Annotated in this window: 55 protein-coding genes and 3 tRNA genes (2 of these 58 cut by a window edge); 33 read left to right on the top strand and 25 right to left on the bottom strand. The window is 72.2% G+C overall.

Annotation, left to right across the window (positions count from 1 at the left end; genetic code table 11):
- The 4 genes from ACFYXU_RS31315 to ACFYXU_RS31300 form a co-directional block, all read left to right on the top strand.
- On the top strand, positions 1–1,972 hold the 3' portion of the coding sequence (locus tag ACFYXU_RS31315) for a tetratricopeptide repeat protein (RefSeq protein WP_389461071.1). 818 nt of this gene lie to the left of the window's left edge; 1,972 of the gene's 2,790 nt are visible here — the last part of the coding sequence; the start codon falls outside the window, past its left edge; the stop codon is at positions 1,970–1,972.
- Between the two features lie 686 nt (positions 1,973–2,658).
- Entirely contained in the window at positions 2,659–3,105 is a 447-nt protein-coding gene (locus ACFYXU_RS31310; RefSeq protein WP_389461069.1) for a hypothetical protein, read from the top strand.
- 62 nt (positions 3,106–3,167) lie between these two features.
- On the top strand, positions 3,168–3,842 hold the full coding sequence (locus tag ACFYXU_RS31305; protein WP_389461065.1) for an ABC transporter ATP-binding protein: 675 nt from the start codon (positions 3,168–3,170) through the stop codon (positions 3,840–3,842).
- A 68-nt stretch (positions 3,843–3,910) separates the two neighbouring features.
- Positions 3,911–6,094: an FtsX-like permease family protein gene (locus ACFYXU_RS31300; RefSeq protein WP_389461062.1), complete on the top strand. Its 2,184-nt coding sequence runs from the start codon at positions 3,911–3,913 to the stop codon at positions 6,092–6,094.
- A 3-nt stretch (positions 6,095–6,097) separates the two neighbouring features.
- Here ACFYXU_RS31300 and ACFYXU_RS31295 read toward each other — a convergent pair whose 3' ends face one another.
- The gene (locus tag ACFYXU_RS31295; RefSeq protein WP_389461060.1) at positions 6,098–7,309 is read right to left on the bottom strand and encodes an MFS transporter; all 1,212 of its coding nucleotides are present in this window, start codon (positions 7,307–7,309) and stop codon (positions 6,098–6,100) included.
- A gap of 94 nt (positions 7,310–7,403) precedes the next feature.
- On the opposite strand from ACFYXU_RS31295, the gene ACFYXU_RS31290 reads away from it, so the two are divergent.
- The 3 genes from ACFYXU_RS31290 to ACFYXU_RS31280 are packed head-to-tail and all read left to right on the top strand — an operon-like array spanning position 7,404 to position 10,328.
- Positions 7,404–8,381: a DUF5937 family protein gene (locus ACFYXU_RS31290; protein WP_389461058.1), complete on the top strand. Its 978-nt coding sequence runs from the start codon at positions 7,404–7,406 to the stop codon at positions 8,379–8,381.
- A gap of 14 nt (positions 8,382–8,395) precedes the next feature.
- On the top strand, positions 8,396–9,226 hold the full coding sequence (locus ACFYXU_RS31285) for an alpha/beta fold hydrolase (protein ID WP_389461056.1): 831 nt from the start codon (positions 8,396–8,398) through the stop codon (positions 9,224–9,226).
- 43 nt (positions 9,227–9,269) lie between these two features.
- On the top strand, positions 9,270–10,328 hold the full coding sequence (locus ACFYXU_RS31280; protein ID WP_389461054.1) for an aldo/keto reductase: 1,059 nt from the start codon (positions 9,270–9,272) through the stop codon (positions 10,326–10,328).
- A 162-nt stretch (positions 10,329–10,490) separates the two neighbouring features.
- On the opposite strand, the gene ACFYXU_RS31275 is transcribed toward ACFYXU_RS31280, so the two are convergent.
- The gene (locus tag ACFYXU_RS31275) at positions 10,491–11,351 is read right to left on the bottom strand and encodes a helix-turn-helix transcriptional regulator (RefSeq protein WP_389461052.1); all 861 of its coding nucleotides are present in this window, start codon (positions 11,349–11,351) and stop codon (positions 10,491–10,493) included.
- Positions 11,352–11,579: 228 nt separating this feature from the next.
- Here ACFYXU_RS31275 and ACFYXU_RS31270 point away from each other — a divergent pair, with 228 nt between their 5' ends.
- Positions 11,580–12,413 (top strand): alpha/beta fold hydrolase, encoded by an 834-nt coding sequence (locus ACFYXU_RS31270; RefSeq protein WP_389461050.1) that lies wholly within the window; start codon positions 11,580–11,582, stop codon positions 12,411–12,413.
- 16 nt (positions 12,414–12,429) lie between these two features.
- On the top strand, positions 12,430–13,638 hold the full coding sequence (locus ACFYXU_RS31265) for a winged helix DNA-binding domain-containing protein (protein ID WP_389461047.1): 1,209 nt from the start codon (positions 12,430–12,432) through the stop codon (positions 13,636–13,638).
- Positions 13,639–13,726: 88 nt separating this feature from the next.
- On the opposite strand, the gene ACFYXU_RS31260 is transcribed toward ACFYXU_RS31265, so the two are convergent.
- Entirely contained in the window at positions 13,727–14,356 is a 630-nt protein-coding gene (locus ACFYXU_RS31260; RefSeq protein WP_376507634.1) for a MarC family protein, read from the bottom strand.
- Positions 14,357–14,489: 133 nt separating this feature from the next.
- Here ACFYXU_RS31260 and ACFYXU_RS31255 point away from each other — a divergent pair, with 133 nt between their 5' ends.
- From ACFYXU_RS31255 to ACFYXU_RS31245, 3 genes are all read left to right on the top strand, one after another.
- The gene (locus ACFYXU_RS31255; protein ID WP_361397070.1) at positions 14,490–14,906 is read left to right on the top strand and encodes a YciI family protein; all 417 of its coding nucleotides are present in this window, start codon (positions 14,490–14,492) and stop codon (positions 14,904–14,906) included.
- Positions 14,907–15,065: 159 nt separating this feature from the next.
- Positions 15,066–17,219 carry a TerD family protein gene (locus tag ACFYXU_RS31250; RefSeq protein ID WP_389461044.1) on the top strand — a complete coding sequence of 718 codons (2,154 nt, stop codon included), beginning with the start codon at positions 15,066–15,068 and terminating at the stop codon, positions 17,217–17,219.
- Between the two features lie 178 nt (positions 17,220–17,397).
- Complete coding sequence (locus tag ACFYXU_RS31245; protein ID WP_329856224.1) at positions 17,398–17,685, top strand: metal-sensitive transcriptional regulator; 288 nt, start codon at positions 17,398–17,400, stop codon at positions 17,683–17,685.
- 48 nt (positions 17,686–17,733) lie between these two features.
- Here the strand turns inward: ACFYXU_RS31245 and wrbA are convergent, their stop codons facing one another.
- Positions 17,734–18,342 carry an NAD(P)H:quinone oxidoreductase gene (gene wrbA / locus ACFYXU_RS31240; protein WP_329856223.1) on the bottom strand — a complete coding sequence of 203 codons (609 nt, stop codon included), beginning with the start codon at positions 18,340–18,342 and terminating at the stop codon, positions 17,734–17,736.
- 163 nt (positions 18,343–18,505) lie between these two features.
- Between wrbA and ACFYXU_RS31235 the strand changes: the two genes are divergently transcribed.
- From ACFYXU_RS31235 to ACFYXU_RS31215, 5 genes are all read left to right on the top strand, one after another.
- Entirely contained in the window at positions 18,506–19,144 is a 639-nt protein-coding gene (locus tag ACFYXU_RS31235; RefSeq protein ID WP_389407916.1) for a TetR/AcrR family transcriptional regulator, read from the top strand.
- 80 nt (positions 19,145–19,224) lie between these two features.
- On the top strand, positions 19,225–19,794 hold the full coding sequence (locus ACFYXU_RS31230; RefSeq protein ID WP_376507631.1) for an RBBP9/YdeN family alpha/beta hydrolase: 570 nt from the start codon (positions 19,225–19,227) through the stop codon (positions 19,792–19,794).
- Between the two features lie 28 nt (positions 19,795–19,822).
- Entirely contained in the window at positions 19,823–20,791 is a 969-nt protein-coding gene (gene pip / locus ACFYXU_RS31225; protein WP_389461041.1) for a prolyl aminopeptidase, read from the top strand.
- Between the two features lie 116 nt (positions 20,792–20,907).
- Positions 20,908–21,519 carry an HhH-GPD-type base excision DNA repair protein gene (locus ACFYXU_RS31220; RefSeq protein WP_329856217.1) on the top strand — a complete coding sequence of 204 codons (612 nt, stop codon included), beginning with the start codon at positions 20,908–20,910 and terminating at the stop codon, positions 21,517–21,519.
- 115 nt (positions 21,520–21,634) lie between these two features.
- The gene (locus ACFYXU_RS31215; protein ID WP_376507629.1) at positions 21,635–23,188 is read left to right on the top strand and encodes a M28 family metallopeptidase; all 1,554 of its coding nucleotides are present in this window, start codon (positions 21,635–21,637) and stop codon (positions 23,186–23,188) included.
- Positions 23,189–23,237: 49 nt separating this feature from the next.
- Here the strand turns inward: ACFYXU_RS31215 and ACFYXU_RS31210 are convergent, their stop codons facing one another.
- The gene (locus ACFYXU_RS31210; protein ID WP_389461039.1) at positions 23,238–24,860 is read right to left on the bottom strand and encodes a helicase HerA-like domain-containing protein; all 1,623 of its coding nucleotides are present in this window, start codon (positions 24,858–24,860) and stop codon (positions 23,238–23,240) included.
- A 97-nt stretch (positions 24,861–24,957) separates the two neighbouring features.
- On the opposite strand from ACFYXU_RS31210, the gene ACFYXU_RS31205 reads away from it, so the two are divergent.
- Both ACFYXU_RS31205 and ACFYXU_RS31200 read left to right on the top strand, forming a co-directional pair.
- Entirely contained in the window at positions 24,958–25,254 is a 297-nt protein-coding gene (locus tag ACFYXU_RS31205) for a type II toxin-antitoxin system VapB family antitoxin (protein WP_030209440.1), read from the top strand.
- 121 nt (positions 25,255–25,375) lie between these two features.
- Positions 25,376–26,005, top strand: a complete 630-nt coding sequence (locus ACFYXU_RS31200; protein ID WP_361397094.1) for a LytR C-terminal domain-containing protein — start codon at positions 25,376–25,378, stop codon at positions 26,003–26,005.
- A 155-nt stretch (positions 26,006–26,160) separates the two neighbouring features.
- Here ACFYXU_RS31200 and upp read toward each other — a convergent pair whose 3' ends face one another.
- On the bottom strand, positions 26,161–26,796 hold the full coding sequence (upp, locus tag ACFYXU_RS31195) for a uracil phosphoribosyltransferase (protein ID WP_015034991.1): 636 nt from the start codon (positions 26,794–26,796) through the stop codon (positions 26,161–26,163).
- Positions 26,797–26,887: 91 nt separating this feature from the next.
- Here upp and ACFYXU_RS31190 point away from each other — a divergent pair, with 91 nt between their 5' ends.
- The 9 genes from ACFYXU_RS31190 (at position 26,888) to ACFYXU_RS31150 (ending at position 32,586) form a co-directional block, all read left to right on the top strand.
- Entirely contained in the window at positions 26,888–27,097 is a 210-nt protein-coding gene (locus ACFYXU_RS31190; protein WP_329856209.1) for a hypothetical protein, read from the top strand.
- 214 nt (positions 27,098–27,311) lie between these two features.
- Positions 27,312–27,845: a hypothetical protein gene (locus tag ACFYXU_RS31185; RefSeq protein ID WP_361397434.1), complete on the top strand. Its 534-nt coding sequence runs from the start codon at positions 27,312–27,314 to the stop codon at positions 27,843–27,845.
- Positions 27,846–27,952: 107 nt separating this feature from the next.
- Positions 27,953–28,381 carry a tRNA adenosine(34) deaminase TadA gene (gene tadA, locus ACFYXU_RS31180; RefSeq protein ID WP_329856318.1) on the top strand — a complete coding sequence of 143 codons (429 nt, stop codon included), beginning with the start codon at positions 27,953–27,955 and terminating at the stop codon, positions 28,379–28,381.
- A gap of 55 nt (positions 28,382–28,436) precedes the next feature.
- Positions 28,437–28,521 (top strand) — tRNA-Ser (locus tag ACFYXU_RS31175).
- A gap of 509 nt (positions 28,522–29,030) precedes the next feature.
- Positions 29,031–29,195, top strand: coding sequence for a hypothetical protein (locus ACFYXU_RS31170; RefSeq protein ID WP_329856207.1), 165 nt, complete (start codon positions 29,031–29,033; stop codon positions 29,193–29,195).
- A gap of 9 nt (positions 29,196–29,204) precedes the next feature.
- A complete protein-coding gene (locus tag ACFYXU_RS31165; RefSeq protein ID WP_329856205.1) occupies positions 29,205–29,498 on the top strand; it encodes a Dabb family protein in 294 nt (97 codons plus the stop codon).
- A gap of 212 nt (positions 29,499–29,710) precedes the next feature.
- On the top strand, positions 29,711–30,559 hold the full coding sequence (locus ACFYXU_RS31160) for an RNA polymerase sigma factor SigF (RefSeq protein WP_329856204.1): 849 nt from the start codon (positions 29,711–29,713) through the stop codon (positions 30,557–30,559).
- A gap of 235 nt (positions 30,560–30,794) precedes the next feature.
- Positions 30,795–31,700: an RNA polymerase sigma factor SigF gene (locus tag ACFYXU_RS31155; RefSeq protein WP_361397102.1), complete on the top strand. Its 906-nt coding sequence runs from the start codon at positions 30,795–30,797 to the stop codon at positions 31,698–31,700.
- A gap of 49 nt (positions 31,701–31,749) precedes the next feature.
- Positions 31,750–32,586, top strand: coding sequence for a hypothetical protein (locus ACFYXU_RS31150; protein WP_389461037.1), 837 nt, complete (start codon positions 31,750–31,752; stop codon positions 32,584–32,586).
- Here ACFYXU_RS31150 and ACFYXU_RS31145 read toward each other — a convergent pair.
- The 3 genes from ACFYXU_RS31145 to ACFYXU_RS31135 all read right to left on the bottom strand — a co-directional run bounded on the left by ACFYXU_RS31145 (position 32,567) and on the right by ACFYXU_RS31135 (position 35,015).
- The gene (locus ACFYXU_RS31145; protein ID WP_389461035.1) at positions 32,567–33,403 is read right to left on the bottom strand and encodes an alpha/beta fold hydrolase; all 837 of its coding nucleotides are present in this window, start codon (positions 33,401–33,403) and stop codon (positions 32,567–32,569) included. The two genes, ACFYXU_RS31150 and ACFYXU_RS31145, sit on opposite strands and share 20 nt — an antisense overlap.
- Positions 33,400–33,972, bottom strand: a complete 573-nt coding sequence (locus tag ACFYXU_RS31140; RefSeq protein WP_389461033.1) for a TetR/AcrR family transcriptional regulator — start codon at positions 33,970–33,972, stop codon at positions 33,400–33,402. The genes ACFYXU_RS31145 and ACFYXU_RS31140 overlap by 4 nt, the downstream gene beginning before the upstream one ends.
- Before the next feature lie 119 nt (positions 33,973–34,091).
- Entirely contained in the window at positions 34,092–35,015 is a 924-nt protein-coding gene (locus ACFYXU_RS31135) for an oxidoreductase (RefSeq protein ID WP_376507622.1), read from the bottom strand.
- An 82-nt stretch (positions 35,016–35,097) separates the two neighbouring features.
- Between ACFYXU_RS31135 and ACFYXU_RS31130 the strand changes: the two genes are divergently transcribed.
- The gene (locus tag ACFYXU_RS31130) at positions 35,098–35,697 is read left to right on the top strand and encodes a TetR family transcriptional regulator (RefSeq protein WP_376507621.1); all 600 of its coding nucleotides are present in this window, start codon (positions 35,098–35,100) and stop codon (positions 35,695–35,697) included.
- A gap of 74 nt (positions 35,698–35,771) precedes the next feature.
- Here ACFYXU_RS31130 and ACFYXU_RS31125 read toward each other — a convergent pair whose 3' ends face one another.
- On the bottom strand, positions 35,772–36,005 hold the full coding sequence (locus ACFYXU_RS31125; RefSeq protein WP_361397119.1) for a hypothetical protein: 234 nt from the start codon (positions 36,003–36,005) through the stop codon (positions 35,772–35,774).
- 160 nt (positions 36,006–36,165) lie between these two features.
- On the opposite strand from ACFYXU_RS31125, the gene ACFYXU_RS31120 reads away from it, so the two are divergent.
- On the top strand, positions 36,166–36,615 hold the full coding sequence (locus ACFYXU_RS31120; RefSeq protein WP_329856193.1) for a MarR family transcriptional regulator: 450 nt from the start codon (positions 36,166–36,168) through the stop codon (positions 36,613–36,615).
- A 14-nt stretch (positions 36,616–36,629) separates the two neighbouring features.
- Positions 36,630–38,225: an MDR family MFS transporter gene (locus ACFYXU_RS31115; protein ID WP_389407909.1), complete on the top strand. Its 1,596-nt coding sequence runs from the start codon at positions 36,630–36,632 to the stop codon at positions 38,223–38,225.
- 199 nt (positions 38,226–38,424) lie between these two features.
- On the opposite strand, the gene ACFYXU_RS31110 is transcribed toward ACFYXU_RS31115, so the two are convergent.
- From ACFYXU_RS31110 to ACFYXU_RS31060, 11 genes are all read right to left on the bottom strand, one after another.
- Positions 38,425–39,198: a TetR/AcrR family transcriptional regulator gene (locus ACFYXU_RS31110; RefSeq protein ID WP_376507619.1), complete on the bottom strand. Its 774-nt coding sequence runs from the start codon at positions 39,196–39,198 to the stop codon at positions 38,425–38,427.
- A 35-nt stretch (positions 39,199–39,233) separates the two neighbouring features.
- The gene (locus tag ACFYXU_RS31105; protein WP_389461030.1) at positions 39,234–40,733 is read right to left on the bottom strand and encodes an MFS transporter; all 1,500 of its coding nucleotides are present in this window, start codon (positions 40,731–40,733) and stop codon (positions 39,234–39,236) included.
- A gap of 76 nt (positions 40,734–40,809) precedes the next feature.
- Positions 40,810–43,011, bottom strand: coding sequence for a glycosyltransferase family 39 protein (locus ACFYXU_RS31100; protein WP_389461028.1), 2,202 nt, complete (start codon positions 43,009–43,011; stop codon positions 40,810–40,812).
- Positions 43,008–44,267: a glycosyltransferase gene (locus ACFYXU_RS31095; RefSeq protein WP_389461026.1), complete on the bottom strand. Its 1,260-nt coding sequence runs from the start codon at positions 44,265–44,267 to the stop codon at positions 43,008–43,010. The genes ACFYXU_RS31100 and ACFYXU_RS31095 overlap by 4 nt, the downstream gene beginning before the upstream one ends.
- 26 nt (positions 44,268–44,293) lie before the next feature.
- On the bottom strand, positions 44,294–45,823 hold the full coding sequence (locus ACFYXU_RS31090) for a sensor histidine kinase (protein ID WP_389461024.1): 1,530 nt from the start codon (positions 45,821–45,823) through the stop codon (positions 44,294–44,296).
- Positions 45,824–45,960: 137 nt separating this feature from the next.
- Positions 45,961–46,704, bottom strand: coding sequence for a response regulator transcription factor (locus ACFYXU_RS31085; RefSeq protein ID WP_389461022.1), 744 nt, complete (start codon positions 46,702–46,704; stop codon positions 45,961–45,963).
- Between the two features lie 94 nt (positions 46,705–46,798).
- Complete coding sequence (locus ACFYXU_RS31080; RefSeq protein ID WP_389461020.1) at positions 46,799–47,755, bottom strand: amidohydrolase family protein; 957 nt, start codon at positions 47,753–47,755, stop codon at positions 46,799–46,801.
- Positions 47,742–48,077, bottom strand: a complete 336-nt coding sequence (locus ACFYXU_RS31075; RefSeq protein WP_329856180.1) for an antibiotic biosynthesis monooxygenase — start codon at positions 48,075–48,077, stop codon at positions 47,742–47,744. The genes ACFYXU_RS31080 and ACFYXU_RS31075 overlap by 14 nt, the downstream gene beginning before the upstream one ends.
- A 120-nt stretch (positions 48,078–48,197) precedes the next feature.
- Positions 48,198–49,064 carry a DUF2797 domain-containing protein gene (locus ACFYXU_RS31070; protein WP_389461135.1) on the bottom strand — a complete coding sequence of 289 codons (867 nt, stop codon included), beginning with the start codon at positions 49,062–49,064 and terminating at the stop codon, positions 48,198–48,200.
- Between the two features lie 88 nt (positions 49,065–49,152).
- Entirely contained in the window at positions 49,153–49,980 is an 828-nt protein-coding gene (locus ACFYXU_RS31065) for a BRO family protein (protein WP_389407903.1), read from the bottom strand.
- Positions 49,981–50,193: 213 nt separating this feature from the next.
- A complete protein-coding gene (locus tag ACFYXU_RS31060; RefSeq protein WP_329856176.1) occupies positions 50,194–50,559 on the bottom strand; it encodes a PH domain-containing protein in 366 nt (121 codons plus the stop codon).
- A 103-nt stretch (positions 50,560–50,662) separates the two neighbouring features.
- Here ACFYXU_RS31060 and ACFYXU_RS31055 point away from each other — a divergent pair, with 103 nt between their 5' ends.
- A complete protein-coding gene (locus ACFYXU_RS31055; protein ID WP_389461018.1) occupies positions 50,663–51,610 on the top strand; it encodes an RNA polymerase sigma-70 factor in 948 nt (315 codons plus the stop codon).
- Between the two features lie 82 nt (positions 51,611–51,692).
- Positions 51,693–52,892 carry an NAD(P)/FAD-dependent oxidoreductase gene (locus ACFYXU_RS31050; RefSeq protein WP_389461016.1) on the top strand — a complete coding sequence of 400 codons (1,200 nt, stop codon included), beginning with the start codon at positions 51,693–51,695 and terminating at the stop codon, positions 52,890–52,892.
- A gap of 157 nt (positions 52,893–53,049) precedes the next feature.
- On the opposite strand, the gene ACFYXU_RS31045 is transcribed toward ACFYXU_RS31050, so the two are convergent.
- From ACFYXU_RS31045 to ACFYXU_RS31030, 4 genes are all read right to left on the bottom strand, one after another.
- Positions 53,050–53,316, bottom strand: coding sequence for a hypothetical protein (locus tag ACFYXU_RS31045; RefSeq protein ID WP_376507607.1), 267 nt, complete (start codon positions 53,314–53,316; stop codon positions 53,050–53,052).
- A gap of 372 nt (positions 53,317–53,688) precedes the next feature.
- Positions 53,689–53,952 carry a hypothetical protein gene (locus ACFYXU_RS31040; RefSeq protein ID WP_389461014.1) on the bottom strand — a complete coding sequence of 88 codons (264 nt, stop codon included), beginning with the start codon at positions 53,950–53,952 and terminating at the stop codon, positions 53,689–53,691.
- A 458-nt stretch (positions 53,953–54,410) separates the two neighbouring features.
- Positions 54,411–54,483, bottom strand: a tRNA-Arg gene (locus tag ACFYXU_RS31035).
- A 384-nt stretch (positions 54,484–54,867) separates the two neighbouring features.
- Positions 54,868–54,954 (bottom strand) — tRNA-Ser (locus ACFYXU_RS31030); it runs 4 nt beyond the window's last position.

Below are 54,954 nucleotides of genomic sequence, written 5' to 3'. Positions count from 1 at the left end.
CGCGCTCGTCCTCGACGACAACCGCGACGCCCCGAGTCCGGAACGCACGATCGCCCGGATCTGGGACCACACCCTCACCGCCCTCACCGCGCGCGACCCCCTGGCCGTCACCCTCCTGCACGCCATGGCCTGGCTCGCCCCCGACGGCATCCCCCGCACCCTCCTGGCCCCCCTCGCCCCGCATCCCCTCGCTCTCGCCAACGCCCTGGGGGAACTCCACGCCTACAACATGGTCGCTTTCACCCCCGACCGCGAGGGCGTCAGCGTCCACCGCCTCGTACAGACCGTCCTGCGCAACCGAGACCCGCAGGCCCTCGGCCGGGCAGAGGCCGAACGGGCCGTCCGCCGAGCCCTTCCGCCCGCTGGCTCCCAGCCCGACGAAACCACCCGCTGGGAGCGCCTCCTCCCCCACGTCCATGCCTTGGCCGACACCACACCACTCAATGCCACGGCATCCGCCGAAACCGCCGACACCTATGAGCGGGCAGCCCAGTACCTGCACCGGCAAGGCCGCGACGCCCACACCATCAACCTCCGCGAACAAGCCCTCGCCCATTGCGCGGAAGTACTGGGCGACACCCACCCCGACACCCTGACCAGCCGCAACAACCTCGCCGGCGCCTACGAATCGGCCGGACGCCTGGGGCGGGCGATCCCTCTGTACGAGACCACCCTCGCCCAGCGGCTCGAGGTGCTGGGCGACGCCCACCCGCACACCCTGGGGAGCCGCAACAACCTCGCCTACGCCTACCGAGCGGCAGGGGATCTGGCACGGGCACTCCCCCTGTACGAGACCACCCTCGCCCAGTACGTGGAAGTGCTGGGCGACACCCACCCCGACACCCTGAACAGCCGCAACAACCTCGCCTACGCCTACCGAGCGGCAGGGGACCTGGAACGGGCGATCCCCCTGTACAAGACCACCCTCGCCCAGCGGCTCGAAGTGCTGGGCGAGACCCACCCCGACACCCTGGCCAGCCGCAACAACCTCGCCGGCGCCTACCGAGCGGCAGGGGACCTGGAACGGGCGATCCCCCTGTACGAGACCACCCTCGCCCAGTACCTAGAGGTGCTGGGTGATACCCACCCCGACACGGTGAGCAGCCGCAACAACCTTGCCGGCGCCTACCAGTCGGCAGGGGACCTGGAGCGGGCGATCCCCCTGTTCGAGACCACCCTCGCCCAGCGGCTCGAGGTGCTGGGTGATACCCACCCCGACACCCTGAGCAGCCGCCACAACCTCGCCGGCGCCTACCAGTCGGCCGGAGACCTGGAGCGGACGATCCCCCTGTACGAGACCACCCTCGCCCAGCGGCTCGAGGTGCTGGGTGATACCCACCCCGACACCCTGAACAGCCGCCACAGCCTCGCCGGCGCCTACCGAGCGGCAGGGGACCTAGAGCAGGCGATCCCCCTCTACGAGACCACCCTTGCCCAACACGTGGAAGTACTGGGCGACACCCACCCCGACACCCTGAACAGCCGCCACAGCCTCGCCGGCGCCTACCAGTCGGCCGGAGACCTGGAGCGGGCGATCCCTCTGTACGAGACCACCCTCGCCCAGTACGTGGAAGTACTGGGCGACACCCACCCGCACACCCTGACCAGCCGCCACAACCTCGCCTACACCTACCGAGCGGCAGGGGACCTGGAGCGGGCGATCCCCCTCTACGAGACCACCCTCGCCCAGTACACGGAAGTACTGGGCGACACCCACCCCGACACCCTGAACAGCCGCAACAACCTCGCCTACGCCTATCAGTCGGCCGGAGACCTGAAGCGGGCGATCCCCCTGTACGAGACCACCCTCGCCCAGTACGTGGACGTACTGGGCGACACCCACCCGCACACTCTGATCAGCCGCAAAAACCTCGCCTACGCGCTGGAATCCGCGAAGGCTGTACAGCGGACTGATGCAGCAACTGGTGCGCTCGACAGCGACTCTCAGTCTCTCTTCCGCACCTCTGAATAACCCGTGTGATCCTCCCGACCCATCTCTATGGATCCATGGCACGGAGCCCCCTAGGCCCCCCATCAAAGAGACGTGGAAGCCTTCGCGAGTACGACGCGTTGTCCTGGTGTTTGTCCAGTGCGCCGGAGGCCCCACCGTTCGCGGTGGGGCCCTTCGACGTTTGCCGTGCGCCCTACCCGCCGGCCGACGGTGGGGAGGCGGTAATCGAGGCCCCACTCGCGACCCGCGGAGCAGTCGGCGGGCACGGACTCGTCGATGTCCCGCCGCATAGAGCAGCGCAAGGCGTACGACCGGCCCTTCCGGGGGCCGAGCCGGTTGCCACACTCGTCGGCGCTCCGCTCTCTCAAGACGCCCCTCGTCGACGGCCATGCCAGCGCGGGCTCCCCCCTTGGCCTGGTTCCGCGTGGGGTCGAGCTCGCGCACGATCTCCCCGGCGGCGACCCCCACCGCAGGCCTGCCGCCGGCGCGCACCCCCGGCAGGCTGTGGCACCGCCCCGGATTCGCCCGCACACCATCTGCGCGAACGCCGCATGCCAATGCCCGCCGCACCGGCAAGCCCGCTCCTCGAATGTGGCCCGCAGGGCTGATCGGGGGCTCAGAGGGGGGCGTTCACTGGATAGGGGGGTGATTTGACGGAGGGACGTTCCTGCTGCCACCGCGGTGTAGCGAAGCCGATACTTTCTGTGATGACCAGTCGGCACATTCACTTCAACCAGGGGTTATTCATGCGGAAGTTGGCGGCAGTCGCGGTAGCGGCGGGGTTGTTCTTCGGGGGGATGGGGGTGGCCTCGGCCGCATCTTGGGGTCACGAACTGAACATGTCCACCGCGGGGGCCGAATTCCGCGGTTGGTACAAGTGGGAGCCCAAGTTCCAGCACCACGGCGGATTCCACGTGCGCGGGCGTCTGGCCGATGCTGACCCTGGGGACGGACACAACGTGTACCTCCGCGCAAAGGTGGAGGGTTACGGCTGGGTTCGCGTCAAGGGCACCCAGAGGAAGACCGTCGACATCGACGAGACGATCTACGACGGTGCGGTCCTTGAGACCAATCACGCAGAGATCCAGCTCTGCCGCGACCGTGGGTCACTGCGCCCGGACAACTGCTCGGACCTTCGGAAGTTTCGGCGCTAAGCGGTGACATACGTGGGAGCCGCTACCCAGCGGCTCCCACCCCACAGAGAGTGCGCACCACAATGGACGTCATTCTCCGCGCCGAGGGCGTGGATCTCTTCTACGGCACCCAGCAGGCTGTCTTCGGTGCCGATTTCACGCTCAAGCGCGGCGAAGTGGCCGCCATCATGGGCAGCAGCGGGTCAGGCAAGTCGTCCCTGCTGTACTGCCTCGCGGGAGTCCTGCCGCCTTCGAGCGGCAGGGTGACCTTCGACGGACTGCAGCTCTCGTGCCTTCCTGACGGAGAGCTGAGCGCACTGCGCCGAACGCGCCTGGGCTTCGTCTTCCAGTACGGGGAGCTCCTGCCGGAGCTGACCGTCGAGGAGAACGCGGCGCTGCCTCTACGGCTTGCCGGCATCAGCAAGACCCATGCCCACGCCATGGCTGCCCAGATTCTGAAGCGGCTGGGCATGGCGGATCTGCTGCGGCGCAGAACATCGAAGCTGTCGGGGGGCCAGAGCCAGCGTGTGGCGGTCGCGCGAGCTCTGGTCCACCGGCCGGATGTGGTGTTCGCGGATGAACCGACCGGGGCGCTCGACAGCGCCAACGCAAGCGCTGTGCTTGACGAGTTCCTTCAGTTGGCGCGCCGACAGAAGACAGCTGTGGTCATCGTTACGCACGATTCAGATGTCGCAGCCAAGGCCGACACGCAGTACACGATGTCTGACGGTTTTCTGACCGAACGGGTATCAGTGTGAGCCCGTTCCTGCTGGGATTCCGCTTACTCTGGGGCAGCGGCCGAAGAGGGCGAGTCCGTTTTCTCCTTATGGCACTCGGCTCGGCACTCGGCGTGGCCTGCCTTGCAGCGGTACTCACGATCCCCACCATCCTCGCTGCGCATGATGCTCGGACAGCGGCCCGCGCAGCGATTCCTGGCGACGGCGGCAATTTCGTCTACCAAGAGTTTCTGGACCCCTACGGCTCACAGCCATTGCGACGGGTCTTCGTCGCCCGCACAGGCCCCGGACGGGCACCGAGCGCACCGGGCGTCAGGGAGCTTCCTCCCGCCGGCAAAGCAATCGTCTCGCCGAAATTGGCCCAACTTCTCGCATCCAACCCTCGGGCCGCAGGGCTGGTGCCCGGTCGTGTGACGGGGACGATCGCACCCGAGGGTCTGGGAGGCCCCGACGAGCTTTATGCCTACGTCGGTACCACACCTGCTTCGCTTCCCGAAGCGAGATCTCTCAGCCACTTCGGCGCCGCCTACACGAGCGAAGAGGTCATCGACCCGTCGACCCTCGACATTCTGCGGTTCACGCTCGGATGCATCGTGCTGCTCCCGCTCGTCATTTTCCTTTCCGTGTGCGCGAGGCTCTCGGGGGAATCCCGTTCCCGCCGGCTCGCCGCCCTGCGCCTCGTCGGGCTCAGCGTGAAGGACACCTTGAGAGTCAACGCCGGGGAAAGCGTGGCCGCGGCGACGCTCGGCGCTCTGCTCGGCCTCGTGGGCTACCTCGGTGCCAATGAAGTCGCGGCGCATGTCGGATTACCTGGGCTGCACTGGTATCCCGTGGACGGGCGGCCTGAGGCGACAACGCTGGCAGTCTGCCTGTTGGGATGCCCGGCACTCGCGTGGATCGTCGGACAGTTCAGCGCCCGGCAGGCCGCGCTGTCGCCCATCAACGTGCGGCGCACCGGGGAACGCAAGCCGCCCAAGAAGTGGGGGACGTTGCTGCTCATCCCCGGAATCGGTGTCATCGGGGGCTACTGCGCGCTCAGTCTCTTGGGACGAGACCCGTCAGGCGGGTCAGCAAGTGCCGTACTGGTACCGGGAGCGGTGCTGTTGACGGGTGCCGGGCTCTTCTTCGGACTGGCGCCGATCACCGCCTGGTTCGCGCGGCGGTTGGCCGGCACGGCAAAGTCGTTGCCCATGGCGTTGGCGATGCGGCGTACAGAGGTGGATCCAGGCGCCTCATTGCGAGTCGTCACTGGACTCGTACTACTGGTGTTCGGGGCCTCGCTGACGCAGGGGGTACTGGTCGAGCTGGACCAGGTCAGCCGACGCACGACCCCCATTCAGGAGTACGACATCAAGTTGGGGGATCTGGATGCGCAACAGCGAAAGGCTCTGCTGGACGTCCCCGGCGTGCGCATGCAGATCGTCACGTACGGATCGTGGTACGACCTGGACGAGGACATGCCCAGGCGTCTCGACCTGGTGGTCGCCACCTGTCCGCAGCTGATCGCCGCCACGCGGAATGCAAAGAGGTGCGTGGACGACAAGATCATGCAACTTCGGGACAGCGGTGCTTCCTTCCCGGACGATCCCCAACCTGGTGAGCGCTTTCCGTTCGAGAAGGGAGACGGGCAGAAGGTCACGCTCACAGTGCCGCAGGACTGGATCGACATGTCCGCGTACCAGCCCTCCGTCTTCCATACGGGCGCTCTCCTCGTCCCCCCCTCCCTCCTCCCCCCCGGCCTGGCCGACGCGGACGGGACGCTCACGCTGGTCAGTCGGGCCGATCCCGCCACCGTCCGATCCGTGCTCGATGGGATCGGTGGGGTGGCTCCCACCGCTTCCGTCGAGCCCGTCGGGATCGTCATCGACTCGCTCGCGCAGTTGACCGTCATCCGGAGTCTGCTCGTCGTCGGGATGGTGCTCGGGCTCGTCATCGGGGTGTCCGCGTTCGTCGTGTCCGTGGCCGATCGGGCCATGGAGCGGCGGGGGCAGGTCGCCGCGCTCGTGTTGTTGGGGGCTCGGGCCTCGACCTTGCGGGTCGTGCAGGTCGTGCAGGTGCTGCTGCCGTTGGCCGTGGGGCTCGGGGGTGCCGTCGTGGCCGGGTGGCTCGCCGAGTCCAGTTACCTCATCACCGGGGGCGGCGCCGTGCACTGGGACTGGGAGGGGCTGCCCCTGCTGTTCGCCTGTGCGCTGGGGGTCATGCTCGCCGCCGCCCTCGCCTCCGTCCCCATGGTGCGGCGGCACGTCGATCCCGAGCACATCCGCCGGGACTGAGCCTCAGGCCGCCAGTTCGTGCGTCGTGCGGCGCTCCACGCGGGTCCTCAGGGCCAGCGTGGTCGCCGCCGCCGCCGTTCCCGCCAGCAGGGCCGTCCACCACAGGGCTCCCGGGCCGAGCGTCGTGTACGCCGTCACGCCGAGCGTCAGCGCTCCGAAGCGGGCCAGGCCCCAGGTCCAGCTGAAGGCGCCCTGGTAGCGGCCGCGGGCGTGGGCCGGGGCCAGGTCGGCGAAGACGCCGGCCGCGATGCCCGCGACCACCACCTCGCCGAGCGACCAGACCACCACCGACACCGTGTACCCGGCCACACCGTCGGCCAGGCCGGTCAGCGCGACGCCCAGCGCGATCAGCACGCTGCCGGCGCTCTGCACCACGAGCTGCGGGAACCGCGCCAGCCGGGCCGTCGCGAAGGGCTGGAGGGCGACCACCACGACCGCGTTGACGGCCGCCATCGCCCCGTACACGGCCGGCGAGAGGCCGCTGTCGCGGACCGCGAGTGGGAGGGCCACCTCGGTCAGCGAGTACACGAAGAGCTGCACGCCGAAGAGCGGGAGCAGCAGCAGTGCCAGGCGGTCCCGCGCCACCACCCCGTAGCCGGCGCCGTCCTCCCGCCGGTCCGGGGCCGCCGCGCGCTCCGGTTCCTTCAGGCGGACCGCCACCACCAGCGCGTACAGCAGCATCGAGCCCGCGTCGACCGCGAAGAGGAGCCAGTAGCCCTGGGCCGCCAGGTAGCCGCCGAGGACGCCCGCCACCGCCGTGCCGATGTTCACGCCCCAGCCGAAGAGGGCGTACGCGCGCCGCCGCCCCTCGCCGTCGACGGCGTCGGCCAGCAGGGCGTACGCCGCCGGGGAGACCGTGCTGCCGGCCGCGCTGATCAGCAGCGCCGCCGCCGCCATCGTCCACACCCCCGGCGCCAGGAAGAGGGCGCCCTGCGCCGCCGCCGCGCCGATCAGGCCGATCAGCATGGTGGGGCGGCGGCCGAGGCGGTCGGCGAGGACGCCGCCCACGGCGGGGCCGATCAGGTTGCCCGCGCCGAGGGCGCCGAGCACGTACGAGGTCTCCGCGCCGGTCACGCCCCGCGAGGCGAGGAAGAAGACCAGGAACGGCGTGACGAGGTAGCCGAGTCGGTTGACGATCGTTCCCGCGAAGACCGTCCAGACCACGGACGGAAGGCCGCGGAACGCGGAGGGGGTCGTGCTGCTGGAGGAAGGCATGGGGGGAGCTTGCTTTTCACCACCCCCGCCCATCCAATGATTAAGCTCAGGACGAATCCATTTGCCCCTTCGCCTACTCCAGGACGTGCGACGCATGGAAGCCGGGCTCAGTTTCTCCGCCGCCGATCTCGCCCAGACCCGTTTCGCGGTCTCCCCCATGTGGGAGGTCGTCACCAGCTACCGGATCGTCGCCCACCACCCCGACTCCGCCCCGCACGGGCGCTGGGCCGCCCAGGTGCGGCCCCGGATCCTCCGCGCCGGACTGGACCGCGGCTGGCTCGCCGCGCTGATCCCCGCCCGCGGCTACCTCGCCGACTTCCTGAACCCCACCCCCGCCGGGCCCTTCCCCACCCTCGGCGCCGAGCTCGACGCCGTACGCGCCGCGCCCGCCGCCGACGTGCGCGACGACCTCGACTCCCTGGAGCGCGAGGGCGTCGACGCGGCCCGGCTCCGGCCGCTGCGCGAGGACCCCGCGGCCGTCCTCCCCAAGATCGCCGACGAGATCGGGACGTACTGGGAACTCGCCCTCGCCCCTTACTGGGCCCGCATCCAGAAGGTCCTGGAGGCCGACGTCTTCCACCGGGCCCGGCAGGTCGCCGAGCACGGCTCGGCACGGGTCCTGGGCGAACTCCACGAGACCGTACGGTGGGACGACGGGACCCTGCGTCTCGTACGGCGCCACTGCGCGCTCACCCGCGACCAGGCCGGCTCCGGACTGCTCCTCGTCCCCTCGGTCTTCGCCTGGCCCCAGGTCCTCACCCGCTCCGTCCACCCCGATCCGCCCCAACTCGCCTACCCTGCCCGTGGTTTCGGGAGCGTCTGGGAGCCCCGTACCACCGACGCCACGGACGCCGTCGCCGCCGTCCTCGGCCGCTCCCGCACCCTGCTCCTCACCGAGCTCGACACCCCCGCCTCCACCACCCAGCTCGCCACGCACTGCGGCATGTCCGCCGCCGGCGTCTCCCAGCACCTCATCGCGCTGCGCAACGCCGGCCTCGTCACCGCCCACCGCAGCGGCCGCTCCGTCCTCTACGCCCGCACCGCCGTCGCCGATCAACTGCTGCATCCCTGAGGGAGGATGGGCGCGTGACCTCTTCCTCCACCGACGGCTGGACCGAGCGGACCCTCGTCCGGGACGGCGTACGGCTGTCCTGCCGCGACTGGGGCGGCTCCGGGCCCGACACGCTCCTCCTCCACGGGCTCGCCGGGCACTGCGGGGAATGGGACGCCCTCGCCCCGCTGCTCCGGGAGGCCGGGCACCGGGTCGTCGCCCTCGACCAGCGCGGGCACGGCGCCAGCGACCGGCACCCGGAGGACGTCTCCCGCGCCGCGTACGTCGCCGACGTCCTCGCCCTCGTCGCGGAACTAGGCCTCGTACGGCCCCTGCTGGTCGGCCAGTCGCTCGGCGGACACACCGCGCTCCTCACCGCCGCCGCCCGCCCCGCCCTGCCGCGCGGGCTCGTCCTCGTCGAAGCCGGGCCCGGCGGCGCCGAGCCCGGCACGGCCGAGCGGATCGGGGACTGGCTGCGGGCCTGGCCGGTGCCCTTCCCCTCGCGGGAGGCGGCCGTCGCGTACCTCGGGGACGGGAAACCGGTCGTCGGGGAGGGCTGGGCCGACGGCCTGGAGGCGGGTGACGGCGGACTCCGGCCGCGCTTCGACCCCGACGTGATGGAACGCTCCCTCGCCGAGAACTCCCGCCGGGCCTTCTGGGCGGAGTGGACGGCCGTCGACTGCCCCGCCCTCGCCGTCCTCGGGCAGGACGGGATCATCGGCGGCGGCGAGTACGCCGAGATGGTCCGGCTGCGCCCCGGCCTCCACGGCCTCAGCCTGCCCGGCACCGGGCACGACGCGCACCTGGAGCGGCCCGGCGCGCTGGTCGCCGCGATCCTCGACTTCGTCCGCCGTACCGATCTCTGAAAGGTCTTGCGCTGGAGTGCACTCCAGTTCCTAGAGTGCGCGCATGCGCTATCGGATACTCGGCGGGACCGGGATCGACGTCAGCACCTACTGCCTCGGCACCATGATGTTCGGGGCGGTCGGCAATCCGGACCATCAGGATTCCGTCCGCATCATCCACGCCGCCCTCGACCAGGGCATCAACTTCGTCGACACCGCCGACATGTACTCGGCCGGCGAGTCCGAGGAGATCGTCGGCAAGGCGCTGCGCGACCCGCGGCGCCGCGAGGCGACCGTGCTCGCCACCAAGGTGTACTTCCCGGTCGGCGGCGAGGGCCCCAACCGGGGCGGCAGCTCACGGCGTTGGATCACGCTCGCCGTCGAGAACAGCCTCAAGCGGCTCGGCACGGACTGGATCGACCTCTACCAGGTGCACCGGCCCGACCACCGGACCGACATCGAGGAGACCCTCGACGTCCTCGGCGACCTCGTCTCCCAGGGGAAGATCCGCGCCTTCGGCTGCTCCACCTTCCCCGCCGAGGACATCGCCGAGGCGCACGCCGTCGCCGAGCGGCGCGGGCTGCGCCGCTTCCGCTCCGAGCAGCCGCCGTACTCGCTCCTCGCGCGCGGCATCGAGACGAACGTGCTGCCCACCGCCCAGAAGTACGGCATGGGCGTGCTGACCTGGAGCCCGCTCGCGTCCGGCTTCCTCACCGGCAGGTACCGCAAGGACCGGGCGATCGACCTGACCAGCGGGCGGCCCGCGCTCACCCCGCACCGCTTCGACCCCTCCCTGCCGGTGAACGCCGCCAAGCTCGACGCCGTCGAGGAGTTCGTCGCGCTCGCCGACGAGATCGGCTGCTCCCTGCCCGAGCTGGCCATCGCCTTCGCCGCCGCGCACCCGGCCGTGACGTCCGTCATCATCGGCCCCCGGACCATGGAGCAGCTGGAGGGGCTGCTCAAGGGCGCCCCGGTCGTCCTCACCGACGAGGCCCTCGACCGGATCGACGCGATCGTGCCGCCGGGGACCAACCTCTACCAGCCGGACGGGGCCTGGCGGTCGCCGGTCCTCACCGACCCGTCCCTGCGACGGCGGCCGTTGGGCGAGCGCGCGGCCGGGTGAGCCGGGGGCGACTGGGGCCACGGGGGCGACGGGGGCGACGGGGGCGCTTCGGGGAGGACCCGGGCCGGTGAGCCGCTGCCGGGCGGGGCTCGGGCGGGAGAACCCCGGTCCGGTGAGCCGCTGCCGGGCGGGACACGGGCGCAAGGACCTCGGGCCGGTGGGTCACGGAGCCAGGGTGAACTGTTCCGTGCCCACCACCCGGAGCAGCGCCAGGCGCTCCCCCGCGTCCGTACCCGGCGGCGGGGTGAGGAGGACGAGCCGCTGGTCGCCCTCCGGGGCGAGCAGCACCTGGCAGTCCAGGTCCACCGCGCCGATCAGCGGGTGCGCGACCCGCATCCGGCTGTGCCTGCGGACCGCCACCTCGTGCCGCTCCCACAGCTCGGTGAACTCCTCGCTCGCCCCGCGCAGCCGCTCCACCAGCCGGGTGGCGGCGGGGTCGCCGGAGCGGCGGCCGACGGCCGCGCGCAGGTCGGCGACGTGCAGCCGGCTGTAGTACGCGTGCTCCTCGGCCGGGTACGCCGTGCGGGCGTCCGGGTCGGAGAACCAGCGCCAGGCCACGTTCCGCCCGTGCTCCGACACCGTGCACACCCCGCCCAGCAGGGACCGCGCCATCGCGTTCTGCGCGAGGACGTCCCCGAGGTCGCTCAGGACCTGCGCGGGGGTCGTGTCCAGCTGGTCGAGCAGGTGGAGCAGGCCGGGCGCGACGTGGTCGCCGGCCGTGGTGCCGGCGGGCGGCCGGTGGCCGGCGAGGAGGTGCAGGTGGTCGCGGCCGTCGGTGTCCAGGCGCAGGGCGCGGGCGAGCGCGGCGAGCATCTGCGGGGAGGGCTGCGGGCCGCGGGCCTGCTCCAGGCGGATGTAGTAGTCGGCGGACATCCCGGCGAGCTGGGCGACCTCCTCGCGGCGCAGTCCGGGGGTGCGGCGGCGGGGTCCGGCCGGGAGGCCCGCGTCCTGGGGGCGGACCCGCTCGCGGGAGCGGCGCAGGAAGTCGGCGAGTTCACGGCGGTCGATCGTCATGCCGATCATGGTGCCGGTCGCGGGACGCCGTATCCAGGGATCGGCGATCCCAGGCTCGGGAGGGCTCTCCCGCCGGCCTGCGGCGGTCGGCAGAGTCCTCGGTGTCAGCCACCGAACGGTTCCGCGGGGAACTCCGGTGGACTTCCGCCGGATGCGCGCAGCGCTCCGGCGGGGGCCCATCGGGATCCCGGGCGGACCTCCGGTGGGCCTCACCCCCTCGACTCCCCGGAGCAGATCATGGCCACCGTCACCGTCGGCACCGCCCGCGTCCACTACGACGTCGAGGGCTCGGGCACCGGTCCCGCGCTCCTCCTCGTCCACGGCACCGGATCGGGCGGCGCCGTCATCAACTGGGGGCAGACCGCGCCCCGTTTCACCGGCGACCGCCGGGTGATCACGCTGGACCTGTCCGGTGCCGACCGGACCGTCGACGACGGCGGGGCGCTGACCGTCGAGACGCTCGCCGCGCAGGTCGTCGCGGTGATCGAGGACGCGGGCCTCGGCCCGGTGGACCTGCTCGGCTTCTCGATGGGCGCCCCGGTCTCCGCGGCCGTCGCCGCCCTGCGCCCGGACCTGGTCGCGCGGCTGGTGCTGGTGGCGGGGTGGGCGTACACCGACGGGGACGAGTACATGCGGAACCTGTTCACGCTGTGGCGGCGGCTGGGCGAGTTCGACCCGGCGGGCTTCGGCCGGAGCGTGACGATGACCGGGTTCAGCCGCGGCTTCCTGAACGCGATCGGCCGCGAGGGCGTCGAGGCGCTCATCCCGAACATGCCGCCCACGCCGGGCACCCTGCGGCACGTGGCGCTGGACCTGGCGGTCGACATCCGGGCGCTGCTGCCCCGGATCACGGCCCGGACGCTGGTGGTGGGCGCGACGCGGGACGCGACGGTGCCGGTGGAGAACAGCAGGGAACTGCACGCGGCGATCGGCGGCAGCGCGTACGCCGAGATCGACGCCGGGCACGTGCTGTTCTTCGAGAAGGAGGACGAGTTCGTGGAGACGGTGACGGCCTTCCTCGGCTCCTCGGCCCGCGGGTCGGCGGAACTCCCCGCCACGGCCGCCGCCTGAACCCATCATGGGGAGCATGGGAGACACGAGGTTCATCGACGCGGCGGAGCGCCGGGCGCGGCTCGGGGTGCGGCACCTGCTGGCGGGCGGCGCGCGGGCGGGGTCGGCGGCGGAGGTCGGGGACGCGCTCGTGGCGCTGCACGGGACGGATCCGGCGAGCGTGTTCCTCGCGGTGGCGGCCCGGCTGACCGGGGACGTCGAGCCGGTCGAGGCGGTGGAGCGGGCGCTGTACGAGGACGGGGCGCTGGTGCGGATGCACGGGATGCGGCACACGGTCTTCGTCTTCCCGTCCTCGCTCGCCCCGGCCGTGCGGGCCTCGACGGGCGCACCGGCCGCGGTCCGCGAGCGGAGCACGCTCCTCAAGCACCTGGCGGCCGGCAGCGACTTCGACGCGGAGTGGCTGGCGGAGACCGAGCGGCTCGTCCTCGCCGAGCTGGCGGTACGGGGGGAGGCGACGGGGACCGAACTCGGCGCGGCCGTACCGAGGCTGAGGTCGGAGTACGTGTACGGGCCGGGCACGCGCCAGGAGGGCGTGCAGTCGGTCGCGAGCCGGGTGCTGCGGGTGCTCGGTATGGAGGGCCGGATCGTGCGGGGCCGGCCGCAGGGGACGTGGACGTCGAGCCGCTTCCGGTGGGCGCCGGGCGAGGCGCGCCCTGCGGTGGATCCGGCCGGGGCGCGGGCGGAGCTGCTGGGGCGGTGGCTCGGGGCGTGCGGGCCCGCGACCGAGGCGGACCTGACGTGGTGGACGGGGTGGAAGGTCACGGACGTGCGCGGGGCGCTCGCGGAGGTCGGGGCGGTGCCGGTGACGGTGGACGGGGGCACGGGCGACGGCGGGGCGAGGGACGCGGTGACGGGTTTCGTCCTGCCGGACGACCTCGGGCCCGTACCGGAGCCGGAGCCGTGGGCGGCGCTGCTGCCCGCGCTCGACCCGACGGCGATGGGGTGGCGGGGCCGTGACTGGTATCTGGATCCGGCCCATCGGGCGGCGCTGTACGACCGCAGCGGGAACATCGGGCCGTCGGTGTGGTGGAACGGCCGGATCGTGGGCGGCTGGGCGCAGCGCGCGGACGGCGGGATCGCCCACCGGCTGCTCGACGACGTGGGAGCGGAGGCGCGGCGGGCGATCGGGACGGAGGCGGAGCGGCTGACGGCGTGGCTGGGAGACGTACGGGTGACACCCCGCTTCCGGACGCCGCTGGAGCGGGAGCTCGGCGCCGTCGGGTGAGGGACCTGACGGAGCGCGATGGTGTGCACGACGGAGCGGGGTGACGCGCCCGCCGGACCCCTGTCGGGCCCGCCCGGCCTCCCCCCCCTCAATAGCGGTTCTCCAGCCCGGTGACGCCCAGGTCGTAGAGGCCGTCGAGGACGAGGTCGACGCCGACGGCGGCGAGCAGCAGACCGAGCAGACGGCCGAGGAGCTCGATCGTGGCGTGGTGGGTGCGGTGCAGGATCGGGGCGAGGAGCAGGACGCAGACCAGGTCGAGGGCGATGACGGCCACGTAGGCGCCGACCACCGTGGAGCGCCAGCTGAAGGAGTCCCGCTGGGAGGCCTCGATGAGCACGGCGGTCATGGCGAGCGGGCTCACGATGTACGGCATGAGCAGCTCGCGGACCCCGCTGACCAGGTCGGGGGCGTCGTCCTGGGCGGTGTCGGAGCCGAGGTGGAGGCCGAGGACGAGACCGACGGCGTAGATGAAGAAGATGAAGCCGCCCGCGAGCTGGAGGGCGGGCGTGCTGATGTGGAAGACGTCGAGCAGCCAGGGTGCCGTGGTGCCGGTGAGGAGGCCGACGAGGACGGCCGCGCCGGAGGAGATCAGCGCGATGTTCCGCAGCTGGCGGTGGTCGTGGGCCTGGGCGAGGCCGCCGAAGGCGAGGAGCACCTTCGGGGGGCCGACGACGGAGAAGAAGGCGATGAAGGCGGCGGAGAAGGTGAATGCGTTCACCTGGGCATCATCGGGCGGTCGAGTGATTTCTCCCGGTTTTACGGTGCCCGTCCGCGCGGTGTCGAGAACGGCGACCCGGCTCCGACTGTGCTGCGAGAGGCAGTAACCGCAGGGAACGAGTGAGGAGGACGCCATGAAGTACCTGGTGATGGTGCAGGGGTCGCAGGCCGACTACGAGGCGATGGCGGGCCGCGGCTCGGCACAGAGCCCCGCCTGGGACAAGGCGCAGGTCCAGGCGATGTTCGACCACATGGAGTCGATCAACAAGGAGCTGGCGGCGCGCGGCGAGATGCTCGACGCCCAGGGCCTCGCCGCCCCGTCCACGACGCGCTTCGTCAGGGTGGACGCCCAGGGCGAGCCGCTCGTCACGGACGGCCCGTACGCCGAGACGAAGGAGGTCCTCGCCGGCTACTGGGTCCTCGACTGCGCCTCCCTGGACCGCGTCACGGAGATCGCCGCCCAGGTCGCCCGCTGCCCGGTCCCGCCCGGCTCCCCGGACCACCCGGTGGTCATCCGCCCGATCGACGAGACGGGTCCGCGTCAGGACTGACCGGCCCAGGGTGCGAAGTCCCGGTCACGCCCTCGGGGCGTCCGGGGCTTCGACTCCCGGCATTCGTCCGGATTTCACATTTCCTCCCCGACCTCCGGTTGCGGACGCTACCGTTCCCCCTTGGGGCGCAGATCACATCGCGAGGGTCCGGGGGGACACATGCACGAGATGTCCAAGGGGGCCAACATCGGGCTGGCCACCCTCAGCGAAGACACCGGCGCGGTCGTCGTCGGTCTGAGCTGGAGCAGTGCGACGGGTGACGGCGACGCGGACGTCTCGGTGCTGCTGGTCGACAGCGGCGGCAAAGTGCGCGGCGACGGCGACTTCTACTTCTACAACCAGCCCGCCGCCGAGGACGGCAGCGTCCAGCTGCTCGGCAAGGTCCCGACGGAGAGCGGCAGCGAGGACCGGATCAGCCTGGACCTCACGGCGATCCCCGAGGACGTCGCCACCATCGTGGTGGCGGCCAGCCAGTACGGCGGCGCCCGCTTCGGAGATCTGGACGACCTGCGGATGACGGTCAGCGACCGGTCCGGCGAGGCGCTGCTCGGCTTCTCCATCGAGGACGCCACGATCGAGACGGCCTTCATCTTCGGCGAGCTCTACCGGCGGAACGACGAGTGGAAGTTCCGTGCCGTCGGGCAGGGGTACGAGACGGGACTCGCGGGACTCGCCACCGACTTCGGCATCGCCGTCGACGAGGGGGACGAGACCGAGGCCGAGTACGAGCCCGAGGCGCAGCACGAGGTCCGGGACGACCCGTTCGCCAAGGCACCCGCCGGGGAGCAGGCGGCGGGCGGCGCCACGGACGGCGCCGCCTCGGGCCTTCCCCCGGCCGAGCCCGTCGCCTCCGCTGGGCACGGTGGCGCACCCGCGCCGCAGGCCGCGGGCCCGGTGCCGATCCCGGCGCAGCCCGGCGCGGACCGCACGGCCCCGGCTCCCGCCGCGCCCGAACCCGGTCGGCGCCGCGGCACCAGGACAGCGAAGAAGAAGGTCACGCTTCCGAAGGCCGCGAAGAAGTCCTTGGCCGAGAACGACACCTGGAAGCCCGCGCGCCTCTTCCCCGTCCCCTCGTTCAAGAGCGACCGGGAACGCGAGGTGCGCGCGACCTCGGTGCTGCTCTCGGTGATGGCCGAGGTCCCGGAGTTCGGCCGGCGCCTCACCGCCGGATTCGGCGCGCCCGCGGGCCGCATGCAGACCTTCACCGAGGTGTCGCTCCCGCACGGGGACAGCCCGAAGCGTCCCGACGGCGTCATCAGGACGGAGCGCGCCGGGAAGCTCTGGACGGCGCTCGTCGAGACCAAGACCAACGGCAATCCGCTGAAGTCTGAGCAGGTCCAGAACTACATGGACATCGCCGCGAGACGCGGGTACGAAGCGGTCATCACCCTGTCCAACGACGTGGCCCTGGAGGGCAGTCCGCTCGTCGAGGTCAAGACGGACGGCCGGCGCAAGCACAAGGTCTCGCTCTGGCACCTGTCCTGGGCCGAGGTGGCCCACCAGGCCCAGATGCTGATCCGGCACGAAGGAGTGGGCAACGCCGCTCACGCCTGGCTCCTCCAGGAGCTGCTCCACTACCTCCAGCACGACAACTCCGGCTGTCACGGCTTCCAGAACATGGGGCCGTCCTGGGTCCCCGTGCGCAACGGGATCGACACGGAGACCCTGTGCCAGGGCGACCCCCGCGCCGTGGAGGTCGTGGAGAGCTGGGAGCGGCTGATCCGTCAGGTGTGTCTGCGGCTGGGCGGCGAGCTCGGACAGAAGACCCTGCCGGTGCAGCGGGCCCGGCGCGGAAGCGATCCCAAATCCCGGCGCACGGCCCTGGCCGACCGGCTCTGCGAAGAGGGGAAGCTCTCCGCGGAGCTGCGCGTCGACGGCGCCCACAGCATCCTGTCGATCACCGCGGACCTGCGCACCGGGAAGATCAGGACGTCCATCGACGTGCCCGCCCCGGACGGCGCCTACCCGCTCTCCGTGGCCAAGCGGCTCCTCCGGGTCCTGGAGGACGCTCCCGCCGACCTGCATGTGGAAACCCTGATCGAGGGCCGGAACGGGCCGCGGGGGACCCTGGAGCGCCTGCGCCCCGAGCCCGGCGACCTGCTGCCCAAGGACAGTGCGGTCATCACCGGATTCCGGCTGTCCCTCTTCAAGGGCATGGGCAGCAGCCGGGGCAGCACGGAGTCGGGCTTCATCCGCAGCATCGACGAGGCGGTCGACCGCTTCTACGGCTCAGTGGTCACGCACCTGGGCCAGTTCGAGCAGCGACGGGCGCCTCGGCCGCGCTCCGCCGCCGAGTCCTCCGGGACCGAGTGAGCCGCTGCGTCCTCGCCTCGCCCCCATGGGCCCCCGTCCCGTCGGTCGGGGGCTCGGGTCGTCGTGCTGTGGATCTTGCTTCGCCGCCGGTCTGCGCGGCAGGTGTCATCCTTGGTCTTCGACGGAACCCCGCGTCGGGGAGTAAATTACCCCCTGGGGTATCTGTGGAGGAGTGGCAGTGGAACTCGATCTCGCGGGCGCCGAGCTCAAGTCGGTCCTGAACCGGCTGCGCCGGGCCCAGGGCCAGATCTCCGGGGTGATCCGGATGATCGAGGAGGGGCGCGACTGCGAGGAGGTCGTCACCCAGCTGGCCGCCGCCTCGCGGGCCCTCGACCGGGCCGGTTTCGCGATCATCGCGACCGGGCTCCAGCAGTGTCTGACCGACATCGAGAGCGGACGGAAGAACGGCGAGGACCCCGAGGCGATGCGGGCCCGCCTGGAGAAGCTCTTCCTGTCGCTCGCGTAGGACGGTACGCAAGAAGGGAGCACCCCCCGGGGTGCTCCCTTCCCGCCGTCAGTCGTCCGCCAGGCCCTTCAGCCGCTTCGCGATGCGGGTCAGGCGCTGCCCCTGGTAGCGGGCGGCCTGGAGGACCTCCTCGCCCGGGGCGCCGTTGGCGCCCGGGTGGGCGGTGCCGTACGGGTTGCCGCCGGCCGCGTACACCGCCGGGTCCGTGAAGCCGGGCGACACGATGACCGAGCCCCAGTGGTGGAAGGTGTTGTAGAGCGCCAGCAGCGTCGACTCGTTGCCGCCGTGGAGGTTGTGGGCGCTGGTGAAGGCGGTCGCCGGCTTGTCCGCCATGACGCCCCGCTGCCAGAGCCCGCCCGTCGTGTCGACGTACTGCTTCAGCTGCGCGGCCACGTTGCCGAAGCGGGTCGGGGAGCCGAGCGCGTACGCGTCCGCCCACTCCAGGTCGTCGAGGGTGGCGACCTCCACGTCACCGGTGGCGTCCACGTGGGCGCGCCAGGCCGGGTTCGCGTCGATGGCGGCGTCCGGGGCGAGCTCGGGGACGCGGCGCACGCGCACCTCGGCGCCGGCCTTCTCGGCGCCCTCGGCGACGGCCTGGGCGAGCTGGTGCACGGATCCCGTGGCCGAGTAGTAGATGACGGCGACCTTGACGGACATGGTGAACTCTCCTCAGCCGGGCTCGGACGAGTGAAGCGGATCACTTTCCGCTTTCACGGCTCCGAGTTAAGCGGATTGCTATCCGGTTCGCAAGGGGAACAGGTATGCTCGCACCAGAAAAGGACCGACGGGGGAACGGGGCCGGGCGAACAGGAGTCGACACATGAGCGCGGAGAACCCGCAGGCCGGACACAGGACGGCGGCGCCGGTGCTCAACCTGCTCCCGACCGTCGACGCCCCCGCGCCCGAGCGCGCCGACGCGGCCCGCAACCGGCGCAGGATCCTCGACGCGGCCGCCCGGATCGTCGCCGAGGAGGGCCCCGAGGCGGTCACCATGAACCAGGTCGCCCATGCCAGCGGCATCGGCGTCGGCACGGTCTACCGCCGCTTCGGCGACGTCTCCCAGCTCCTGTGGGCGCTCCTCGACGACCGCGAGCGCCGGTTCCAGGAGGCCTACATGAGCGGTCCGCCCCCGCTGGGCCCCGGCGCCCCCGCCGCCGAGCGGCTCGACGCCTTCCTCGACGCCCTCGTCGACCGGGTCGGGGCGCAGCGCGCCCTGCTGCTCGCGGCGCACTCCGCCGCGCCCCGCGCCCGCTACCACAGCGGCGCCTACCGGGTCATGCACACGCACGTGGCCCTGCTCATCGGACAGCTCAGACCGGGCAGCGACAGCACGCTCCTCGCGCACCTGGCGCTCGCGCCCTTCTCGCCCGACGTGATGCACCACCTGACCGTGGAGCAGGAGCTGTCGGCCGACCGGCTCAAGGCCGGGGTGCGGGAGCTGCTGACCCTGCGGGCCTGAGGCCCGGCCGCCCGGGGACGCGCCGACCGCTCCTCGGACGCTGGTGGACCGGCCGTCGCCCGCCGTCGCAGGATCACGCCATGACCACCTATCTGATCCTCCACGGCTTCCAGAACCACCGCCCGCCCGCCCACTGGCAGCACTGGCTCGCGGACCGGCTGCGCGAGCGCGGCCACGAGGTCCGCTACCCCCAGCTGCCCTCGCCGGACGCGCCGGTCCTCGACGCGTGGCTCGACGCCCTGGAGCAGCACGGGAAGCGCCCGGCCGAGGGCGAGTTCGTGGTCCTCGCGCACAGCCTGTCGGTGCTGCTGTGGCTGCGCGCCGGGCAGCGGCGGCCGGACGCCGACCGGGTCCTCCTGGTCGCCCCGCCGTCCCCCGGCGTCACCGCCTCCATCCCCGAGATCGCCGCCTTCGCCGACGGCCTCGACCTCACGGAGCCGGGACTCGCGGCGCGCCTCGTGTACGGGGAGGGGGACCCGTACTGCCCCGAGGGCGCCGACCTGCACTACGGCATCCCGCTCGGCCTCGACCTGGACCGCGTACCGGACGGCGAGCACCTCAACCCCGACTCGGGGTACGGGGAGTGGCCCTCGCTCCTGGCGTGGTGCGAGGACCCCGCCGTACGGGTGCGGGAAAACGGGGCGCCGTAGCGGCGGCGCGGCCAGTAGCGTCGGGCGGATGCACCCGGAGACAGCACCGTACGAACAGGGCCTGCTCGACGTGGGCGACGGCAACCTCGTCCACTGGGAGGTGTCGGGGAACCCGGACGGCAAGCCCGCGGTCGTCGTGCACGGCGGGCCCGGGTCCGGCTCGTCCCCGGGCGGCCGGCGGCGGTTCGACCCGGAGGCGTACCGGGTCGTCCTCTTCGACCAGCGCGGCTGCGGCCGGTCCACCCCGCACGCGAGCGACCCCGCCGCCGACCTGTCCGTGAACACCACGGCGCACCTGGTGGCCGACATGGAGCGGCTGCGCGAGCACCTCGGGATCGAGCAGTGGCTGCTGTACGGCGGTTCCTGGGGGGCCACGCTGATCCTGGCCTACGCCGAGGCGCACCCCGCGCGCGTGTCAGAGGTCGTGATCGCCTCGGTCACGACCACCCGCCGCTCGGAGACCGCCTGGCTGTACGGGGGCGTCGGCCGCTTCTTCCCCGAGGCCCACGAGCGCTTCCTCGCGGGCGCGGGGCACGCCGCGGACCCCGTCGGGGAGTACGCCGCCCGGATGAACCACCCCGACCGGGCCGTCCGGGAGCGGGCGGCGGCCGACTGGTGCGCCTGGGAGGACGCGGTGCTGTCCCTGGAGGGCATGGGCACCCCGTACACCGACCGCGTCGACGACGCCCGGCTCGGCTTCGTCCGGATCTGCTCGCACTACTTCGCGCACGGCGCCTTCCTGGAGGAGGGCGCGCTGATCCGCGACGCGCACCGGCTCGCCGGCATCCCCGGGGTCCTGATCCACGGCCGGCTCGACATGGGCGGACCGCTCACCACCGCCTGGGAGCTGGCCCGCGCCTGGCCGGACGCCGAGCTGCACGTGGTGGAGCGGGCCGGGCACCTGGGCGGCACGGAGACGGGCGACCTGATCCAGGTGGCCCTCGACCGCTTCGCGAAGACCGGCACGCGCCCCGTCCCGGGCCCGACGGCGACCTGACCGGCGGCCCGGCCGGGGCCTGACCTGGGCGCGACCGGCGGCCCGGCCGCGTCCCGGGCCCGTCCGGTGGGTGAACTCATCGGGCGGGCATCACGCGCGCGCGTGATGATCGATCCATGAGCCCAGAGATCCACCTCGCCCAGCAGCCGGAGGCCGACGCGCTCCTCGGCCGGTCCCCGCTCGCCGCACTCGTCGGCATGCTCCTCGACCAGCAGGTCCCGATGGAGTGGGCGTTCTCCGGCCCGTACACGGTCGCGACCCGGATGGGCCACGACGACCTCGACGCGCACGAGATCGCCTCCCGGGATCCCGAGGAGTTCGCCGCGCTGCTCTCCGAGAAGCCCGCGGTGCACCGGTACCCGGGCTCGATGGCGCACCGGATCCAGCAGCTGTGCCAGTTCCTCGTGGACGAGTACGGGGGCGACGCCGAGGCGGTCTGGGCGGACGCGGCGACCGGGAAGGAGCTGCTCGCGCGGCTCCAGGCGCTGCCCGGCTTCGGGAAGCAGAAGGCGCAGATCTTCCTGGCCCTGCTCGGCAAGCAGTACGGGGTGCGGCCGTCGGGCTGGCGGCAGGCGGCCGGGCTCTACGGCGAGGAGGACTGCCACCGCTCCGCGGCCGACATCACCGGGCCGGAGTCGCTCGCGAAGGTGCGCGCGCACAAGCAGGAGATGAAGGCCGCGGCGAAGGCGGCAAAGGCGGCGAAAGACGGCGGACCGAAAGGGAATTGAGAATTCCACATTTCATTCCTGTGCGACCTGACAGGAATTCGGGCCGATCTGTTCACAGAATGCCCCCGACCTCGCTAACTTCCCCTCAACCTCGTCCGTACCGGGAAGGACTTCTGTGAACGCATCCCAGCGCCGGGCCGCGGCCATCCTCGCCGCCGCCGCCCTCGCCACCCCGCTGGTCCTTGCCTCCCCCGCCACCGCGGGACAGGACCCCTCGGCCGCACCCGCCCGCGATGCCGCCAGGCTGGCGAAGAAGCTGGTCCGCGAAACCACCGCCCAGGACGCCTACAAGCACCTGCAGAAGTTCCAGGCGATAGCCGACTCGGCCGGGGGCAACCGCGCGGCCGGCACGCTCGGCCACGACGCCTCGGCCGCGTACGTCTACACGCAGCTCAAGAAGGCCGGATACGACGTCCGGTACCAGCAGTTCGACTTCATCTACACCCAGACGCTCGCCGAGAAGGCCTCCGTCGTCGCGCCCGCCCCCCGCGCGCTCGACATCAAGGCCATGACGTACACGAAGTCCACCCCGGTCGGCGGCATCACCGCCGAGCTCGCGGCCGTGCCCGTCGACGCCGACGGCTCCACCGGCTGCGAGCCGGGCGACTTCGCCACCGGCGCCTTCACCGGGAAGATCGCGCTGATCAAGCGCGGCGTCTGCTCCTTCGCGATCAAGGCGCAGAACGCCGCCGCGGCCGGCGCCGCCGGGGCGATCGTCTACAACAACGTCGACGGCGCCCTCTCCGGCACCCTCGGCGACCCCGCCTCCGGCAAGATCCCCACCGGCGGCATCAGCCTGGCCGAGGGCACCCAGCTCGCCGCCGACCTCGCCAAGGGCCCGGTCTCGCTCTCCTTCGAGATCCGCCAGCTCCAGGAGAAGCGCGTCACCAACAACGTCATCGCGGAGACCCGCGGCGGCAACGCCGCCAACACCGTGGTGCTCGGCTCGCACCTCGACTCCGTCACCGCGGGCCCCGGCATCAACGACAACGGCTCCGGCTCGGCCGGTCTCCTCCAGACCGCCCTGGAGCTCGCCAAGTCGAAGGAGAAGGTCACCAACAAGGTCCGCTTCGCCTGGTGGTCCGCGGAGGAGGTCGGCCTGCTCGGCTCCGAGCACTACGTCGACACGCTCAGCGAGCTCGGCAAGAAGGAGATCAAGCTCTACCTGAACTTCGACATGATCGCCTCGCCGAACTACGGCCTGTTCGTCTACGACGGCGACAACTCGGACGGCGTCGGCGCCGGCGCGGGCCCCGAGGGCTCCGCCCAGCTGGAGCGCGGCATCACCGACTACCTGGACGGGCGCGGCATCCCGCACGAGGGCACCGACTTCACCGGCCGCTCCGACTACGGCCCGTTCATCGCGGTCGGCATCCCCTCCGGCGGCACCTTCACCGGCGCCGAGGGCATCAAGACGGCGGCCCAGGCCGCGAAGTTCGGCGGCACGGCGGGCGTCGCGTACGACGTGAACTACCACGCCAAGGGCGACGACCTGCGCAACATCGACATGAAGGCCTTCGACGTCAACATCGACGTCATCGCCCACGCCGTGGGCACCTACGCCCACGACATCTCCTCCCTGCGCAAGCCGGTCGTCTCCACCCCGACCACCGGTGACGCGGGCAGCGGCGGCGGCCTGCACGGCGACCACGACGAGGTCAGCTCCTAGGGCGTGCCAGGCGTCGGGGGGCAGACGGGAGCGTGACGACCCGCCCGAGTCAGCGCCTCCGGCGGGCCGTGCCGAAGAGCGAGCGGCTGATCTCCCGGCCCAGCTGGGTGCCGATCGACCGGGCCAGGGACGTGAACATCCCGCTGCCCACCACCTGTTCGGCGAGCGAGGGCTCCTCCTTCGGAGCCCTCGCTCCGCCCTTCGCGGGTTTCTCCGCCGCCTTCGCCTCCTTCGCCGCCTGCTCGGCGGCCGCCGCGTCCAGCGCCGCCGCCTCGGCCGCCCGCTGCTCGGCGGTCAGCTTCTCGTACGCCGACTCCCGGTCCACCGCCTCCGCGTACCGCCCGTACAGCGGCGAGGCCCGCACGGCCGCGTCCAGGGCCGCCGCGTCGACCGGGCCCATCAGCGACTCGGGGGCCCGCAGCCGGGTCGCCGCCACCGGCGTCGGGGCGCCCTTCTCGCTCAGTACGGTGATCACCGCCTCGCCCGTACCGAGGCCGGTGAGCACCTCCTCCAGGTCGTACGGCGAGTTCGGGAAGGTCCGCACCGTCGCCTTCAGGGCCTTCGCGTCGTCGGGGGTGAAGGCGCGCAGCGCGTGCTGCACCCGGTTGCCGAGCTGCCCGAGCACGTCCGGCGGGACGTCCTTCGGGGTCTGCGTCACGAAGAAGATCCCGACCCCCTTCGACCGGATCAGCCGCACCGTCTGCGTGATCGACTCCAGGAACGGCTTCGACGCCCCCTTGAACAGCAGGTGCGCCTCGTCGAAGAAGAAGACCAGCTTCGGCCGGTCCAGGTCGCCCACCTCGGGCAGGTCGTGGAAGAGGTCCGCCAGCATCCACATCAGGAAGGTCGAGAAGAGCTGCGGCTTGTCCTGCACGGCCGGCAGCTCCAGGACCGAGACCGTCCCCCGCCCGTCCGGCGCCGTCCGGAGGAACTCGGACGTGTCGAACTCCGGCTCGCCGAAGAACCCCGAGGCGCCCTGCTGCTCGAAGGCCGTGATCGCCCGCAGGATCACCCCGGCCGTCACCGTCGAGAGCCCGCCGATGCCCTTGAGCTCGGCCTTCCCGGTGTCCGAGACCAGGAACGCGACCACCGCCCGCAGGTCCTTGAGGTCGACCAGCTCCAGGCCCTTGGTGTCGGCGTAGTGGAAGATCAGGCCGAGCGACTGCTCCTGCGTCTGGTTGAGCTGGAGCACCTTGGACAGCAGGACCGGACCGAAGCTGGTCACCGTCGCCCGCACCGGGACGCCGGGGCCGATGCCCCCCAGCCCGTAGAACTCGCAGGGGAAGCCGCTCGCCCGCCACTCCTGCCCCACCTGTCCGGCCCGCTCGCGCACCTTCTCGCCGTCCGCGCCCGGGGCCGAGATCCCGGAGACGTCGCCCTTGATGTCGGCGAGGAAGACCGGCACCCCGTTCGCCGACAGCTGCTCGGCGATCAGCTGGAGCGTCTTCGTCTTGCCGGTGCCGGTGGCCCCCGCGACCAGGCCGTGGCGGTTGAGGACGGGCAGCGGGACGCGGATGCGCGCGTCCGGGTGACATGTGCCGTCCCAGAGCAGAGCCCCCAGTTCGAGTGCCGGTCCGTCGAAGGCGTACCCGGCGGCGATCTCGGCGGCGGGCCCCGCGAGGGGGGCGGGCGGCCCGTCGTGGGACGAGGGCGGCTGCTCGCTGACGCTCATGACGGCACCCCAATTCCGGTTTTGCCACGGTTTGCACCAGCATCCCACTGCCCTCGCGTGGCTGCGCCGGGAGCCGCTGGCCCGGTAGGCTTTCCGTGTGATCTTCAAGCGCATCGGAAACGGAAAGCCGTATCCCGACCACGGCCGGGAAAGCACCCGCCAGTGGGCGGACGTCGCCCCGCGCCCGGTGCGCCTCGACCAGCTGGTGACCACCAAGGGCCAGCTGGACCTGGAGACCCTGCTCGCCGAGGACTCCACCTTCTACGGCGACCTCTTCGCGCACGTCGTGAAGTGGCAGGGCGACCTCTACCTGGAGGACGGACTGCACCGCGCCGTCCGCGCGGCGCTCCAGCAGCGCCAGGTGCTGCACGCCCGCGTCCTGGAACTCGACTGAGCTCGGCCGGGCGGCTCCGCGGCTTCCCCACTGACCCTTTCGGGGTCAGTTCGCGCCCATCCGGACGCGATCACATGATCATCAAGTAGGCATCGCCGACGGGCGGCATTACGCTGCGTTCATGAGCATGCTCACTCCCCCCGGCATGGGCGGAAAGTACCGCATCACGGGGGATGTCTACCCCCGCATGCGTCGCCCCCACCGCCGGCGCAGGATCGCCCTCGCCTCCGCCGCCGCCGTGGTCGTGCTCGGCGCGGCCGGCTGGGGGACGCTGCAGCTCGTCGACGTGTTCTCCGGCGACGGGACGAAGACGACGGCCGGGAAGCAGGCCGACTGCAAACCCGCGCCCAAGGCGAGCGCGACGCCCGCCGCCGCCGCCCTTCCGAAACCCGCGCAGATCACGGTCAACGTCTACAACGCGACGGCGCGCAGCGGGCTCGCCAAGACGACCGCGGACGAGCTCAAGAAGCGCGGCTTCAAGATCGGCAAGGTCGGCAACGCGCCCGTCGCCTACGACAAGAAGGTCCCGGGCGCCGGACTGCTGCTCGGCGCGCCCGCGGCCACGCGCGGCGCCTTCTCGGTCCTCGGCACCCAGCTCGCGGGCGCCACGGCCAAGACGGACACCCGGGGCACGGCGGACGTGGACCTGATCATCGGGACCGCCTTCAAGACGCTGTCCCCGAAGGCGACGGCGGACGCGGCCCTGGTCGCCCTGGCCAAGCCGGCGCCCACGGCGAAGCCCTGCCGGTAGGTCGTGCGCGGCCGATAGGTCCCGCTCGGCCGGGGGTCTCGCACGGCCGGTAGGTACCGCAAGACCGGGACCCCCGGTCGTACGGGAGCTCCCGTACGACCGGATCACGCCCCGCAGGGCCGGTTCCGTCCGGCCCCGTGGAAGCGCTCGGTGTCCTACTCGGCGGAGCCGTACATGCGGTCGCCCGCGTCGCCCAGGCCCGGGACGATGTAGCCGTTCTCGTTGAGCCGCTCGTCGACCGAGGCCGTCACGACGGTCACCGGCGTGCCCGCGAGCTCGCGCTCCATGACCTCGACGCCCTCCGGGGCGGCGAGGAGCACGACCGCGGTCACGTCGTCGGCGCCGCGCTTGATGAGCTCCTGGATCGCCGCGACCAGCGTGCCGCCGGTCGCCAGCATCGGGTCCAGGACGTACACCTGGCGGCCCGAGAGGTCCTCCGGCATCCGCGTCGCGTAGGTCGACGCCTCCAGCGTCTCCTCGTTGCGGATCATGCCGAGGAAGCCGACCTCGGCCGTCGGGAGCAGCCGGACCATGCCGTCGAGCATGCCGAGCCCGGCGCGCAGGATCGGGACCACCAGCGGACGCGGGTACGACAGCTTGACGCCGGTCGTGGGCGTGACGGGGGTCTCGATGTCGACCTGCTCGGTCCGCACGTCCCTGGTCGCCTCGTAGGCGAGCAGGGTGACCAGCTCGTCGGCGAGACGGCGGAAGGTCGCGGAGTCCGTGCGCTTGTCGCGCAGGGTGGTGAGCTTGTGGGCGACCAGAGGGTGGTCGACGACGTGGAGACGCATGACTCAACAGTAGCCCGCCCGCCACTGGCGTCGACCCACCGCGCTGGGGGAAGGTGGGGACACACGGACCCAGCGATGGGGGGTGTGGCAGATGCCCGACCAGCAAGAACCGGCCGACGGAGCCGCCGAGGGGGCGGCCCGGACGCCGGCACCGGAGACCGACGCGGAGCGCCGCAGGCGCCGCGCGCAGTTCCTCCGCGAGCTCGGCGAGGCCAAGGCGCTGCGCGAGCGCGTGCAGCCGAGACGCGCCCGCGCGGCGCGGATGCGCCAGGCGATGCGCATGCGCACCTTCCGCTGGTGAGCGCCCCGGCCGTGCCGCCCGGGGGAGGCGCTGTGCGCCCCCCGCGCGCGCCGGGGTCGCGCGCCCGCCCGATCGCGGGGTCGTTCAGACTGATGCACGACTCAAGAGCCGAAGACCTCTCCTGACGGCGTCGTTTCTGTCACGATGCCGATTGGGCGGGCTCAGGAGCGCGCCGCCGGTACGTCACACCTTCTGATCAGTGGGAGAGAGTCAGGTGTACTTCGCCGCACTGCTCGCGCGCACCGAAGACGGGTGGGAAGCGAGCGACACGGAGCTCGACGACGTGGAGACCCTGTCGGATCTGGCCGAGCTGGCCCGTGAGGCCTCGGACGACGACACGGTGATCGTGTTCATCGAGCAGGAGGACGCGTGGTTCGGGATCGTCCGGATCGAGGGTGAGGAAGACCCTCGGATCTACGTCTCGGACGGCGCCGCCGCCGCCCGTTCCTCGTACGGGGAGATGCTCACCCGGGAGCTCCTCGGTGACGACCTGGACGACCTGGTCGACGACCTGGAGACGCTGGACCTGGACGGCACCGAGGACGGGGAGCCGCTCGACGACGACGCGGAGGACGACGAGGCGGGCTCCGTCGCCGCCGAGGCCGTCCCGGCCGCCCCGGTGGGCGACCGGCTGATCCTGGCGGACCTCGGCATGTCGGCGGAGGACCTGCTGGCCCTCGACAGCGACGCGCTCACGGAGATCGCGGACGCCCTGGGCGCCGCCGAGGTCCTGGAGGCCGTCCGCTAGTGCCGCCCGCAGCACCCGTTCCCCCGCCGGCGGACGGCCCCGCGCCGCACGCCGGGCCCGCCTCCGTGTCCGCCCCGGACCCCGTCCGGGACCCCTGGCGGGACGCCATGCGGCTCGCCATCGCCGAGGCCGACGCGGCCGCCCCGGCCGGTGACGTACCGGTCGGGGCGGTCGTGCTCGGCCCCGACGGCACGGTGATCGCCCGCGCGCACAACGAGCGGGAGGCCACCGGCGACCCCACGGCGCACGCCGAGGTGCTCGCCCTGCGCCGGGCGGCCCGGGTGACCGGCGAGTGGCGGCTGACGGGGTGCACGCTGGTCGTGACCCTGGAGCCGTGCGTGATGTGCGCGGGCGCACTCGTCCAGTCCCGCGTCGAGCGGGTGGTGTTCGGGGCGCTCGACGAGAAGGCGGGGGCGACCGGTTCGCTCTGGGACCTCGTGCGGGACCGCCGGCTGAACCACCGCCCCGAGGTGATCCAGGGCGTCCTCGGCGAGGAGTGCGCCGCCCAGTTGACGGCCTTCTTCCGCACCCGCTGACCTGCGGCGGGATACGGATTTCATCGCAGCCGCACTTTGGGCTAAGCTCTCTCTCGGTAGCGTGTCCGAGCGGCCGAAGGAGCTCGCCTCGAAAGCGAGTGTGGGGAAACTCACCGAGGGTTCAAATCCCTCCGCTACCGCTTCGATCGAAGGGCCCGACGCATCAGCGTCGGGCCCTTCGGCGTATCTTCGCGCGCACGCCCCTGCGCACACCCGTGTGCGTCTCCCGCGCGCACGCCCTGTGCGTCTCCCGCGCTGACACCCGTGCTCGTCTCCCGTGCGCATCTCCCGTGCGTACGAGGGCGCCTACGGAGAAACCCCGGTCCGCGCGGGGCGCGGCCGGGGCCTTCGACGAGGAGGACGGGGGGAACGGCATCGGGGGGACAAGCCGCTCCCCCCGACGAGAACCGGTCCGGCAAGTCCTGCTCCGCGGTCAGGGGGGAAGCACGCGGTGCGGACCCCGCAGTGCGGGCCGGTTCCTTCGAGTCCTTCGGATTCCTGCCAGATCCTCCGGGCTCGCCCTCCATACTGCGCGCCCGTCACCCGTCCGGGGGGCGGCGAAAGGCCCCGATCGCAGGGCCCTTGGTCCATAAGGCCTCGGTTAGAGTGGCGCGGTCGTACGGCGGGGGAACAGGGGAGGGCTGGGCAGATGGCACAGGCGAAGAAGATCGTCCTGTACGCGGTCGTGGTCTTTGTGCTGTACACGATCGTCACCTCCCCGGCCCGGGCGGCCGACCTGGTGCAGGTAGGGTTCGAGGGCATTTCCAGCGCCGCCCAGGGAGTCGGCCAGTTCATGACCGAACTCGTCAACTAGGAGCCCTCCGTGATCCGCCATCTGGTCCTCTTCAAGCTCAACGACGGCGTCTCGCGCGACGAGCCGCGCGTGGTCGCCGGCGTCGAGGCGTTCCGCGCCCTCGGCGGCCAGATCCCGGAGCTGCGCTTCTGGGAGTGCGACTGGAACATCACGGACCGCCCGATCGCGTACGACTTCGCCATCAACTCGGCCGTCGAGGACACGGACGCGCTCCAGCGCTACCTGGACCACCCCGCGCACCAGGCGGGCGTCGCGCAGTGGCGCGAGTTCGCGACCTGGGTGATCGCGGACTACTCCTTCTAGTCCCCTCTTCACCCCCAGGCCCCCTGCCGTCGCGGCGGGGGGCCTTTTCCGTGCGTGACCTCACGTTTTGCGTCAACATGCCCTCAACACGTCACTTTGCGGTGCTTGCACACAGTGGACATGTCTTGTGATGCTATGACCGCTTTTGATGGATGAGTTGACCGTAGTTGACCCAGTCGACCAGCAAGACCAGCCAAAGGGGTGGCGTGAACGTGCCGGCCAGTACAGCACCTCAGGTCCCGCCCCAGCACGAAGCGGGCGGCGGACCGGAGACCCCCCGCGCCCGCCCCCAGAGCACCCGCGGCGCCGACACCCGCGCCCTCACGCAGGTGCTCTTCGGACAGCTCAAGAACCTGGAACCGGGCAGCGCCGAGCACCACCGGGTGCGCGGGGCCCTCATCGAGGCCAACCTGCCGCTCGTGCGGTACGCGGCGGCCCGCTTCCGCTCCCGGAACGAGCCCATGGAGGACGTCGTCCAGGTCGGCACCATCGGCCTGATCAACGCGATCGACCGCTTCGACCCCGACCGGGGCGTGCAGTTCCCCACCTTCGCCATGCCGACCGTCGTCGGCGAGATCAAGCGGTACTTCCGGGACAACGTCCGCACCGTCCACGTGCCCCGCCGGCTGCACGAGCTCTGGGTGCAGGTGAACGGCGCCACCGAGGACCTGACAACCGCGCACGGCCGCTCCCCCACGACCGCCGAGATCGCCGAGCGGCTGCGCATCGGCGAGGACGAGGTGCTCGCCTGCATCGAGGCCGGCCGCTCGTACCACGCCACCTCCCTGGAGGCCGCGCAGGAGGGCGACGGGCTGCCCGGACTGCTCGACCGGCTCGGCTACGAGGACCCGGCCCTGGCCGGGGTCGAGCACCGCGACCTCGTCCGCCACCTGCTCGTCCAGCTCCCCGAGCGGGAGCAGCGGATCCTGATGCTGCGCTACTACAGCAACTTGACCCAGTCTCAGATCAGCCAGGAGCTGGGCGTCTCCCAGATGCACGTGTCAAGGCTCCTCGCCCGGAGCTTCGCCCGCCTGAGATCCGCAAACAGGATCGAAGCGTAAGCAGAACGGGTAGACCGGTTCGGAGCAGTTCTCCGGCACCCCAAATGCCGTACACCCCTTGTTTCCTGCGGAAATGTCAGCTGTCCGTGTCGACAAGTCACTACAGCGTGTTGCCGACATGTGACATTCTGCTGGAACCGAGTTTGCCGCAGCCCCGCCGCCGGTATTCAGGTGGAGGCTGCGTTCCTCAGATGGTCGCGGCCACCGCGACCGTCCGCGACCTCAAGGGGGTGGCATGTCCACAGAACTGGGCAGCTCGAAGGTGCTCACGCTCACGCCCGTTCCCGTGCCCGCGCAGACGACGGCGCCGACCGCGACCGACAGCACGGAGGTCTCGCCGCCGCCGCTGCCGGTCACGCCGGGCGCCCTCGACACCCGCACCCTCTCCCGCTCCCTCTTCCTGCGGCTGCGCGCCCTGGACTCCGAGGGCGCCGCGGCCGACAGCCCGGAGCGGACCTACGTCCGCGACACCCTGATCGAGCTCAACCTCCCGCTCGTGCGGTACGCGGCGGCCCGCTTCCGCTCGCGCAACGAGCCGATGGAGGACATCGTCCAGGTCGGCACCATCGGTCTGATCAAGGCGATCGACCGCTTCGACTGCGAACGGGGCGTGGAGTTCCCGACGTTCGCGATGCCGACCGTCGTCGGCGAGATCAAGCGCTTCTTCCGCGACACCTCGTGGTCGGTGCGCGTCCCGCGCCGGCTCCAGGAGCTGCGGCTCGCCCTCACCAAGGCCAGCGACGAGCTCGCGCAGAAGCTCGACCGCTCCCCCACCGTGCCCGAACTCGCCGCCGTGCTGGGGGTGTCGGAGGAGGACGTCGTCGACGGTCTGGCCGTCGGCAACGCCTACACCGCCTCCTCGCTCGACTCCCCCTCGCCCGAGGACGACGGCGGCGAGGGCTCCCTCGCGGACCGCCTCGGCTACGAGGACACGGCCCTCGAAGGCGTCGAGTACCGCGAGTCGCTCAAGCCGCTGCTCGCCAAACTCCCGCCCAGGGAGCGGCAGATCATCATGCTCCGCTTCTTCGCCAACATGACGCAGTCGCAGATCGGCGAGGAGGTCGGCATCTCCCAGATGCACGTCTCGCGGCTCCTCACCCGCACCCTCGCCCAGCTGCGCGAGGGCCTCATCTCGGACTGACTTCCGCAAACCCGGGTCTGTCTGACGGTTCGTCAGCCAGACTGGGCGCATGAGGCGAAGGAAGCCGGGAGCGGGACTCGTGGCGGTGGCGCTCTGCCTCGGCGGGGCGCTGACCGCGTGCGGCGGAACGGACGACGAGGGGTACGCGGCGGTCGGCGCCGGTCCCTCCCCGAAGGGCGCGGTCGCCCCTTCGGGCGTGGTCACCCTGGTCCCCCTGGAGAGCCCCTCGGCGAGCGGGACGACGTCCAGCACCTCGTCCCCGTCGCCCGGAGCCCCCGGGACGTCCACCACGGGCCCGGGCGGGGCCTCTCCGGACCCTTCCGGGGGCTCTGGGGCCCCCGGGACCCCCGGGCCGCCCGGATCCTCCCGTACGGACACGGGTGCGGGCACGGGTGCGGGCACGGGCACGTCCGCCGGGCCGGGCTCCGGTCCCGGCCCGGGATCGACCGCCGCTCCGACGGCCGCCCCCGGCCACGGCAGCTCGGGCACCGGCGCCCCGCCCCGTACTCCGTCCGCCACGCCCCGGCCCTCCGCGCCCGGCACCGGCACGCCCTCGCCCGCGCCGACCGCTCCTCCCGGGCCCGCCGTGCTCACCGTCTCCGCGCCCGGCCTCGCCGCCGGTGACCGGCGCTGGTGCCAGCGGGTGACCGTGACCTTCCGCAACACCGGTGGCTCCCCGGCCACTTCGGGCACCGTCGGCTTCTCGACGCACATCATCGGGCTGCTCGGCACCGACTGGGCCACGGTCGACTCGCGTCAGCCGCTGCCCGCGCCCATCGCCCCCGGGACGGCCCGGACCGAGACGTACACGGTGTGCGTGGACTCCTGGCGGGTGCCGCTCGGCATGCGGATCGACACCCGCGAGGTCACCGCCGCATGGCGCTGACCAGCACCTCCGCGAACTCCGCCGGATGCTCCACACAGCCCACGTGGCCGCCGGGGAAGACGGTGGTCGCCGCCCCGGTCAGCTTCGCGATCCGCCGGGACGGCCCGACGAGCGCCTCCTGACCCGCCGACTCCCGCCCGACGCCGAGCACCAGCTTCCCGGCGGCGGCGCGCAGCCCCTCCAGGTCCGGGGCCGAGGAGGAGAACGGGCACAGGACGTGCTCCAGGAAGACCGGCATGTTGGCGGCCATGCGCGAGGCCATCGGTCGTATGGAGGCGGGCAGTTCGCCGTGCCGGCGCTCCGGGTCGGGCTCCGGCGCCCGGCCGTCCGGCGTCTCGGCGAACCGGGCCATCGCCGCCGCGAGACCCCGCGTGCGGTGCAGCTCGCGCACCTCGGCGAAGTGCTCGCGGTACGGCGCGGGGTCGGCGAGCAGCTCCACCAGGGGCGGCTCGTGGGCGACGAGGCGGCGCACCCGGTCCGGGCGGGCGGCGAGCAGGGCGAGGGCCACGATGGCGCCGGAGCTGCTGCCGAAGACGTACGCGGGCGCGTCCGGCGAGACGGCGTCCAGGACGGCCAGGGCGTCCTCGCGCCCCTCGGCCACCCGCTGGTCGCCGAGGGGTCCGTCGAGCGGGCTGCGCGACAGGCCGCGCTGGTCGTACGAGACCACCGTGTGTCCGGCGTCCGCGAGCGGGCCGGCCATCCCCTCGAACAGTCCGGCGTCACCGGCGCCGCCCGGGATCAGGAGCAGGACGGGCCCGCCGCCCCGGGACTCGTACCGCAGACGGGCCCCCGGGACCTCGACCGTTCCGACGTTCATGCCGTGTTCCCCCAGTTCTCCAGGACGTGGTGGAGCGCGTCGAGCGAGCGCGCCCAGGACGCGGCGACGGGGCGGGAGTGCGCGAAGCCGCCGCTCAGTTCGAGGTGGATGTAGCCGTGGAAGGTGCTCCGGAGCAGACGGCCCGCGTCGGTGAGGCCGGGTTCCTGGAGGCCGTAGCCGCGGAGCATGCCGTGGGTGAGCTCGACGGCCCGCCGGAGGACGGCGGTGTCGGCGATCTCGTCGGGCTCGATCCGCTGCTGGGTCGCCGCGTACCGCCCGGGGTGGGCGAGGGCGTAGGCGCGGTAGGCGTCGGCGAAGGCGACCAGGGCCTCCCGGCCGGAGCGGCCGGCGACGGCGGCGCCGATGGCCTCGTTCATCTCGGCCGAGGCGAGGAGCGCGAGCCGCACCCGCAGGTCCCGCAGGTTCCTGATGTGCGAGTAGAGGCTCGCGTCCTTGACGCCGAAGCGGCGTGCCAGCGCCGAGACGGTGACGTGGTCGAGGCCCTTCTCGTCCGCCATCTCGGCGGCGGCCCGCACCAGCCCGTCGACGGTGATTCCCGCGCGCACCATGGGCACCACTCATTTCCTAGAGCTCCTAGGAAGAAAGCTAACACCCCTAGCTTTGGCTTGGAAGCGAGAAAGAGCACGACGGCTTCGGTCAGGAAGCGAGAAAGAGCAGACGGCTTCGGTCAGGAAGCGGGAAAGCGCACGCCCGTCAGCCGCTCCGACTCCTCCCACAGCCTGCGGCCCGTCCCGGGGTCGTCCGCGGCCTCGGAGAGGCGCACGCGCGTGGGGTGCCCCCGCAGCTCGCCCATGCCGTCCGGGCCGATGAACTCGCCGCCCGCGACGGTCGGATCGGTCGCCGCGTACAGCTGGGGCAGCGCACCCCGCTCCGGCCGCTGGGCCAGCAGCGGATTGCCGATCCTGCCGAAGAACAGCTTCGCCAGGCCGGAGGTGTCCTTCATCTGGAGGCTCGTGGCGGTGTAGCCGGGATGGGCGAGCACGCTGCGGACCGGGCCGGTGGTCGCGGACAGCCGCCGGTGCAGCTCCTTGCCGAAGACGGCGTTGGCGAACTTCGACTGGTTGTAGAAGGCCATCGGCGCGTATCCGCGCTCACCGCTCAGATCGTCGAAGCGGAGGGAGCCCTGCCGGTGGTTGATCGAGCTGACCGTGACCACCCGGGGATCGGTCCCGGCGGCCAGCCGGTCGAGCAGCAGACCGGTGAGCGCGAAGTGGCCGAGGTGGTTGGCGGCGAACTGGAGCTCGTACCCCTGGGCACTGAGCGTGCGCGGCGGCGCCATCACGCCCGCGTTGTTGACCAGCACGTCCAGGTGCGGGTGCTCCGCGCGCACGCGGTCGGCGAAGGCGCGCACCGAGTCGAGGTCGGCGAGGTCGATCCGCCGGACGGAGAGGAGGCGCGCGTCGACGTCGAGGGACGCGACGGCACGGCGGCCCTTCTCCTCGTCCCGTACGGCGAGGATCACGCGCCCGCCGCGGCGGGCGAGCTCGCGGGTGGTGGCGAGGCCGAGACCGCTGTTGGCCCCGGTGACGACGAACACCCGCCCGGTCTGGTCCGGGATCCGGTCGGCGGTCCAGCGCTGCTTGTCATTCATGCGGCACACGCTGCCCTTCGTGTCACCAAGTGTCAAGTACGCGACTTGGTGCCATCGAAGGCACCGCGTTACCATCGGGGCCGTGACCACCCTCGCCCAGCGCAAACGCCAGCTCGTCGCGACCGAGCTCACCGAGGCGGCGCTCCAGCTGCTCGCCCTCCGGGGCTTCGACGCGGTGACCGTCGACGAGATCGCGACCACCGCGGGAGTCTCCAAGCGGACCTTCTTCCGCTACTTCGCATCGAAGGAGGACGTGGTCGTCCAGTTCCTGGCCGGCATGGGCGCCGACATGCGCGCGGGGCTCGCCGCCCGGCCCGCCGGGGAACGCCCCTCCGAGGCGCTCCTCCACACCGTCTCCGTACCGCTGGCCGCCTGCGAGGACCACGCCGACCGCGCCCTGCCCGTGGTCCGGCTGATCCTGCGGACGCCCGCGCTGCACGCCCGCCTCCTGGAGCACCAGGCGCGGTGGCGCGAGGAGCTGACGGAGGAACTGGGGACCCGGCTCGCGCGCGATCCCGCGACCGACCTGACCCCGCGGCTCGCGGCGGGCATGGCCCTGACCGCGTTCGAGGCGGTGCTCCAGCGGTGGAGCGAGGGCGCGGGCGCCGAGGACCCGGGCGCACTGATCGCGGAGGCCTTCGCCCTGCTCGCGCCCGCGCTGGACGCGACGACGGCCGAGTAGAGGAGAGAGAAGCAAAGAAGGAGGGGCCGGTCCGCTCGACGCGGACCGGCCCCTCCTCTCGGGGGGTCGGAGGTTCAGCCCAGGGCCAGCCAGGCGACGGCCGCCAGGACGACGATCACCGCGACGACGCCCACGATCAGGCCGACGCGCGGGCCGCCCGACTGGGCCGCGGCCTGCGGCTGCCGCTGCTGCGGGGTGCCCTCGTCGACGAAGGCGCGGAACATCTGCGTGCTGCCGGCGGGGTCGTAACCCTCGGGGCCCTGAGGGGGCTGGCCCTGGCCGTACGGTGCTTGGGGGTTGTGTGCCATGGGCCAGGACCCTAGCGAAGACGGGGTGGCGGGCCCAAGCCCCGGCACCGCCGATCCGGCTTTGCCGATTCTTTAGCGCCGTTTGACCGATTTAGTTTGCCTGAAGCAACCATCCATCTCTATGGTTGCTCTAAGCAACAAGATGGACAGGGGGTGCCCGATGGCGACGCGGAACCGGTACGAGGATCTCGCCCGCTCGGTGAGTGCGATCGGAGCCGTGAAGCGCGGGCTCGCCCGTGTCCTGCCCGTCGACTGCCAGGGCGGCTCGGCGGCCGTGCTCGCCCTGGTCAAGCACCACGGCGACATGCGGATGAGCCGCCTCGCCGAGCTGATGGCCGTCGACATGTCCGTGTGCAGCCGCCATGTGGCGCACACGGTGGAACGCGGCTGGATCGAGCGACTGCCCGACCCGGACGACAAGCGCTCCCGCATCCTGCGGCTCACGGAACCGGGCCACGCGAAGCTCGGCGAACTCGACGGCCGTGTGACCGAGGCCTTCTCGCGTCACCTCTCGGAGTGGTCCGACGACGACGTCGAACTCCTCACCCACCTGCTCGCCCGCCTCCGCGACTCCTTCGGGGACTGCCGGGCCCAGGCCCACCACGCTTGAGAAAAAGGAAGTTCATGGCTACGACCACGCCCGACACCGGTGCGCGGGACGGCGTCACCGGTACCGGCGGTGGCGGCGAGACCGCCCCGATGACGCACCGGCAGATCATGGAGGCGCTGTCCGGGCTGCTGCTCGGCATGTTCGTCGCCATCCTGTCCTCGACGATCGTCTCCAACGCCCTCCCCCAGATCATCACCGACCTCGGCGGCGGCCAGTCCGCCTACACCTGGGTCGTCACGGCCGCGCTCCTGGCGATGACCGCGACCACCCCGCTCTGGGGCAAGCTCGCGGACCTCTTCTCCAAGAAGCTGCTCGTCCAGATAGCCCTGATCATCTACGTCACGGGCTCGATCGTCGCCGGTCTCTCGCAGAGCACCGGCATGCTCATCGCCTGCCGTGTCGTCCAGGGCGTCGGCGTCGGCGGTCTGACCGCCCTCTCCCAGATCATCCTGGCCGCGATGATCGCCCCGCGTGAGCGCGGCCGCTACAGCGGCTACCTCGGCGCGACCTTCGCCGTCGCCACCGTCGGCGGCCCGCTCCTCGGCGGCGTCATCACCGACACCGACTGGCTCGGCTGGCGCTGGTGCTTCTACGTCGGCGTGCCCTTCGCGATCATCGCGCTGATCGTCCTGCAGAAGACCCTGAAGCTCCCCGTCGTGAAGCGCCAGGTCAAGGTCGACTGGGCGGGCGCCTTCTTCATCAGCGCCGCCGTCTCGCTGCTCCTCGTGTGGGTCACCTTCGCGGGCGACAAGTACGACTGGATGTCCTGGCAGACGGCCGCGATGGTCGGCGGCTCGATCCTCCTCGGCGCGGTCTTCGTGCTCGTCGAGTCCAAGGCGAGCGAGCCGATCATCCCGCTCCGCCTCTTCCGCAACCGGACGATCACCCTCGCCTCGCTGGCCTCGCTCGCCGTGGGCGTCGCGATGTTCGCCGGCACGGTCTTCTTCAGCCAGTACTTCCAGCTGGCCCGGAACGAGTCGCCGACCATGTCCGGCGTCCTCACCATCCCGATGATCAGTGGCCTGTTCATCTCCTCCACCGTCTCCGGTCTGGTCATCACCAAGACCGGCCGCTGGAAGGCCTGGCTGGTCAGTGGTGGCGCCCTGGCGGCCGGCGGCCTCGGCCTGCTCGGCACGATCCGCTACGACACGGCGTACTGGCACATCGCGATCTTCATGGCGGTCCTCGGCCTCGGCCTCGGCATGATGATGCAGAACCTGGTGCTCTGCACCCAGAACCAGGTGGCCCCCGCCGACCTCGGCGCCGCCTCCTCCACCGTCACCTTCTTCCGCTCCCTGGGCGGTGCGATCGGTGTCTCGGCGCTCGGCGCGGTCATGGCCCACCGGGTCACGGACTACGTCAAGGAGGGCCTGACCGAGCTCGGTCCGAAGGCCGCGGCCGCCATGGGCAAGGGCGGCTCGGGCGGTGGCATCCCCGACATGGACAAGCTGCCGGCCCCGATCCGCACGGTCATGGAGGACGCGTACGGCCACGGTGTCGCCGACGTCTTCCTCTACTCCGCGCCGTTCGCGCTGCTCGCCTTCGTGGTGACCCTGTTCATCAAGGAAGTCGCGCTGAAGAGCAACGCGGAGAAGGCGGAAGCCAAGTAGAAGAGCTCCCGGCCTCGCTTCGAGCGGAGGCGCGGCCGGGCCGAGGACGGAGCGGCGGGCAGGGGACGGCCCGCCGCTCCGTCATTTCTGCGTCGCGGCCCGCCGCGGCCGGTGTTAACCCCGCGGCCGGTCTCACCCGCCGCGGCCGGTCTCAGCCGTCGCGGCCGGTCTCAGCCGTCGCGGCCCGCCGCGGCCGCTCTCAGCCGCGCGGGGCCTCGCGCGCGACCATGACCTCGATGCCCGCGATCAGTACGTCCAGGGCGTAGCCGAAGTCGCGGTCCCAGATGACGCTGAGGCTGCCGTGCGAGGTCCGCTCGTCGAGGATCTCCCTCAGCCCCTCCACCTGCTCCGCGAAGTCCTCGTCGTCGCGGAAGGCGTTCACCGACTCCACGTAGAAGTCGTCCTGCGACATGCCGGCCTCCGCCGCGCGCCGGCCGAACTGGGACTCGATCGTCCCGTAGCCGTACACGAACTGGAAGACCGCCGACATCGCGCTCGGCCGCCGGTCCAGCGGCAGCCCGGTCTCCGCGACCGTCTCGTGGATCTTCTGCCCGACGGCGATCGCGTTCGGGCCGATGTTCAGGTACTGGCCGGCGCTCGGTGACAACCAGGCGTGGCGGACCAGCATCCGCCGGTAGTCCAGGGCGAGCAGGCGGATCCGGTCCCGCCAGTCCCCGGCGGCGTCGACCGCGGCGAGGTCGATCTCCCCGTAGACGCTGTCCGTGGCGTACTCGAGGATGTCGTCCTTGGTGTCCACGTACCAGTAGAGGGACATCGCCGTGACGTTCAGCTCGGTCGCCAGCTTGCGCATCGACAGCTTGGCCAGGCCCTCCTCGTCGAGCATCCGGATCGAGGCGGCGACGATCCGGTCCCGGTCGAGCCCGGCCGGGCCGCCACCGCTGCGGGCGGCCCTCTTCTCCAGCCAGACGCTGGAACGCGCCGGGTCCCTGGCCCGATCGGCTGCCTTGACCATCGCGTTCCTCCGTCTGTCAGCGGTCCGTGACCATGCTAGGCAGCGACCGCCCGCTCGGACGCCACGGCCTTCTCCGCGCGTTCGGCCCGCCTGAGCAGCGCCGCCGCGAGCAGACCGCCGGCGAAGACGGCGATCGCGCCGACCAGCTGGCTGGTCTGGAGGCCGGAGGCGAAGGCGTCCGAGATCTGCCGGCGCTCGGCGTCGCCGCCCGCGGCGGCCAGCGCGGCCGGGAGCGAGCTGGCGGTCACGGCGACCAGCGCGGCGAAGCGGGCGTTGAGCACGGCGCCGAGCACGGCGACGCCCAGGCCGTTGCCGAACTCGGCCAGGGTGCCGTTGATGCCGGCGCCCACGCCCGCCTTCTCCGGCGGGATCGCGCTCATCACCGCGTTGGCCATGGCCGGGGAGGCGACCGCGATGCCGACGCCCATCAGGACCAGGCCGAGCAGCATCCCCCAGTAGCTGCCGTCCGTACCGCCGCCGAGCAGCGAGATCGAGGTGAGTCCGGCCGCGACCAGCGTCATGCCGAGCACGACCGTGGGCGGGGTGCCGAGCTTCACGACGATCCGGGGGCCGACGCCGGTCAGGTTGAGGCCGACGATCGTCAGGGCGAGCGGCGCCATCCGCAGACCGGCTTCGAGCGGCTCGTACCCGAGGACGAACTGCAGGTGCTGGGTGAGCAGGAAGAGCGAGCCGCCCATGCCGAAGACGACCAGGATCGAGCCGCCGATGGCGCCGATGAACTTCTGGTTCCGGAAGAAGTGCATGTCGAGCATGGGGTACGGGGTGTGCAGCTCCCACAGGGCGAAGGCGCCCAGACCGGCGACGCCGACCGCGGCCGGGACGAGCACCGGGGCGGAGAGCCAGCCGTGCTCGGGGCCGCTGATGATCGCGTACACGACGGCGGTCATGCCGAGGGTGGAGAGCAGCGCGCCGAGCAGGTCGGGGCGCTCGCCCTGCGGGTTCTTGGACTCCGGGACGAGCTTGAGGACGGCGACGAGCGCGAGGACCGCCACCGGGATGTTGATCAGGAAGATCATTCCCCACCAGAAGTGGTCGAGGATGACGCCGCCGATCAGCGGGCCGCCGGCGAAGCCGAGCGAGGCGACGGTGGACCAGAGCGCGATGGCCTTCACCCGCTCGGAGTCGTCGAAGATCTGCATGACGACGGCGAGGGTCGTCGTCATGAGGAGCGCGCCGCCGACGCCCATGCCCGCGCGGGCGGCGATCAGCTGCCCGGTGGAGCCGGCGAGGCCGGCGGCGAGCGAGCCGAGGCCGAAGAGCGCGAGACCGGCGGCGAGGAGCTTCTTGCGGCCGTAGCGGTCGGCGGCGTTCCCCGCGGTGAGCAGCAGGCCGGACTGGACGAGCGAGTACGCGTTGATCATCCACTGGATGTCGGTGGTGGAGGCGTGGAGTTCGGAGGTCAGCGAGGGGATGGCGACGCTGAGCACGGTGTTGTCGAGCAGCACGGTGAGCTGGGCGAGACAGATGACGCCGAGGATCAGCCAGCGCTGCGGATGGCCGCCGGTAGCTGTCATGGCAGGAGACTCCTATACGGTGTACGAGACCAAGGCTCGTACACCGTACAAGGGCTCTCGTACGCTGTATAGCGATTTACTGGGGACGGGTCAGGTCGTACAAGGTGGCGCCGTCGACCGTGACCTTCTCGAAGGTCTCCGACACCCACGTGGAGATCGCGGAGTTGCCGCCGCCGGGCCCGCCGAAGCCGCCTCGGCCGCCCCCTCCCTCACCGGCGGTCCCGCCGCCCTCGCCGCCGACGAAGTAGTGGATCCGCCCCTCGGCGACGTACTGCTTGAACTGGGCGAGCGTCGGGGACGGGTCGCTGCCGTTGAAGCCGCCGATCGCCATGACCGGCTTCTCCGTGGCGAGCTGGTAGCTGGCGGCGTTCTGCGCGCCGACCGTGGCCGCGACCCAGGTGTACGAGCCGGAGTCCGCGAGCAGGGCCGCCTTCGCCCCCGCTCCGACCGTGGCGCCGTTGAGCAGACCGCCCATCCCGCCGCCGGCACCGGCGCGCCGGTTGCCACCGGGGCCGAAGCCCTCCAGGCCCGCACCGCCGGGCGGGGTGCCGAGGGGCATGCCACCACCCTGGCCACCGGGCATCTGACCGCCACCCGGCATCTGACCGCCCTGGCCTCCCGGCATCCGGCCGCCCTGCCCGCCGGGCATCTGTCCGCCCTGGCCGCCTTGGCCCCCGGGCATCTGTCCGCCCTGCCCGCCGCCCGGCGTCCCGCCGCCGCGCATCGGCCCGCCCTCGAAGAACCGGCCGCCGCCCGGGCCGCGACCGCCCATCGCACCGCCCGCCGGGCCCGCCGTGACGATCGAGCCCTGGTGACCGGCGTCCACCGTCGCCAGGGTGTACGCGAACGGCCCCGCGAGCCCCGCCGCAAGCCCGAGACCCGCCGCCGCGAGCCCGAACCGCCGGTCGACCCGGCCGGCGAGGAGCAGCCCCAGCGCGGCCGCCGCCCCCGCCACCAGCACCGTCCAGCGCAGCCACGGCAGCCAGTCCGGCGTCCGGCCGAGCAGCGTCCAGGCCCACCAGGCCGTCACCGCCACCGTCACCGCGAGCGCCGCCGAGGCCGCCCACCGCGTGCGCTCCTCCCACAGCACCGCCGCACCCATGCCGACGAGCGCCGCGAGGTACGGAGCCAGGGCCACCGTGTAGTACTCGTGGAAGATGCCGGCCATGAAGCTGAACACCGCGAGCGTCATCAGGAGCGCCCCGCCCCACACCAGGAACGCGGAGCGCGCCGTGTCCGTCCGGGGCGCACGCCGGGTGACGACGAGCCCCGCGACGAGCAGGACCAGAGCGGCCGGAAGCAGCCAGGAGATCTGACCGCCCACCGAGTCGTTGAACATCCGGAGGACGCCGGTCTCGCCCCAGCGGCCCCCGCCCATCCCGCCGGGACCGCCCCCGCCGCCGACACTGCCGGTCTCGTCGCCGTTGATGCGGCCGAGGCCGTTGTAGCCGAAGGTCAGCTCCAGGAAGCTGTTGTTCTGCGAGCCTCCGACGTACGGCCGGGAGGACGCCGGCCACAGCTCGACCAGGGCCACCCACCAGCCCGCCGAGACGAGCACCGCGAGCCCCCCGAGCCCCAGCCGGCCGAGCCGCCGCGCGAACCCGCCCGGCGCGCACACCAGGTACACCAGCGCGAGCGGCGGCAGGATCAGGAAGGCCTGGAGGGTCTTCGCGAGGAACGCGAACCCGAACGCCACCCCCGCCCACACCAGCCACTTCGCGGCGCCCCGGTCCTGCTCCAGGGCGCGCAGCACGCAGTACACCGCGACCGTCATCAGCAGCGCCAGCAGGGCGTCCGGGTTGTTGAAGCGGAACATCAGCGCGGCGACCGGCGTCAGCGCGAGGACCCCGCCCGCGATCAGACCCGCGCCCGCGCCGAACCGCCGTCGCACGGCCGCGTAGAGCACGGCGACGGTGCCCACGCCCATGAGCACCTCGGGCACCAGGATCTGCCAGGAGCCGAGCCCGAAGAGACGGACCGACAGCGCCATCGGCCAGAGCGCGGCCGGCGGCTTGTCGACGGTGATGGCGTTGGCCGCGTCCAGCGAGCCGAAGAAGAAGGCCTTCCAGCTCTCGCCGCCCGCCTGCACGGCGGCGGAGTAGAAGGAGTTGGCGTAGCCGGAGGCGCCCAGGTTCCACAGGTAGAGCAGCGCGGTGGCGGCGAGCAGGCCGAGGAAGGCGGGCCGGACCCAGGGGGCGTCCTCGGCGCGCCCGCGCCACAGCCGGGCGAGCCGGCCGGAGCGGGGCGCCGCGGGGACGGCGGGGGCGAGGGTGGTCATCGTTCGTTCCTTGAGGTCGGCCGCTCGGGGAAGACCCAGAGCCGGAAGAGGAGGAAGCGCAGGACGGTCGCGGCGAGGTTGGCGACGATCAGGACGGCGAGCTCGGTGGAGTGCGCGGGATCGCCGGTCGCCGCGCCGAGGGCCGCGAGCGAACCGCTGGTCAGGGCCAGGCCGATCGCGAACACCACCAGACCCTGCGCCTGGTGACGGACGGCCCGGTCCCGGCCCCGTACGCCGAAGGTGAGGCGCCGGTTGGCCGCCGTGTTGGCGACGGCGGACACGAGGAGCGCGGCCGCGTTGGCCGGCTGCGGGCCGACGCCGAGACGGAAGGCCGAGTACAGCGCGAGGTAGAAGAGCGTGGACAGCACCCCCACCACGCAGAAGCCGACGAGCTGGCGGGCGAGGCCGCCCGGCACGCCGTTCAGGTCGCGGTCCCGGGGGTCGTCGCCGAACGGCCGGGCGAGCCGGTCGAGCGGCAGCGAGCCCGTCGCGAGGGCCCGCCCGACCCGCCACACGCCCTTCAGGTCGTCCGTCGCGGTCCTCACGAGGTGCACCGTGGAGTCGGGGTCGTCGACCCAGTCGACCGGCACCTCGTGGATGCGCAGCCCGGCCCGCTCGGCCAGGACCAGCATCTCGGTGTCGAAGAACCAGCCGGTGTCCTCGACCATCGGGAGCAGCCGCTCGGCGACCTCGCGCCGTATGGCCTTGAAACCGCACTGCGCGTCGGAGAACCGCGCGGCGAGCGAGGAGCGCAGGATCAGGTTGTAGGCCCGCGAGATGAACTCCCGCTTCGGCCCGCGCACCACCCGCGAGGAGCGGGCCAGCCGCGAGCCGATCGCCAGGTCCGAGTGGCCGGAGATGAGCGGCGCGACCAGCGGGAGCAGCGCGTTCAGGTCGGTGGACAGGTCCACGTCCATGTAGGCGAGGACCGGCGCCTCCGAGGCGGACCACACCGTCCGCAGCGCCCGGCCGCGCCCCTTCTGCTCCAGACGTACGGAGCGCACCTCGGCCACCTCGGCCGCGAGGGCGGCGGCGACGGCGGGCGTCGAGTCCGTGGAGGCGTTGTCGGCGACGGTGATCCGGAAGCCGTACGGGAAGGTCCGCAGGAGGTGCTCGTGGAGCCGGCGGACGCACGGCTCCAGGTCCTTCTCCTCGTTGTAGACGGGGATCACCACGTCCAGGACGGGCCGTCCGGCGACGTTCACCGGCAGGTGCTCCCGGGCGGGAAGGGCTTCCCCGAGGGTTTGGGTTCGCATGACACGGACCCTTCCGGGCCCCGCTGTCACGGCTGTGTGATGAGCCTGTGCCCCGCCTGTGAGTGCGGCGATTCCCCCGGGGCGTCCCCGGCTCCCCGCTCCGCGGGCAGCATGACGGTGAAGACCGTGCGGCCCGGAGCGCTCGCGACCGTCACGTCACCGTCGTGCGCGAGCACGACGGCGCGGACGATGGCGAGGCCGAGGCCGGTGGATCCGGCGTGCCGGGAGCGCGAGGCGTCGCCGCGCGCGAAACGCTCGAAGACCGAGGGGAGCAGCTCGGGCGGGATGCCCGGACCGTCGTCCTCGACGTCCACGCGGACCGCCGAGGCCTCGGTGCGGACGCGTGCGGTGACCCGGGTGCCGGGCGGCGTGTGGGTGCGGGCGTTGGCGAGGAGGTTGACCAGGACCTGCTGGAGCCGGGCGCCGTCGGCCCGTACGAGGGCCTCGCGCTCGGGCAGTTCGAGGCGCCAGTGGTGGTCCGGGCCCGCGGCGCGGGCGTCGCCGACGGTGTCCACGACGAGCGGGACAAGATCGGTGGTCTCGTACGAGAGGGGCCGGCCGGCGTCGAGCCGGGCGAGCAGCAGCAGGTCCTCGACGAGGCCCGTCATCCGGGTCGCCTCGGACTCGATCCGGCCGAGGGCGTGCCGGGTGTCGGGCCCGCACTCCTCGCGGCCGCGCCGGGTGAGCTCCGCGTAGCCCCGGATCGAGGCGAGCGGGGTGCGCAGCTCGTGGCTGGCGTCCGCGACGAACTGCCGGACCCGGGTCTCGCTCTGCTGGCGGGCGTCGAGGGCCGAGTGGACGTGGTCGAGCATCCGGTTGAGGGCCGCGCCGACCTGGCCCACCTCGGTGCGCGGGTCGGCCTCCGCCTCCGGGACGCGCTGGTGGAGCGCCACCTCCCCGCTGTGCAGCGGGAGCCGGGCGACCTGGCGGGCGGTGGTGGCGACCCTGCGCAGCGGGTTGAGGGCGATCCGGACGAGCACGGTCCCGGCGAGCAGGGCCGCGACGAGCCCGGCCGCGGTGACGCTCACCTCGACGAGGACGAGGGTCGAGAGCGCGTCCTCGACCTCGGTGAGGGGGATGCCCGCGAGGTACTGGCCGTGGACCCCGGAGACGTACTCGACCCGGTACGCGCCGAGGCCGCCGGGCAGGTCGACGGTGTGCGGCCGGCCGTCCCGGGGCACGGCGGCGAGCGCGGCCCGCTGGGTCTCGTCGAGGGCGGCGGTCCGGGGGCGCCACGCGGAGGTCCCGCTGTTCTCCGCCTCCTTCGAGTACCCGGCCGTGGTGATCTCGCCGTCCGTGAGGACCGCTCCGACCGTCCCGATGGGGGTGCCTCCCTGTATGAAGGCGAGCGGTTCCTTCGTCCGGACCGGGTCGGGCATGCCGGGGCGCGGGACCATGACGGAGGGCGGACCCGCCGCGCGCATCGCGACGGTGTGGACCTGCTCGTCCGCCTGGTCGTACAGGTACGACCGGAACGCTATGGTCGTCACCGTCCCGATCACGGTCGCGACGACGGCGATCAGGGCCACCGCCGAGACGACGAGCCGCGTCCGCAACGACCAGGGCCGCCCCCGTCGGACGAGCCGCGTCCGCAACGACCAGGACCGCCCTTGTCGCAGGAGGCCCGGGCCCCGTCCGCTCTCTCCGCGTGCTCCGCGCCCCCCGCGCTCTCCACGCCCTCCGCGCACGGGCGCTACTCGCCCGGCTTGATCAGGTAGCCCGCCCCACGCCGGGTGTGGATCATCGGCGAGCGGCCTGCGTCGATCTTCCGGCGCAGGTAGGAGATGTAGAGCTCGACCACGTTGGCCTGGCCGCCGAAGTCGTAGGACCAGACCCGGTCGAGGATCTGCGCCTTGCTGAGCACCCGGCGCGGATTGCGCATGAGGTACCGGAGCAGCTCGAACTCCGTCGCGGTGAGGTGGATGGAGTCGCCGCCCCGGGTGACTTCGTGGCTGTCCTCGTCCAGGGTCAGGTCCCCCACGGCGAGCAGGGACTCGCTGCGCGTCTGCGCGGTCCCGGACCTGCGGATGAGGCCGCGCAGCCGGGCGACGACCTCCTCCAGGCTGAAGGGCTTGGTGACGTAGTCGTCCCCGCCGGCGGTGAGCCCGGCGATGCGGTCCTCGACGGCGTCCCTCGCGGTCAGGAACAGCACGGGGACGTCGGGCAGCTCGCGGCGGATCGAGCCGAGCAGGCTCAGCCCGTCGACGTCCGGGAGCATGATGTCGAGGATGACGGCGTCGGGCCGGAACTCGCGCGCGAAGCGGAGGGCGGCGGCCCCGTCCCCGGCACTGCGGACCTGCCAGCCCTCGTAGCGCAGCGCCATGGAGAGCAGTTCGGAGAGCGAGGCCTCGTCGTCGACGACGAGGACCCGGACGGCGGTTCCGTCCGCGCGGAGCATGTCGGCGTGGGTGCTCGTGCGGCGTGTGGTGACGGTCATGGCATCACGGTCTCCGCCGCCGCTGAGAGGCCTCTTTCCCTTTCCTGTGAATTCCCTGAGAAAGGGCTCCGCCGGACCGGCGGAGGATCGAGGATCACGGTTTCACGTGAAACAGCGCGGCTCCGTTCTCGTACAGGACACGCCGGAGCCAGTCGTCCCCGAGCCCGAGCCGTTCGAGCGCGTGGAGCTGATGGCCGTACGGGTACGGGATGTTCGGGAAGTCCGAGCCGAGCAGGATGCGGTCGCCGAGGTCGACGAGCCGGGCGCGCTCGGTCCCGGGGAACGGCGCGAGCCGCTCGCTGAAGTCCGTGAAGGCCATGGTCGTGTCGAGGTGGACGCCCTCGTACCGCTGGGCCAGGTCCAGGAAGTCGCCGTACTCCGGCATCCCCATGTGGGCGACGATCGCCCGCAGCCGGGGATACCGGGCGAGCAGCCGCCCCATGGGCCCGGGACCGGTGAACCTGCCCGGACTCGGCCCCGAGCCGCAGTGCACGACGACGGGCGTGCCGCTGTCCTCCAGGGCGCCCCAGGCAACGTCGAGTTCGGGGAGGTTCGGGTCGAAGTCCCCGACCTGGATGTGCACCTTGAAGACTTGGGCTCCGGCGTCGAGCGCCTGGTGGACGTACACGTCGGCGTCCGGTTCGGGGAAGAGCGTCGCCGTGTGCAGACAGTCCGGGGTGCGGGCCGCGAAGTCGGCGGCCCAGGAGTTCAGCCAGGCGGCCATGCCGGGCTTGTGCGGGTAGAGCATCGCGGTGAAGGCGACCACGCCGAAGCCGCGCAGGAGGGCGAGCCGCCGCTCCTCCTCCTCGCGATAGGTGATGGGCCAGGAGATGCCGGTGAGGGGACCGACGGCGTCGAAGTACGCCCAGACCTTGTCGAGGACGTTCTGCGGCATGAAGTGCGTGTGCACGTCGACGAGTCCGGGGAGACCGAGCCGCGCCACCAGGCCGGCGATGTCGAGCTGCTCGGGCGGAGCGACGGCGCCGAGCGGGTCCGACGGCGCCACGCCGTCGAGGCGCTCCGGCAGGCCGTCGGCGTCACTCGCGCTCATGGCCGTAGCTCCGCTCGACCTTGCCGATGTGGACGCTGTAGCTGTCGTACCAGTGCTTCCGGCCGTGCGCCTTGGCGGCCTGGTGCTCGCTGTGGAGGCGCCAGGCGTCCAGGGACTCCAGGTCGCGGAAGTAGGCGACGGTGATGCCGATGCCGCCGGGGGTGCGGGCCGACTCGTGGCCGAGGAAGCCCGGGAGGTCCTGCACGAGCTCCTGCATCCGGGTCGCCGTCTCGGCGTATCCCTCGGGGGCGTCGGCGCGGACGGAGGTGAACACAGCGGTGTAGTAGGGCGGTTCGAGGCCCGCCACCAGTTTCGGGGTCATGTGATCACCCTCGCCGGGGCGGCGGCGGGATGTCCACGGCGGCCGGGGAAAGGGATCCAAGACTTTACGAAGCGGATCAGCGCGGGTCAGCGCGGGGTCGGAGCGGACCGGCGGGCGAGGTCAGAAGAGGCCTTCCTGCGCCCCGGAGGCCGCCCCGGCCGCCGCCGTCACCGGCACCGAGAGGCCGTCCTCCTCCCCCGCGGCCTCCAGGATCCAGCCGCCCATGAGCCGGGTGTCCAGCGCGAGGCAGCGCCCGTCGGGGACGAGGAGGTGCAGGTCGGGACCGGCGGCGGCGAGCAGCCGGCCGGTCACGACGCCACCGCCGACCAGCTCGGTCACCGTGCCGTCGAGGGCCGGCAGCCCGTCGAGGCCGAACGCCCCCGCGTGGTCGCGCGCGGCGAACTCCAGCGGCTCCAGGGTCTCCGTCCATCCGCCCACCGCACGGGCCCGCCGGTACAGCTCCTCGACCTCGCGGACCCGCTCCGGGGCGGGCGGCAGGGCGTGCCGGGCGGCCCGCTTCCGCTCGTACGGCACCCGGTCGGGCACGCCGAGGGCCTGCCGCAGCACCTCCTCGGTGCGCCGGGCGGCCATCAGCGGACCCCGGCCGAGCCAGCTGAACGCGACCGCGCCCTGCTCCAGGAGCCGCGCCTCGCCGCGGGCCTCGCCCGTGATCCCGACCTTGCTCATCCCGGGCCCGAACCAGGCCAGGTAGACGCGGTACGGCCGCGGGTCGTCGGCGATCGTGTCGGCCGCGACGGAGTGGGCCCGGTCGAGCCGCGCGCACTCCGGGCACCGGCCGCCGGTGGCGCGGCCGGGCACGACGGCCTCCAGCGGGCACGGGTTCCCGCGGGCCCCGGGGCACCGCCGGACCCCGACGGCCCGGAAGGCGAGCCGCTGCCCGTACGTGAGCGGGCTGACCCGCCCGCCCCGCCACCGCAGCCCGGGCACCCCGCCGGCCCAGCCGATCCCCCCGCACCACCACTCCACGCGCACGCCTCTCTGCCCAGCTCAGGTGTCCAGTCTCCGACACCTCCGCTTCCGGTGCCCGGCCCGGAGCCCTCGGGGCCACCACTCCTCAGGGCAGCACGTAGATGCGGGTCCCGTCCGGGTCCGGGGTGCCCACCTCGCGCATGCAGCCCCGGTCGAGCAGGAGGCGCACGCAGTCCCGGACGCGCTCGCCGGAGAGTCCGGTGCGGCGGGTCACGTCCTGCGGCCGGTAGCGCACCCCGCCCCGCACCAGCCCGGGCGCCAGACAGGAGGCCACCGTCCGCACGTCCCCGGCGACGGCCCAGGACTCCACGAGCTCCTGCGGGGTGAGCGCGACGGCGGCGCCGGTGCGCTGCCGGGGGACGGCGAGGCGCTCCAGGGAGTCGGCGACCCTGGAGAGGCTCTGCCGGGTCTCGCGGAGCAGCTCCGCGTAGGCGACGTGCTCGGCGTACGGGGCGGCCCGCTCGTCGAACAGGCCCTCCAGCCGGACGAGGACGTCGACGAGCTCCGGCGGCAGCAGGAACCCGGAGTGGACCGGGGAGGGTTCGAGCCCGTACCCGCCGTACCGCTGGACCGCCGCCACGACCCCCGCCGTCCACGCCCGGAACGGCCCGGCCTCCGGTCTGCGGCACGCCACGACGAGCTGGACCAGCCCCTCCAGGCTCACCATCCGGGTCGACCCGCGGATCCCGGAGGACCGGCCGGGCGCGCCCTCGGCCCCGCCGATGTCCCGCGCGGCCGCCAGGCACTCCTCGGGCAGCGTCACGGTCCGCAGCGCCTCCCGCGTCCCCGCGTACCCCAGCTGTTTCGCCACGTCCACCACAGGGAACCAGTGGGTCCCGTCCGGGGCGGTCAGCCGCCGGGGGCGCGCTCCCGTCGCGACGTACGCCAGGTCATCGATGTCGATCGCGTCCATCGATCATCACCTCCGCCTGCAAGCTAGGCCGAGGGCATATTCAACTGACATGCAAATCAGACAGGTTCACCCAAAAGGGGAGGGTTCTCGGTGATTCCACCGAGAACCCTCCCCTTCACCGGCTGCCGTGACGACGGCCGACGTGAGGACGGCTCAAGTAGCGACCGCCTACGTGACGACGGACTACGTGACGACGACCTACTTGGCGACGACCTACTTGGCGACGAACTGCGTGAGGATCGCCTGCACCTCGTAGATGTCGACGCCCTTGGTGAAGGTCTTCGTGACCGGCAGCTGGGTGCCCGAGATCCAGATCTTCAGCTCGGCGTCCAGGTCGAAGGTGCCGGCCGTCTCCACGGCGAAGTGCGTGATGCTCCGGTACGGGATCGAGTGGTACTCGACCTTCTTGCCGGTGATCCCCTGCTTGTCGACGAGCACGAGCCGACGGTCGGTGAAGAAGATCGTGTCGCGGATCAGCAGGTACGCGGCGTGCACCTGCTCGCCCTGTCCGAGCAGCCGTGCGAAGTCCTGCTGCGCCTGCGCCGGATCGATCGCGTGCGCGTTCCCGAAGAGCGCCATGTCCCAAACCCCCACATCCGATGAGAAAGAAAGATCATCCGACCCTAACTCCCCCACCGGAACGCCCGCTACGCCGAAAGGGTCACGGACTAGGATCCGGACCATGGGCCTGACCGTGAACGACGTCGAGCGCTTCGAGGCCGCCAGGCCGCGCCTGGAGGCCATCGCCTACCGCCTCCTCGGCTCGGCGAGCGAGGCCGAGGACGCCGTGCAGGACACCTTCCTGCGCTGGCAGGCCGCCGACATCGCACGCGTCGAGGTCCCCGAGGCCTGGCTGACGAAGGTCCTCACCAACCTCTGCCTCAACCAGCTGACCTCGGCCCGCGCCCGGCGCGAGACCTACGTCGGCGAGTGGCTGCCCGAGCCGCTCTTCGCGGGCGACCCGATGCTCGGCCCCGCCGACACCGCCGAGCAGCGCGAGTCCGTCTCGTACGCGGTCCTCGTCGTCATGGAGCGCCTCTCCCCCGACGAGCGCGCGGTGTACGTGCTGCGGGAGGCCTTCGACTACCCGCACCGGGAGATCGCCGAGATCCTCGACCTCACCGAGTCCGCCAGCCAGCAGATCTTCCACCGCGCGAAGAAGCACGTCGCCGACGGCAGGACCCGCACCGAGATCGACGGGGCCGAGGCCCGGCGGATCGTCGAGGAGTTCCTCGCGGCCGCCACCAGCGGCCGCACCGAGCCGCTCGTACGCCTGCTCACGGGCGACGCCGTCGCGATCGGCGACGGCGGCGGCAAGGTCCCCGCGCGCGCCAGGGCCTTCGAGGGCGCCGTCGCGGTCGCCACCTTCCTGCGGGGCCTGTTCAAGCCCGGCATCGCCAAGCGCAAGATGGTCGGCGGCTCGCCCGACGTCTACGCCACGACCGCCAACGGCGCGCCCGCCGTGGTGGCGGTGGTCGACGGCCGGGTCGTCGGCGTGATGTGCCTGGAGGTCACGCCGGACGGGATCACCGCCTTCCGCAACCAGGTCAACCCGGACAAGCTGGAGCGCGCGACGCGGCACTGGGCGGCCACGGAGCACGGCGCCCCCCTACTGCGCTCGATGCTGTAACCCAGGTCACATCGTAAACCTGTCAGGAATCGTCGGGCCGCCCGGTTCAAGGGGCGACACCGCGCGAGACAGGAGCAGGCACATGCAGCAGCACCGGATCATCGTCCTCGGAGCCGGCTACACCGGAGCCATCGCCGCCGGACGCCTCGCCAGGCAGCTCCACCGCGAGGACGTCGCCCTCACCCTCGTGAACCCCGAGCCCGACTTCGTCGAGCGCGTCCGGCTGCACCAGCTCGCGGCCGGCCAGGACCTCACGCCCCGGCCGTTCGCCGAGATGTTCGCGGGAACGGGCGTCGAGCTGCGGCTGGCCACGGTGACCGCCGTCGACGCCGACCGGAAGACGGTCTCCGTCACCGCGGGGAACGGCACCGAGGAACTGGAGTACGACACCCTCGTCTACGCCCTCGGCAGCGGCTGGGACACCCAGGGGGTCGCCGGCACCGCCGAGCACGCCCACGAGGTCTCCAGCCGCCCCGGCGCGCTCCGGCTGCGCGACCGGCTGGCCGGCCTGGGGGCCGGGGAGTCGGTGGTCGTCGTCGGCGGCGGCCTCACCGGCCTGGAGGCCGCGACGGAGATCGCCGAGGCCCGCCCGGACCTCGACGTCGTCCTCGCCGCCCGCGGCGGGCTCGGCGACTGGCTCTCGCCCAGGGGCAGCGCGCACGTACGGAAGGTCTTCGGCCGCCTCGGCATCACGGCGCACGAGCACGCCGACGTGACGGCGGTCGGCGCGGACCGCGTGACCACGGGCGACGGCACCGCCCTCCCGGCCGCGGTCACCGTCTGGACCACCGGCTTCGCCGTCCACCCGATCGCACGGGCCACCACCCTGGAGGTCACCGACACCGGCCGGATCGTGGTGGACGCGACGATGCGCTCGGTCTCGCACCCCGACGTGTACGCCGTCGGCGACGCGGCCCTCGCCATGGGCCCCGGCGACAAGCCGCTCCGGATGTCGTGCGCGTCGGGCGCCCCCATGGCCTGGCAGGCGGCCGACGCCATCGCGGCCCGCCTCACGGGCGGAAAGCTTCCGAAGACCGCGCCGCGCTACTTCAACCAGTGCATCTCGCTGGGCCGCCGGCAGGGTCTGATCCAGTACGTCACGGCCGACGACCGCTCGATCGGCGCGACCCTCACGGGCCGGTTCGCCGCCGGCTACAAGGAACTGATCTGCAAGGCCGCGGTCTGGGGCGTCGCCAACCCGACCCTGGGCCTCCCGACCCGCCGCCGCCACGTCCTGCCCACCCCGACGGCCCGCACCACCCCGACCACCACGGCGGCCTGAACGAACGCTGCCGGAGCCCCCGCCTCCCCGGCAACTCCGGCCCCCACAGGGCCCGAAGCCGGCGCGGGAGGGACCGGGGGCTCGGCTCGCGGGCCAACCCGTCGAACCAGGGGCGCCCGCCGGCCCGCCTTGGTAGGCCGAGCCGGCGAGCCGTCCGTCAGTCGAGCGTGGCGATGACGAGACCGGCGAGCGCGAGCAGCGGCGAGCCGACGAACACGATGCCGCCCATGAGCCGGAAGAACCAGCCCCCGAGCCGCGACGGCTCGGTGAGGCCCAGGTCCATCGTCCGCGCGGCGGTCACGGCCCTGACGGCGTTGCGCCGCGCCACCGCCTTGTCCACCGTGCCGCGCAGGTTGAAGAGAGCCATGGCCCCCCACACCGTGCCGGCCAGCCCCAGCACGAACAGCCCGATACCCACCACCACAGCCGATCCCCTCCCCTGAACACCGCCGTACCCGGCAGCCGCCCGAGGATGATGCCAGCCGAACCCGCTGCCGCCCAACGCAAGAGCCCCGGACCGTCGTCCGGGGCCTCTCATCTGTGTGCACTCTGCAGTTCGAACCAGCAACCTTTTGATCTGCAGCTCTAGCGGGATCGGCCAGCGGCGTCCACACCGGCTGCTTCAAGGACCTGGAGAGACGCTAAAGGCCTCCCGATCCCAGACGAGATCGCATCGCAGTCCCAGCGGCAGGTGTTCGAGGCGATGGGTGGCACCGGCTGAACTGCCCGAAGTGGCTTTGAAGTACAGAACAGACCCCCGGGAGCGTCCCGGGGTCTCTTCTGCCAAGCGGCTGGCCTAGGCCGACGCGGCGGTGGCGGTCAGCGCGTAGTCCACGCCGGTCGAGAAGTCGCCTGACCGGCCACGGATCTTCAGGGAGTGCTTCCCGGAAGCAAGGGGCGGCAGCTGCACCCACAGGCCGCACCCTGTCACCGCGAAGCGCCCTTCCTCCCCGGTGACCGGGTTGCCTGGAGCGCCCTCCACCGTGATCGAGTCACCCGTGTACGTCTCCGGCTCGACCGCCTTGCCGTCGAGGAGCACGGCCCCCTGCGCGCTGCTCATGAAGGCCGCACAGTTCTGAGGGTCTCCGAAGAGATTGACGACAGGCGCGGCGATCGGACGACCGGCGGGAACCTCGCACGTGCGCTCGACGTGGCCGCCGAAGGTTCCGGCCAGGAACCACACGTCGTGCGGTTGATTGCGTCCGCACGCGCTCCCGTCCGTGTCGGCGACAGCGTTGGTCGCGTCGGGCTCCGAGGCCGCCCACGTCCACCATCGGCCTTGCAGCTCCGCAGAAGCGAGCTGCATGTTCTCCCTCGCCGGAGCGGTGCTCGGCAGAGCGGTGCGAGCCGGCGTCACTTGTTCCGCGTCTTCCAGACCCGCGGCTGCCTGGGTCCCGCACCCCGCCAAGGCCGCCATCACTACAGCGGTCAGACCCGCTACTCCAGTTTTGAACCTCATGTGGCCCCCTCCTGCACAACGCAAGAGGCCCGGACTCTCGTCCGGGCCTCTTGCCTGTGTGCACTCGGCAGGATTCGAACCTGCAACCTTCTGATCCGTAGTCAGATGCTCTATCCGTTAAGCTACGAGTGCTTGTTTTTAGTTTTTGTCTCCGTTTCCCCGGCCCTTTCGGCCCGCTGTCCCGGCGACAGGAAGAACATTACATGAGTCCCGCCGTCATGTGAAATCCATTCCCCTCACCCCTTGTGACCTGCGAAAACGCCGAGGCGGGGGCCGGACGGGGAGTCCTGGGCGAGGGGGCCCGGCGGGGGCTCGCGAGGGGAAATCGCACCGAAAGAGACCGGGGTCACATCGTCCGGATCGAGGGCGAGACTCGAAGGTGCGGGGCTCGACAGCGGCGCCCGGTGACGGGTCCGATCGCAGGTCCACACCACAGCGTCCGCGGAGAAGTGGCCGGGCGGCCTGGTCCGGAACGGCCGAAGCCCCGGCCTTGGGGGCCGGGGCTTCGGTGTGGGGCGGAGGCGGAGGGATTTGAACCCTCGATGGGCTTTAAGACCCAAACCGCATTAGCAGTGCGGCGCCATAGACCGGACTAGGCGACGC

Origin of the sequence: Streptomyces sp. NPDC002232 (assembly GCF_042890295.1) — a bacterium.
Classification (GTDB): domain Bacteria; phylum Actinomycetota; class Actinomycetes; order Streptomycetales; family Streptomycetaceae; genus Streptomyces.
The sequence above is the reverse complement of the archived record's forward strand: the minus strand, read 5'-3'. Positions and strand labels throughout refer to the sequence as shown.

What these genes read in the sequence shown, in the direction of transcription:
- ACFYXU_RS31310 (WP_389461069.1), top strand. Translation starts at nt 2,659, where the DNA reads ATGACCAGTCGGCACATTCACTTCAACCAGGGGTTATTCATGCGGAAG.
- ACFYXU_RS31305 (WP_389461065.1), top strand. Translation starts at nt 3,168, where the DNA reads ATGGACGTCATTCTCCGCGCCGAGGGCGTGGATCTCTTCTACGGCACC.
- ACFYXU_RS31300 (WP_389461062.1), top strand. Translation starts at nt 3,911, where the DNA reads ATGGCACTCGGCTCGGCACTCGGCGTGGCCTGCCTTGCAGCGGTACTC.
- ACFYXU_RS31295 (WP_389461060.1), bottom strand. Translation starts at nt 7,309, where the DNA reads ATGCCTTCCTCCAGCAGCACGACCCCCTCCGCGTTCCGCGGCCTTCCG.
- ACFYXU_RS31290 (WP_389461058.1), top strand. Translation starts at nt 7,404, where the DNA reads ATGGAAGCCGGGCTCAGTTTCTCCGCCGCCGATCTCGCCCAGACCCGT.
- ACFYXU_RS31280 (WP_389461054.1), top strand. Translation starts at nt 9,270, where the DNA reads ATGCGCTATCGGATACTCGGCGGGACCGGGATCGACGTCAGCACCTAC.
- ACFYXU_RS31275 (WP_389461052.1), bottom strand. Translation starts at nt 11,351, where the DNA reads ATGATCGGCATGACGATCGACCGCCGTGAACTCGCCGACTTCCTGCGC.
- ACFYXU_RS31270 (WP_389461050.1), top strand. Translation starts at nt 11,580, where the DNA reads ATGGCCACCGTCACCGTCGGCACCGCCCGCGTCCACTACGACGTCGAG.
- ACFYXU_RS31265 (WP_389461047.1), top strand. Translation starts at nt 12,430, where the DNA reads ATGGGAGACACGAGGTTCATCGACGCGGCGGAGCGCCGGGCGCGGCTC.
- ACFYXU_RS31255 (WP_361397070.1), top strand. Translation starts at nt 14,490, where the DNA reads ATGAAGTACCTGGTGATGGTGCAGGGGTCGCAGGCCGACTACGAGGCG.
- ACFYXU_RS31250 (WP_389461044.1), top strand. Translation starts at nt 15,066, where the DNA reads ATGCACGAGATGTCCAAGGGGGCCAACATCGGGCTGGCCACCCTCAGC.
- wrbA (WP_329856223.1), bottom strand. Translation starts at nt 18,342, where the DNA reads ATGTCCGTCAAGGTCGCCGTCATCTACTACTCGGCCACGGGATCCGTG.
- ACFYXU_RS31235 (WP_389407916.1), top strand. Translation starts at nt 18,506, where the DNA reads ATGAGCGCGGAGAACCCGCAGGCCGGACACAGGACGGCGGCGCCGGTG.
- ACFYXU_RS31230 (WP_376507631.1), top strand. Translation starts at nt 19,225, where the DNA reads ATGACCACCTATCTGATCCTCCACGGCTTCCAGAACCACCGCCCGCCC.
- pip (WP_389461041.1), top strand. Translation starts at nt 19,823, where the DNA reads ATGCACCCGGAGACAGCACCGTACGAACAGGGCCTGCTCGACGTGGGC.
- ACFYXU_RS31220 (WP_329856217.1), top strand. Translation starts at nt 20,908, where the DNA reads ATGAGCCCAGAGATCCACCTCGCCCAGCAGCCGGAGGCCGACGCGCTC.
- ACFYXU_RS31210 (WP_389461039.1), bottom strand. Translation starts at nt 24,860, where the DNA reads ATGAGCGTCAGCGAGCAGCCGCCCTCGTCCCACGACGGGCCGCCCGCC.
- ACFYXU_RS31200 (WP_361397094.1), top strand. Translation starts at nt 25,376, where the DNA reads ATGAGCATGCTCACTCCCCCCGGCATGGGCGGAAAGTACCGCATCACG.
- upp (WP_015034991.1), bottom strand. Translation starts at nt 26,796, where the DNA reads ATGCGTCTCCACGTCGTCGACCACCCTCTGGTCGCCCACAAGCTCACC.
- ACFYXU_RS31190 (WP_329856209.1), top strand. Translation starts at nt 26,888, where the DNA reads ATGCCCGACCAGCAAGAACCGGCCGACGGAGCCGCCGAGGGGGCGGCC.
- tadA (WP_329856318.1), top strand. Translation starts at nt 27,953, where the DNA reads ATGCGGCTCGCCATCGCCGAGGCCGACGCGGCCGCCCCGGCCGGTGAC.
- ACFYXU_RS31170 (WP_329856207.1), top strand. Translation starts at nt 29,031, where the DNA reads ATGGCACAGGCGAAGAAGATCGTCCTGTACGCGGTCGTGGTCTTTGTG.
- ACFYXU_RS31155 (WP_361397102.1), top strand. Translation starts at nt 30,795, where the DNA reads ATGTCCACAGAACTGGGCAGCTCGAAGGTGCTCACGCTCACGCCCGTT.
- ACFYXU_RS31150 (WP_389461037.1), top strand. Translation starts at nt 31,750, where the DNA reads ATGAGGCGAAGGAAGCCGGGAGCGGGACTCGTGGCGGTGGCGCTCTGC.
- ACFYXU_RS31145 (WP_389461035.1), bottom strand. Translation starts at nt 33,403, where the DNA reads ATGAACGTCGGAACGGTCGAGGTCCCGGGGGCCCGTCTGCGGTACGAG.
- ACFYXU_RS31140 (WP_389461033.1), bottom strand. Translation starts at nt 33,972, where the DNA reads ATGGTGCGCGCGGGAATCACCGTCGACGGGCTGGTGCGGGCCGCCGCC.
- ACFYXU_RS31135 (WP_376507622.1), bottom strand. Translation starts at nt 35,015, where the DNA reads ATGAATGACAAGCAGCGCTGGACCGCCGACCGGATCCCGGACCAGACC.
- ACFYXU_RS31125 (WP_361397119.1), bottom strand. Translation starts at nt 36,005, where the DNA reads ATGGCACACAACCCCCAAGCACCGTACGGCCAGGGCCAGCCCCCTCAG.
- ACFYXU_RS31120 (WP_329856193.1), top strand. Translation starts at nt 36,166, where the DNA reads ATGGCGACGCGGAACCGGTACGAGGATCTCGCCCGCTCGGTGAGTGCG.
- ACFYXU_RS31115 (WP_389407909.1), top strand. Translation starts at nt 36,630, where the DNA reads ATGGCTACGACCACGCCCGACACCGGTGCGCGGGACGGCGTCACCGGT.
- ACFYXU_RS31110 (WP_376507619.1), bottom strand. Translation starts at nt 39,198, where the DNA reads ATGGTCAAGGCAGCCGATCGGGCCAGGGACCCGGCGCGTTCCAGCGTC.
- ACFYXU_RS31105 (WP_389461030.1), bottom strand. Translation starts at nt 40,733, where the DNA reads ATGACAGCTACCGGCGGCCATCCGCAGCGCTGGCTGATCCTCGGCGTC.
- ACFYXU_RS31100 (WP_389461028.1), bottom strand. Translation starts at nt 43,011, where the DNA reads ATGACCACCCTCGCCCCCGCCGTCCCCGCGGCGCCCCGCTCCGGCCGG.
- ACFYXU_RS31095 (WP_389461026.1), bottom strand. Translation starts at nt 44,267, where the DNA reads ATGCGAACCCAAACCCTCGGGGAAGCCCTTCCCGCCCGGGAGCACCTG.
- ACFYXU_RS31085 (WP_389461022.1), bottom strand. Translation starts at nt 46,704, where the DNA reads ATGACCGTCACCACACGCCGCACGAGCACCCACGCCGACATGCTCCGC.
- ACFYXU_RS31080 (WP_389461020.1), bottom strand. Translation starts at nt 47,755, where the DNA reads ATGAGCGCGAGTGACGCCGACGGCCTGCCGGAGCGCCTCGACGGCGTG.
- ACFYXU_RS31075 (WP_329856180.1), bottom strand. Translation starts at nt 48,077, where the DNA reads ATGACCCCGAAACTGGTGGCGGGCCTCGAACCGCCCTACTACACCGCT.
- ACFYXU_RS31065 (WP_389407903.1), bottom strand. Translation starts at nt 49,980, where the DNA reads ATGGACGCGATCGACATCGATGACCTGGCGTACGTCGCGACGGGAGCG.
- ACFYXU_RS31060 (WP_329856176.1), bottom strand. Translation starts at nt 50,559, where the DNA reads ATGGCGCTCTTCGGGAACGCGCACGCGATCGATCCGGCGCAGGCGCAG.
- ACFYXU_RS31055 (WP_389461018.1), top strand. Translation starts at nt 50,663, where the DNA reads ATGGGCCTGACCGTGAACGACGTCGAGCGCTTCGAGGCCGCCAGGCCG.
- ACFYXU_RS31050 (WP_389461016.1), top strand. Translation starts at nt 51,693, where the DNA reads ATGCAGCAGCACCGGATCATCGTCCTCGGAGCCGGCTACACCGGAGCC.
- ACFYXU_RS31040 (WP_389461014.1), bottom strand. Translation starts at nt 53,952, where the DNA reads ATGAGCAGCGCGCAGGGGGCCGTGCTCCTCGACGGCAAGGCGGTCGAG.